We start from the raw sequence: 55,307 nt of genomic DNA, 5'->3' as shown, positions 1-55,307 counted from the left end.
CAGGCGCATTGTTATTTCCTCTTTGTTTTCAAGCTCGCCGTGGCGGCGACTATAGCCGAATGCAGCGCCACGGAAGTGGTTGAATTCCACGGTGCGATGGCTCAGAGTCGCGCCCAACAAGTCTTTTTGATTGATGGAAACGACCATGAGTGAATCTGAACCCGCCGATCTTGAGAAATTCCGCAGCGAGACGCGCGCCTGGCTGGAAGCCAACTGCCCGCCGGAGATGCGCAAGCCGGTGACCTCAGACAGCGACGTGTTCTGGGGCGGACGCAATACGAAATTCGCGTCAGAGCCGCAGCGCCTCTGGTTCGAGCGCATGCGCGACAAGGGCTGGACCGTGCCTGACTGGCCTAGGGAATATGGCGGCGGTGGCCTGAGCGCCGCCGAGCACAAGGTGCTGCGCGCCGAGATGGCCAGGATGGGCGCGCGTCCGCCGCTGTCGAGCTTCGGCATCTGGATGCTGGGGCCGGCGCTGCTCAAATACGGCAACGAGGCGCAGAAGAGGGAGCACCTGCCTGACATCGCGGCGGGCCTGATCCGCTGGTGCCAGGGCTATTCCGAGCCGAACGCCGGCTCCGATCTCGCCTCGCTCCAGACCCGCGCCGAAAGCGATGGCGACGATTTCGTCATCACCGGCTCGAAGATCTGGACCTCCTACGCCAACTACGCCGACTGGATCTTCTGCCTGGTGCGCACCGATCCCGCCGCGAAGAAGCACGACGGCATCAGCTTCATCCTGTTCGACATGGCCTCGAAGGGCGTGACGACCAAGCCGATCCTGCTGATCTCGGGCTATTCGCCGTTCTGCGAAACCTTCTTCGACGGTGTTCGCGTGCCGAAATCGCACGTGGTCGGCACGGTCAACCGCGGTTGGGACGTCGCAAAATATCTGCTCCAGCATGAGCGCGCGATGATATCAGGCATGGGCGAGCGCGGCGTCGGCCGGCCGCTCGGCCAGATCGCGGCGGATTCCGTCGGCACCGATGCACAAGGCAAGCTCGACGATTCCATGCTGCGCGGCCGGATCGCGAGCTTCGACGTCGATGAGGCCGCGCTCGCCGCTTGCGCCGAACGCGCGGTCGATCTCGCCAAGGCCGGCCAGGCGCATCCGGCGTTCTCGTCCGCGATGAAATATTACGGCACCGAGCTCAACAAGCGCCGCCACGAGATCCTGATGTCGGCCGGCGGCGTCAACGCGCTGGAATGGGAGAGCGAGCGCTCCAGGCAGGGCGCCCGCCCGCGCGCCTGGCTGCGCACCAAGGCCAACTCGATCGAGGGCGGCACGACGGAGGTGATGCTCGGCATCGTCGCCAAGCGCATCCTGGATTTGCCGGGAGCGTGAGGCACGCTCTCACCACCCGTCATTCCGGGGCGCGCGACTTGTCCGCCGAAGCTCGAAGAGCGAAGGCGGAAGCGCGAGCCCGGAATCCATACTCCCGATCGTGGTTATGGATTACGGGCAAGCCCTATGCAAGCTCTTGTAGTCATGACGCTTTTCGGGTCACGAATTTTGCTAGCTAAGGATTAGCAAAGATTCGGTGAAATCGGCGTAGTCTTGGCGTCAATGACACGCAAAGCAACGCCGCGCAACGCAAGCGAATATGAGCAGTTTGCCGCCGAGTGGGAACGCCGCCGCAACGATCCCCATCGCGGCGCGGCCAACTGGCTGGTCGAACCGGCCGGCCTCCCGGTTGATCCGTTAGAACTCGTGCAGACGCTGCGCGTGCTCGGCGAGATCACGCAGGACCCTACATTCGCTGCCGCGCGCGTGGCCCTGGCCGGGCACGGCCTTGTCGACATCGACGGCAAATGGAAGCGGCACGCGATCCTCGCCAGCGAACCCGCGCGGGACGTCTGCGAAGCCATCGCGGAAGCGATCGCGGCAGGGGTTTCGGAGCGTCAGGCGTTTGCGGAAGCCGCCGTCACATTGAACATCGCTGCAACCTCGTTCGAGGGGGCGGTAAAGCGGGTGCGGCTGCTCTATCTGGCCTACAAAGCCGTGTGACAAAAAACGACGAAAAGAGTCAAATGCAAGCCGGCGCGAAGTGCTTCATATAGATGCCCGACATTGATGGAGGCGATTCGCCATGTCGGACACCAGCGCCATTCGCTACGTCCCGCTCTGGGAGCTGTTTCCCTGCACTCACCGCGTGACGCTGTACCGGTGGCTGCGTGACGGGAAGATTCCGCCGCCTGATCTGGTGATCGGCAACCGCAAGTTCTGGATCGAGCGCCCGCTCACCGCGCCTGCGGGCAATGACCAGACTGATACCCCCACAAAATGACGACGGCCGCGCCCTTGCAGCAAAAGGGGCGGCCGCCGTCGTTTTCCGGAGAAAAACCACTTCCGAGTGGTCCGGAAAATATAGCGCATCGCCTCATCGCACAAGGCCGGCCCTCGATCCGAGGAGCCGCACATGCCCGACAGCTACAAGTCAAAAGCCGAAGCCGCCGCCGACCGCGACTGTCTCGATCGCCTGCGCGTGGCGCTCAGCGCTTCCCATCGGGCGATGCGGCTGGACGATTGCCGCCTCTGGACGATATCCGGCAGCCGTGGCTACGCCTCGACGTGGGGCGATCGCCAAACGTGGATGCTGATGATCCGGCCCGGCGCCACGGCGCGGAAATGGACATCGGCAAAGCGCCGCCTCGCAGCATTCCCCGGCCTCGCGCTGGTGACGCAGGACGGCGACGACGAGGGCATCGCCCGCCTGATGCGGTTGCCGACACCGGAGGAGGCCGTCGAGATCAGACACATTGCCGGGATCAGGCAGACCAACCCCTCGCCACCATCTGGAAGGCGTTTCAGCCCGACAAAAACGGGGTTTACAGCCCCTTCCATCGCGCCAAATAACCCGGCCGCTCCTGAGGGCCATGACGACGGGGCGGCGGATGAATAGGACCGTAGCCGTCTTCCATTGGATCAACGCGGTGCGGGCCGATCGTCGGCTGCGGGCCGGCAGCTGCGTGCGGGTGGCGCTCCAATTGGTCGAGAACATTTCCGCCGCTGAATTTGGTAACAGCGGTCGGATGCTGACATGGCAGTCGATGCCGCGCCTGGCCAGCGCGGCCGGGCTGCAAGTCCGCGCCGTGCGCTATGTGCTGCGCCGGCTTGAGGCCACCGGCTATCTCTCGACCGACGTCGGCGGTGGTCGCAAGCGGTCCAGCCACTACACCCTGACGCTGCCAGAAACCCGGCAAGCCGATGCCGGGTTTATCGGACAGAAACCCGGCACGCCATTGCCGGCTTTAGCCGAAGAAACCCGGCAAAGCCACGTCGTAAACCCGGCAAAACGACGTCCGAAAACCCGGCACGCCCGTGCCGGGGAATCTTTAAAAGAAACACTTAAGAACCTTAAGAGCAACGACAGCGACACCGTGGACCGCCCCGCACCTCGCCAGCGCGCTGACGCGCTCGGCGCGGGGCTCAACGGGCAAAGCCGGCTCGGCGGGCTTGGCGAGCCGCTGCGCCGGCTCGTCAACGACGGCAACTTCCAGGCTTGGTTCGTCAACGGCGAGGCCGAGCTGGTCGAGCACACTGCGGACACGATCACCCTCGCGGTGAAGAGCAAGTTCTACGCGATCCAGATCGAGAACCGTTTCGAGCGCCAGATTCTGGCCTGCGCGCCGGGTGCGGTCTGGCTGCACGTCGTGGTGCGGGACGCCAAGCCGCGACCGGAGGCAGCGCCATGACCGTGATCCCCGAGTTCGACCGGCTTCGCAGCATGATCGACGTGGAGACGTTCAACGAGCGGCACCCGAACTATGACCGGTGGGTGTTTCAGCGCGGCTGGAATGCAGCGCTCGCGTTCGTGCTCGCCAAGATGGAGCTGATCGAGCGCGGTGGCGAGATCGAGGACGACGAGCGCGACGCATGACCGCACCGGCCGGATGCCGGCAACAGGAGGACGACCATGACCGACACCAACGACATCCAGCACGACATCCAGCACTTCATCGACGAGTTCCACGCTTTTGCCGAAACCCTCTTCAACCGTGGTGCCTGCCCGAACTGCGTGGCGCAGGCGATGATTAGCGAGGCATTCCACCTTGCCAATTCAGCGGGTGAACTCGACGCGGCGAAGGAGACGGCGGATCGCTACGTCGCTGGCGACCGTGGGCTTGTCCTTCGCAACCACTGAAATCCCTCCCGGCCTCTCCGGGGGGGGGGGCATCAGAAAAATCTAGGCCCCCACGGCGGCGATCGGCGCGCAAGTTTCGCGTGCGGATTCGCGAAATTGACTTTCCGGAACCCCGTCGGGAGCAGCCCGGACCCTGGCGGCGACGCCCGCGACCGGCGAGGGACCGACGACGACCCGCCACGAAAAACCCCGCCCATGAGGCGGGGTCTCGATCGGGTAGGGCAGTGATGCTGATGGAGCGCGATCGTGCTCCAACAATTCAGGAAGCGATGAAATTGCCATCTGCGAGCCGCTTCAACTTCAACCCGCGCCGCACGCAAAGCTGCTTGAGATCGACTTGCCAGCCGCCGATCGCCTCGACGATCGCCTTCCGCGCCGCGCCGCCTTTGCGCCCGAGCATCTTCACCGCGATGTCGGACTTGCTCGGGCCATCGGCCTTCGGCTTGACCGCCCTCGCGGGCTTAGCAGCCTTCGTCTTCGCGGGCGCCTTCGGCTTGACCGGTTCGGTCGGCTTCTTCGCCTCGGCCTTCGCGTCCGGCTGATAGGAGGGCGGCACCAAGATCGCGCGGCCGTCAGCGATGGCATGGATCATTGCGCGCCTACCGTTGTTCGCCTCGCACTCAAGTGCGGGCGCGGCGGCGCGGGCGGTGGCGAGCGTCGGCCGGCCGATCTTCTTGAATTCGCGGCCGACCAGAATTTGGACTGTGAAGGCTCTGGCGGTTTCGATGGCGGCAATGTCGGCGGCGCTGAGCGGCGTGGGCTTCGGCATGTGGTCGGGCTCCGGCCTCGGAATGAGGCGCGGAGCTGCTCAGCCATGGAACGGCGCGGTGAGGAAGGCTCGAAGCAGGGAATGATTTCCCTTCGGCTTTCGGGGTCCAAGCAGAAAGTTTCTGCTCGATCAAAGTACTGCCGGCTTTTGATCCGTAGCGGATCTCCCTCCTAAAGCTTGAGCGAATCGGCGCTGACGCCGCGCAAGCCGGTTATACTTAGAGAGCACGGCGGCTCGCGAGCACTAGCGGGCATCTTGGCGAACACTTCAAAACCAGCTTCATAATGGGTTTTAAGCTAATCCGGCGTCCCGTCCTGCGCGGGCGCGCGACGACCTCAGGGATTGATGGCCATGCCCAGCACCGGACGGCGCCGAGGTCTTCGCAAGCTCTCGCCTGATTTCATCGGCAAGGCTGCGGATGAGACCGCCCAGCAGGTAACGCGCATTGGACTGACATTCCTCGGCACCACCGTGTTCTGCCTGCTGTCTTTGTTAAGTCCGGACAGCGCCCTGTTGGGCGGCAGTGAAAGGATCAGCGTGCCGCTCGCAGGGCCTGTGTCGTTCTTCGGCTTCATGCTGCTGGGGCCGGCGGTGCTGATCATGCTGCGGGTCTATCTGCAGATTTATGTGGAGCACAGCGAACGGTGGGACCGGCTCGCTCGGTCAATGTCGATCGCGCGGGCGCCAACGTTGGGACCGCTTCAGAATCCGCTGATCCGGCTCTTCAATGGCCTGTGTTTCTATCTGCTGCTGCCGCTAACAATGCTGCTCTTTGCTTGGAAAGCCGCCGTATTCCCGGCTTGGGGTTCAGGTCTGCTTGGCGTTGCGGCGGCAGTCGTCGGCGCCCATCTCATGCTGCCGCTCAGGAAGCTCTCTTGGTCCTTAAAGACGTTCCTGAGTGCCTGCGCCGCGATTGTTGTCTTTGCAAATGTCGGGGGATATGGGCTCGCGCATCGTCCATTCAATTTGTTTCGTGCAAACCTGTCGGGTCAGTGGCTTGCTAGGGAGGATCTCAGGGGCGCCAACCTGAGCTACGCCAACCTTAGGGGCGCCCATCTGGCCTTCGCCAAGCTGCGCGGCGCCGTCCTGAACTATGCCAACCTGAACGACGCCTTCCTGATCGGCGCCGACCTGACCGGCGACCTGACCGGCGATTCCAAAATGTTAGCCACCACCTTCACCGGCGCCAACCTGAACTATGCCAACCTGAAGAACGCTTTCCTGACCGGCACCGACCTGACCGGCGCCGAATTGGTCGAGGCGAACCTGACTGGCGCTACCCTTATTTGGCGCGCCAACCTGAGCCGCGCTAACCTGAGCCGCGCCGACCTGAGCGGCGCCAAACTGTTCGATACCGACCTGACCGGCGCCTTCCTGGGGGACGCCCAAGGGCATACCAAACTGAACGGCGCCAACCTGAGCGACGTCCGGAATTTGACCCAGGAGCAATTGGATAAAGCATGTGGCAACGCAAACACAAAGCTGCCTGAGGGTCTTACATTAAAGGCCATGTGCGAGCGGTGAGGAAATTCCGGACCCCGTTCGTCGGGGCCCACTTGCTGGGTGCTGGTGCTGCTCTCCTGGCGTGATCCGGGCATCTTGCTTCTCTCTTGCGCCCGGACTCGATCAGGCAGAGAATCTGTGTGCGCGTTGGATCGCGGTTTCCGGGACGCCGGCAACACACCCACGATCCGAGGCATGGCTATAGCCCGCATTGAATTGCACGGCCACAACGCCGAGGGCACAGCCATGAGCACGACCGCCGAATTCGAGCCGCGCCGCCAGCTTTCCGATATCCAATCGCAAGTCTCGAAACTGACCGCCCGCTTGTCGCGGGACAGAGGCCCGTCGCCGCGCGATGTGCTGGTGCGATCGGTGATGTGCAAGGTGCTCGCCACCCTGCACAAGTCGTCCCCGCAAGCGGTTGCCGATCAACTGTTCCCGTACCAGCGCGACATCGCCCAGGCGATCCGCACGCCGGGCTCGGTGCTCAAGGCGGCGGTGGCCCCGGCGCAAACCACGGTGGCCGGCTGGGCGAGCGAACTGGTGACGGCCGGCGTGCTCGGCACCTTGCAGATCGTCGCACCGGCCTCGGCCTATGCGCAATTGACGGCATTGCCGAGCACGATCCGCGCCGATCTGGCCGGCTGGGGCTCGATCAAGGTGCCAACGCGCTCGCCATCGCCGACGCTGGCGCCGCCGTTTGTGGGCGAGGGCCAGCCGATCCCGGTGCGGCAGGCCGCGATCGCCAACGCGGCGCTCGCGCGGAAGAAGGCGGCGGTGATCTCGACATTCACCGGCGAAATGCTGGCGAGATCGCAGCCCGACATCGAGCAATTGATCAAGGACGTGATGGCGTTCGATGCCTCGGCCGCGATCGATGGCGTGCTGCTCGGCAATGCGGCCGGCACCGCGATCGCGCCGCCCGGCATCTTGAACGGCGTCAGCGCCAGCGCGCCCACGACCGGCGGCGGGCTCGCCGCATTGGCCGGCGATGTCAGAACATTGGCCGCCGCGATCGAAGCCACCGGGCCGCTCGTCGCGCCGACCCTGATCATGAGCGCGACCTCCGCCTTGATCGTGCTGCTGTCGCTGACCGGCGGCATCGTGCTGTCCGTGGAAGATGGCGGCCCGCAACTGGCGATCATCGCCGCGCCGTCCGTGCCGAGCAAACGGCTGATCATGATCGACGCCGCCAATTTCGCATCCGGCGAGGGCGACACGCCCGAGATCATGTCGAGCAGCGAAGCGCTGTTGCACATGGAGGACACCACGCCGTTGCCGATCGGCGCTGTTGGCGCTGTGCCCGGCACTGACCCGAACGTCGTCGCTGCACCCGCGCGCTCGCTGTTTCAGACCAACGCCATCGCGGTGCGGATGATCACGGACTGCGGCTGGTGCATGACGCGCGCCGGCCGCGTCGCTTACATCGACAACGTGACGTGGTGATCGCCATGACTGACGAAATCGAAGCCCTTCGCGACAAGTTTGCCGAGTTTGCGGAGAAAGCCGAGGCCGAACTCAGCGTGTTGCCGCTGGCGCACATCTGGCCGCAAATCGAGCGCCTCGTCGTCGCGATGGCCTATGCCTCGCCGGAGCGCCGCAGCGATGCGGTCGAACGCTTCATCGACGATATCGGTGACTACATCTGCGACGCGCGCGCCCGCTTGCAGCCCAACTATGGCGAGCGCCATCCGCCGCCGCGCCGGCTGGCCGCGAGAGGCCAGGCCGAGCCGCCGAGAATCGGCTTCAACGCAACGCTGCGGGGAGACGATCAGGAATGATCACCGTTGTTGACCTCTACGGCAACAGCATCGACGACGGCGACGAAGCCCGCGAGCCATACGGCCGCGTCATGGGACTGCACGATCCGGACGCGAAATATTACCGGCACGACATCGTCGCGCATAACGGCTCGGAATGGCGGGCGCGCTACGACAATCCCGGCCCGCTGCCCGGCGATGGCTGGACCCTCGGCGCCAAGGGCGCGCGCGGCAGGCAGGGCGAGAAGGGCGAGCCAGGTGTGCACGTCAAATCAATCGAGGTGGTCGGCTATTGCTTCAAGATTGGGTTGAGCGACGGCGCGACGTTGAGTGCGAACTTGCTGCCGATGCTGGAAAGGTTCAAACGGGAAAGCGGGTCATGAGCCGACGCCCCCGATGTGCATAAGTGCACAAAACCAGAACTAGGACCCACTCCTAGTTGTGGCGCCGTGGCATAATCGATGTCGATTGAGTGATTCGTGGAAGCTGCCGGTTGGCGCCGGCAGCCCCGTCGCTCACTAACCCGAGGGTCGGGTCATGAACCGAGTGTAGGTAGCAATCTCTTCAAACGAGATTCTGCACGAAAGGTCAAGATCGCCTCAACCGATGGAGGGGCGATTGGCTGACTACACCGGCGGCGGTGCCGCACATGATCTTGGTCTTGGGGCGTTGAGTTCGCTTCTCGGGCACAACAACCCGCCGCAGCCAACCCTGCCGCATACCTGGTACTACGTCACCCCACGGTTTACGCAATTCCTGTCAAACCTCGCCGTATCAGACAAGCAACGAGAAGCAGGACTTAAAAAGTTCAACAACGTCGTCGGATCGCTAAACAGGCGTTACTACGACCATGACTCTGAGACATTGAATGGAGTTGTGATTGGCTCATGGGGCAAGCAGACCCAAACTTCGCCACCCCGCGACGTTGACGTTCTATTCCTACTCCCCGACGCCGTTTACCACCGTTTTCGAGAGCGCGTGGGAAATCGCCAGTCCCAACTGCTCCAAGAGGTCAAGGACGCGCTGCTTGTAACCAACTCGCGGACGGAAATGCGTGCTGATCGCCACGTCGTGATCGTGCCATTCGATGCGGTCACGGTCGAGGTCGCGGTCGGTTTCCGCTGCACCGATGGTAGCATCATCGTGTGCGATTCTAAGGGTGACGGTCGTTACGTCACGTCAACGGCGGCGGCGGAGGCGGAGGACCTCGACCTGTCGGATCGACTTTGGAACGGCAACTCGCGTCCCCTAATCCGTATGATCAAGAGTTGGCAAGACAACTGCAATGTTCCGCTCAAGTCGTTCATGATTGAGAGATTGGCCGCCAACTTTCTGGTCGGATGGAAATATCACTTCGAGGGTACATTCTACTACGATTGGATGGTGCGCGATTTCTTTGCCTATTTGATCAGCCAAGCCAATGGCTACGTCGTCATGCCAGGCGGCGAGATCATCGCGCTCGGCGCTGACTGGTTGAGCCGCGCTCAAACTGCCCATCGCAATGCGGTTAGCGCCTGCGACAACGAACGCGCCAACTATCAATATCTGGCGGGCCAAGACTGGCAGAAAATATTCGGCTACAAAATTCCACAAGGTGTCCTTTGAACGCACAGTCTCTTGATCCGAGGGCTGCGGCCCTCAAGGAAGAATGTCTCAATCAATTCCAGAACTGTGGTTACACATCATTGACGTTCACTATCTGGTTACGCTTCTTGCGTTGGCTGAGGGTACTGTCGTGGTCCGCGCCCGTAGTCCTCGGAGCAATCGCGACATGGAACATCGTCGGGGACTCTTTGCCATGGCTCGCGGCAACGTGTTCTTTCGTTGCGGTACTGATCCCGCCAACCTTCCAAGCTGCGAAACTCGATACCTCGATCAAGCAGTACACTACGATGGCGGGTGAGTTCACGAATCTGCGTGATCGGTTCCGCCTTACTGCGGAGTATGGCTCGCTCAAGCCTTTTGAGGAGTTCGAGCTGGCATTCAACACGCTTCTAGCTCGGTTGGAGAAAGCGAGGGCGCGAACGTTGACGCCACCACATGTATGTTTCCTGATCGCGCGCCGTCAGTGGCAGAAGGGCTACTACAACCCAGATGAAAATCACCGCAGCGGTAAGAGCAGCTAGGAATTGGTGGTGGAGACGGTGAATCGAGTTCGCAGGTCACTGATCACTCGATACCCGTGCCGCGCCACAGGGGATCGTGCTGTGAGTCCTCGTTGCGATCGGCAGCGCCTTGGCGGCGCTGCTGCCGCTCGTAGCGCTGGCGCAGGCGGTGGCCGAGTTCTTCGGCGTCGGCGCATTGCATCGCCAGCTTGACCATCGCCCGGATCGTTGGCGCCCGTGGCTTGGCCGGCTCAAGCCGCAGCCGGCGCAGGTCCTTGATCTCGCGCGGCGGTGCGTGCTCCATGTACTTCACCCCATCGAGAAGCTGCGGCACCAACGGCACACTGATCGGCCGCACGGTGGGCCGCGCGTGGCTATCGATGATCGGCAGCATGACGATCATTGCCGGAAGAAGACCCATGGGCGCCGACCGTATGCCCCGATCGAGTCGCCGCGCAAGTGGCGGGGGCATGGCCGGGCGCCGGATAGGCCCGCGCCGGGCGCGGCGGGCGGCCACTGGTGCGTTATTCGGCCCGGCCGGGGGGGGGAAAGCCGCCCCCGGCGCCCGCCAACGCGCGGGCGGACTCGTGTACCGATTGGCGGGGCCATCGCGGCGGAACGAAATAGCCCGCCCGGATGGATGCCGGGCGGGCCCATGGGCATTGCGGGCGCGCTTTAGGCCACGTTGCGCGCCGTGGTCGGCTTGATGGCGGGCTTGGCGGTAAGGATGCGGTTGATCTCGCGCTCCAATGTCGCCGCCATCGTGCGCTTTTCGTCAAAGTGATCGTAGCGGGCATAGACCAGCGTCACCGGGCCGCCCTTCTCGTTGCGATGGCCGAGCAGCCAGCCGACTTCCTCGACGTTCCATTTCATCGGCCGATCCGGCAGCACCGCCGACTGCACCAGCGTGGCGGCGGTGCGCCTGAGATCGTGCGGCCGGGCATAGGGCAGACCATGCTTGGCCCAGATCGCGCGCATCAGCGCCGCCGGATCGTTGCCGCGTAGCGTGGTGGTTTTCGACGACAGCTTGCCGGGGCCGAGCACTTTGGCGTTGCCGCGCCCCTGCGCCCCGGCGATCAGCGCCACCGCCATGCCGTTGAGCGGCAGGATGAACGGATCGGTGGCCTGATCCTCGTCGTCGCTGCGCTTCATGCGCTCATGCGACAATTGCCAGATCGGGCCGTTGCTGGCGTCGTCGGCGGTGACCTCGCGCAATCGGCCCCATAGCACTGGGCGCGGCTGCGCCACATCGAGATCGATCAGTTCCTCGCGCAACATGCCGGTCACCATGCCGGGCCGGGCGGAAGTGGCCAGGATCAGGCGCAATGCGGTGGCGGCATCGGCGGTGAAGCCGAACACCTGCGGGTTTTCGGTCTCGGTCCATAGAATGCGGATTTCGTCCGGGGTCAGCACCCGGCTGCGACGGCGCGGCAACCGCGCGGCATCGACGTCGAGATCGCGGAAGATGTTGGTCCGGAGGTGCTTGGCGCGCTTGGCCCATTTCCACATGGTGCCGAGCAGCGACTTGCAGGCGAAGGCCTCGACCTTGCCGCCGATGATGCGCCCGCGCTCGTTGCGATAGTCGCGATCGGCGAGCCGGGTCAGGCAGTCATGGGCCTCGTCGTCGGTGATCGAAGCGGCATCGCGCGGGCCCCAGCCGAAGGCGAAGGCGATGCGGTGCAGGCGGCGCTTGCCGTCCTTGCCGGTGCGCTTGTGCTGCAAGCTCTTGTCGTAGAAAGCCGCAACCAGCTCATCGAACGTCAGCGAACTTTTTTTTTGCGCGCGGATCGTGGCCTTGGTGGCCTGCGGGTCCTCGCCGTTCTCGATCGCGGCGCGCGCGTCGGCATGGCGGCGGAAGGCGTCGGCCAGCGTCACGTCCGGGTAGCGGCCGAAGGTAAGGAAGCGGGTCTTCTGGTCGGCCTTGGCGTGATAGGCCATCGCGAAGGTCTTGCCGCCGGTTGCGGCGACCCGGATCATCAGGCCCCGATGCTCGGTATCGCCATGGCTGTAGGCCTTGCCGGTCGGTTTGAGCGCGCGGATGAAGCTGTCGGTGAATTTGGCTTTCATGGCTATGTCCCCATCTTAGCTAGCTAAGTTTTTGGTGAAACAGCGCGATACAAAACGATACGCTATGATCGGGCTAAAAGTCAAAAAAGCCTATAGCCATAGGGGTTTGCGATACATAGTGCAACGTGTTGCAACGCTGTGCTACATGGGGATATCGTAATTATGGATTCCGGGCCTGGCCCTTCGGGCCATCCCGGAATGACGGACCAAAAATAGATTTCGAATCGGAAACACGCACATGGCCCTCGTCCTCACCGAAGAACAATCGATGCTCCGCGACTCAGCGCGCGGGCTGATCAGCGACAAGGCGCCGGTGTCGCACCTGCGATCCCTGCGCGACAACAAGGACCCGACCGGCTTCTCCAAGGAGCTGTGGCATTCCTTCGCCGAGATGGGCTTTGCCGGCCTCCTGGTGCCGGAAGAGTTCGGCGGCAGCGGCCTCGGCTTCATGGAGGCCGGTGTCGTGATGGAAGAGATCGGCCGCACCTTGATGCCGTCGCCGTTCCTTGCCACCAGCGTGGTGGCGGCTTCGGCGCTGAATCGCGGCGGCAATGCTGCGCAGAAGTCGGAATTTTTGCCGAAAATTTCCAACGGCTCGCTGCTCGCGACGCTCGCGATCGACGAAGGCGCCAAGCATCGCCCGCTTCAGACCAGCCTCCAGGCGGTGCGCGCCGGCAACGGCTTCAAGCTCTCCGGCGCCAAGGCGCTGGTCGTCGACGGCCACGTCGCGGACCTCTTCATCGTCGCGGCGCGCACCGCTGGCGCCGCCGGCGAGCGTGAAGGGCTGACGCTGTTCCTGGTCAATCCCAAGGCCAAGGGCGTTGCGATCGAGCGCACCATCATGGTCGATGCGCACAACGCGGCACGGATCGAGCTTGCCAATGTCGAGGTCAACGCCGATAGCGTGCTCGGCGAGGTCGATCAGGGCGCAGCGCTGCTCGACGGCGTGCTCGACATCGGCCGCGGCGCGGTCGCCGCCGAAATGGTGGGCTTGAGCGAAGAAGTCTTCAACCGCACCGTCGAGTACCTCAAGAACAGAAAGCAGTTCGGCAAGCTGATCGGCGAATTCCAGGCACTCCAACACCGTGCCGCCGAACTCTATGTCGACATCGAGATCACCCGCGCCGCCACGATGAAGGCGCTGCAGGCGCTCGATGCCGACGTCGCCAAGGCCGCATCAAGCGTCGCCGTGGCCAAGGCCCGCGCCGGCACCACCGCCACGCGCGCGGTGCAGGAAGGCGTGCAGATGCATGGCGGCATGGGCATGACCGACCAGTTCGACATCGGCTTCTTCATGAAGCGCGCCAGGGTGTGCGAGGAGCTGTTCGGCGACGCGAACTACCACACCGAGCAGCTGGCAAGGGCGCGGGGGTATTGAGGCGAGTGGATGTGAGGCGCGAGGACGTGCCTCACACGCGGTGTCGTCGCCCGGCTTGACCGGGCGACCCAGTACGCCGCGGCCTGTCCGCATACGATTGACGTCTCGGAATACTGGATCGCCCGGTCAAGCCGGGCGATGACAGTTGAGAGTGTGGAGAGCGCCTGCCCCAAGCTCCGTCATGGCCGGGCTAGTCCCGGCCATCCACGTTCTTGCGGTGCCTCAAAAACGTAGATGCCCGGGACTAGCCCGGGCATGACGATTGAGAGCGTGGCTGCAACCGAAGTCTATTACCGCATCGGCGGCGCGTACTGCACGCCGCCGGCATTCCACAGCTGGTTCATGCCGCGCGGGATCTTCAGCTTGGACTTCTCGCCGATGTTGCGCTCGTACATCTCGCCGTAATTGCCGACGTTGCGGATGATGCGGACGACCCAGTCCTTGGTGAGGCCGAGCTGCTCGCCGTAATTGCCCTCGGTGCCGACCAGGCGCATCACTTCCGGCTTCTTCGACTTCAGCGCCTCGTCGATGTTCTCCGAGCTCACGCCGAGCTCCTCGGCGTTGATCATCGCGTAGAGCGTCCACTTCACGATCATCATCCAGTCGTCGTCGCGCTGGCGCACCACGGGTGCGAGCGGCTCCTTGGAGATCATGTCCGGCAGGATCATATGGTCGCCGGGCTTGGAGAGATTGAGCCGCAGCGCGTAGAGCTGCGAGACGTCGGCGCTCAGCGTGTCGCACTTGCCGGAGTCGTAGGCCTTCACCACGTCATCCAGCTTGTCGAACTTCACCTCTTCATACTTCATGTTGTTGGCACGGAAGTAGTCGGCGACGTTGAGCAGCGTTGTCGTGCCAGCCTGCACGCAGACCTTGCTGCCGGTCAGGTCCAGCGAAGTCTCCTTGTTGCGTGAACGCGGCAGCATGAAGCCGGCGCCGTCGTAATAGGCCACCGCCGGGAAATAGAGGTCGTAGTCGAGCTCGCGCGCCATGCTCCAGGTCGAGTTGCGCGAGAGGATGTCCACCTTGCGGCTCTGCAATTCCTTGAAGCGCTCGCTGGCGTCGAGTGGAACGAACTTGGCCTTGCCGGGATCGTTGAAGATGGCGGCTGCCACCGCGCGACAGAAATCGACGTCGAATCCGGTCCAGTTGCCCTTGTCATCGGGGATCGAGAAGCCCGGCAGGCCCTTGTTGACGCCGCACAGCACCTCGCCGCGGCGAACGGTGCGCTTCAGGGTGCGGGTATCGTAGAACTCATAGATCACCGCCAGGGCGCCGACCAGTACGGCAACGGCGAGCCCGATCAGCAGGCCGCCTCGAAAAGTGCGCATCATGTTGCTCTCTCGAAATAATCGGGAAAAGGACTATTCGCTAAGGCGAGGAAGATCAGAGTTCGGGCTTCTGTCGGATGACCACCTTGGTGCCAACCGGGACGCGATCGTAGAGATCGGCGACGTCATGGTTGACGAGACGGAAGCAACCCGAGGATACCTTGGTGCCGATCGTATCAGGACGGTTGGTGCCGTGGATGCGGTAGACGGTGGTGCCGAGATACATGGCGCGGGCACCGAGCGGATTGCCGGGGCCGCCGGCCATGAAGCGCGGCAGATAGGGCTGGCGCTGGATCATCTCCGGCGGCGGCGTCCAGTCCGGCCACTCCTTCTTGTTGGTGATGTTCACGAGCCCCTGCCATTGGAAGCCGTCGCGGCCGACGCCGATGCCGTAGCGGATCGCGCGCCCGCCCGGCTGCACCAGATAGAGGTGGCGCTCGGCTGTCGAGATGATGATGGTGCCCGGCGTCTCGGTGGTGCGGAAGTACACGACCTGCTTCTGCCATTCCGGCTCGAGCTGGTAGGCGTCGTCGGCGACCAGGCCCGGCTCGTCGCCGCGGTCAGGCTGCTGGGCGGAGGCGTACGAGGTGGTCAGGACCAGGCCCAGCGCCGCGATGAACGCCCCGGTCAGGCGACGATAATCCGTCATTTCAAGCTCTCCCCGCTGCCACAGCGTAAATCATTCGGACCATCTGAACTCAGGGGCAGCTTCGTGGCAAGTTCATGGCACGCCCGGCTGGTATGTCACGAGAATGCTTTGGTTTTTTGACGAGGCCGGGCAATGCCACAAACAGGGGATGGCGCGAAAAGCCTAGATTGTCGCGGCAATGGTGGTGCGCTCCCTCCCCCGCTTGCGGGGGAGGACGATCGCACAGGAGTTCCTAGCGGCGGTCTGAGCGCGCGCCTCGTCCTTCGAGACGACCGCTTCGCGGTCTCCTCAGGATGAGGCTAAGACGCATCGGAGCCCGTCGAAATTGTCGCCGCGCACTCCGTCCTCATCCTGAGGGCCCGCCGTAGGCGGGCGTCTCGAAGGATGGCCGCAGGCGACTCTGTCAGATCGCCTTCAAATGCGATCGCGACGCCGCAAGCGGGGGAGAGCTAAATCTTGTTATTCTGCGCCGCGATCCCGAGCCGTCGGACGATTTCGGCACCCACCGCTCGGGCCTCGATCCGCGACCCGATTCGTGGGCTGCGAAAGCGTCGCCCCGAGCGCAACCGGATCGTAACGATGCAGTGCTCGTCCTCGGACCGGCCGCGGCGGTCGACGGTGATCGTCTTCACGTCGTGCCCCTCGATATGGTCGGCGCGCGGCGTGCCGTCGCCCCACAGGCGTTCGACGCGGATATCGCTCTCGCGGATGATCCAGAACGCGCCGGTCACCAGGTTGGCGTATCGGTAAACCGCGAATGCGGCGATCGCGCCGAGCGGCAGCAGCAGGATATCGACATGGCTGGGCGGCCATCCACGCCAGAGCTTGTAGGCGTAGGGAACGGCGGACAAGGCGACGGCGATCAGCGCGACGATCCTTATGTCCCGCGCGGAAAACGCCTCGAGGGGGTCGCCGAGACGCATCTCGGGATTGCTGGCATCGAGCGGATTGACGGGTGACTCGACATCGGGGACATCGAACTGTGCGGCGATCCGCGCCACGGTGTCGCGAACATGCGTGACGTCGGAGATCGGCGGGGACGTCAGGCGTTCCCCCGAGGCCAGCGTGAAGGCCAGCTGGAAACGGGCTTTCGCCCGCTTGCTGCCGGGAACCTGTAATCCCCTGATGTCGTCTTTCGCGACGACCCTGGTCCGGAGCTTTCCGAACGGACGCTGTTGCCCGATCAGGATCTCGTTCGGTGTGATGATCCACACCACCGCCGGCGCCAGCATGATGCCGACGACGAACGCTGCTCCGACGAGCAGCGCGGCCACCGAGACGATCACTTCCAACGTGTCGTGCGTGAACAGGCCCGGCGTGAAGCACAGCGCCACGGCGGCCGCAAAGCCGGACATGACCAGCCGTTGCGCGATCGAGGCGCCTTCGCGAAGGCGAATGTCGGTGCTGGTGGTCGCGTCGTCCATTGCGGGCGCTGATTCCGTCGCTCGGGAAACTCCACGGACGGGTCCGTGGAGTCAAGCAACAACGGCGGCAGCGGCGATCCGGCCTCAGCTGTTGGCGTTCAGCAGCTTTGCCACGGTGCGGTCGATCTCGTCGTAGCGGCCCTCGCCCTCGTGCTGGAACACGATCTTGCCGTTCTGGTCGATGATGTATTGCGCCGGCCAATACTGGTTCTGGTAGGCGTTCCAGGTCTTGGAATCATTGTCCTGCGCCACCGGATAGGTGATGCCGTGGCGCTTCAGCGCGGCCTGCACATTGGCGGCGGAGCGCTCGAACGGGAATTCCGGCGTGTGCACGCCGACCACGACGAGGCCCTTGTCCTTGTACTTGGCGTAGAGGTCGGTGACGTGCGGCAGCGTGTTGACGCAGTTGACGCAGCCATAGGTCCAGAAGTCGACCAGCACGACCTTGCCGCGGAGGTCGGCGATGCTGAGCGGTTTCGAGTTGAACCAGGTGTTGATGCCGGTGAAGTCGGGCGCGGTCTGCTGGCTCGCGGCAGCGGTGACGACAGGGGCGGCGCGCGCGGCCTCGTCGCAGATGCCGGGGATGACGGCGCCTGTTACGGCCATGCCGATCAGTGCGGCGGAGACGGCGAGCAGTTTGAAAGTCATGGAAGCGTCCTCCGGTGAAGATGAGGGATGATCACAGGCCGATCTGGCCGGTGGGATAGAATCCTGTGAGCCACGCCACGATCAGCGTGTCGTATTGGAAGTAGGCGGCGACCGCGAAAGCGATCACGACGACACCAAAGCCCTGCTGCAGCCGCGGCGAGATCCGCGCAAGGCTGCGCACGCGCGTGGTCGCAGCCTGTCCGCCATAGGCGATCGCGAGCATCGGGATCGCTGCGCCGATGGCATAGGCAATCAACAGCACGCCGGCCCAGCTGGCGTTCTTCGACGTCGCGACCAGCGTCAGGATCGAGCCGAGCACGGGACCGGCGCAGGGCGTCCAGACCAGGCCGAGCGTGGTGCCGAGCACGAGGCCGCCGAGCGCACCCTCGCGCTGTACGGCGCCGGCATTGCCGAGATCGAGCCAGCCGTTGAGCCGGATCGACAGCCATTCGAACGGCGCCGGCCACAGCATCAACAGGCCGAAGCCGAGCAGCAGGATCGACGCGGCCTCGCGCAGCACGTTCGGATCGAAGTCGAACAGCCGCGTGATCGCACCCAACAGCAGCGCGGTCGCCGAGAACGAGACGACGAAGCCGAGCGCGATCATCGCGGGCCGCAAGTGGCCCGCCCGCCCGATCGAGGCGCCAAGCAGGATCGGCAGCATCGGCAGCGTGCAGGGCGCGGCGATGGTCAGGATGCCGGCAAGGACGGCGAAGACAAGTTCGAGCATCGGGCACTCGTGAAGGAGGTCACGAGGGCAGTTCGGGATGGCTGCGCGGGTTGTTACGTGGCGTCACGCCTTCGTGAGGGGCGGCTGCCTGGTGTGGGGCGTGCCGGGCGGCATTGCGAGGCAGCCCTGTTGGCCACAGCGCCGGCGCGCTCCCTCCCCCCTTGCGGGGGAGGACGGGGGAGAGGGGTGGCCCCGGGAAAGGTCTATCCATCCGCGATCGTGCCGTGCACGACAAATCGAGGGAGTCCCCATGCGGTACCCCTCGAGGGAATGATGGAGCGGTGCCCGCCTCACTGGGTGGCGAGAATGGGCCTCGGCGACCCCCAAATACAAAACGACCCGGAGGGGGGCATCCCGTCCGGGTCGTTGGAAGTCTTGGGAGGTTTAACGAAACCGTATGTGAGCTTTATAGGAGGGAAGTTTTTCCGCCTGATGTTGTGCTTTGTTTCAATTATTGCGTCGGCGGTAACACTTCCGTGTCAGGGGACAGGGCCGAAACCTCGGTCCTATCCCATTGAAATCCTTGGTCTTAGGCAGCGAAACGGTCGACGCCGGCGCCCTTAAGCAAATCGGCCAGTTGCTTGCGGGCATAGAACATCCGGGTCTTCACCGTGCTCTGCGGGATGCCGATGATCTGACCGACCTCCTCCACCGACTTCTCATGGTAGTAGACGAGGTTGATGATCTCGCGATGCGCGGGCGACAGTTTTTGCACGCAGGCGCGCAGGATGGCGCTGGTGTCGTTGCGGTCGAGCGAGGTCTCGGGCGTCTCGGCATCGTCAGGAATCTGGCGCACGTCGTCCTGGTCGATGTCCTCGAAGCGGCGCTGGCGCATCGCGGTCAGCGCTTTGAAGCGTGCGATCGAGAGCAGCCAGGTCGAAACCTGCGAGCGGCCCTGGAACTGGCCTGCCGTGCGCCACACGTCGAGGAACACCTGGCTGACCAGGTCTTCCGCTGTGGTCGCGTCACGCACGATGCGCAAGATGAAGCGATAAACCCGCACATTGTGCCGGCAATAGAGGATGTGCATGGACGTCCGGTTGCCGTCCGCAATGCTCTCCAGGAGCATGTCGTCCGAGGTCGCCTGAGCGGCAATGATGCTCTGGCTGGCTTGGGCGTTGATGGCGATGACGTTCGGCATTGACTTAGCTCCCCGTAGCGCCGCAACCGAGCGGCGTTTCCTTGGACCAAAGTGTTAATCAGCGAACGTTTCGGGACGTCTGCACGAAAAGCGAAAAATGGTTTCGTGCGCCGCCAAATTGTTTCGTCGGACAGGCCGCGACGAAACATTCGGGGCGAAAAGCCGTGGAATTTCAATGTACGGAAAATACGGGGGTGGGGATTGGGGAGCGCCCGGGGCAGCCGGGAACGAAATTCCGGGCTTTGCGTTCGGTCGCGCCACCCATGCCGTCATTCCGGGGCGCGAAGCGAGCCCGGGACGACAGCGGTAGGTGCCGCGCGCCCTACGCCTTCTCGCCCGCGGGCGAGAACAGATAGCCGCCGCCGCGGATGGTGCGGATCACGGCCGGCTTGGTCGGGTCGGGCTCGATCTTGCGGCGGATGCGCATGATGCGCAGATCCACGGCGCGGTCGAAGGCTTCGGCGTCGCGCGCATTGGCCAGTTCGAGCAGGCGCTCGCGCGACAGCACGCGCTTCGGATTGGCCGCGAACACTTTCAGCAGCCCGAACTCGGAGGCGGTGAGCGGGTGCTCGTTGCCTTCGTCGTCGCGCAAGGCCTGCGCTTCGAGGTCGAGCCATTTGGTGCCGAAGCGCACCAATTGATCCTTGTCCGATTTGGCGGGCGCGGTCTCGGCCGCCTTCACCGGCGTGCTCCGCCGCAACACCGAGCGGATGCGCGCCATTAGCTCGCGCAGCTCGCAGGGCTTTGCCACGTAATCGTCGGCGCCGAGCTCGAGACCGACGACGCGGTCGATCGGGCTCGCGGTCGCCGTCAGCATGATCACGGGCACGTTGATGCGGCTCTTGAGGTCGCGGATGATCGAGAGGCCGTCTTCCTCGGGCATGTTGAGGTCGAGCACAACGAGGTCGGGCATGCTGCCGTCGATCGCGGTGCGCAAGCTCTTGCCGCCGTCGCACAGCGTCACGGTGAAGCCGTGCATCTTGAGGTAATCGCCGACCATCTCCCGGGCCGGGGCCTCGTCGTCGACGATCATGATGTGCTGGCTTTGGGTCATATCACTCAGATCTCGGTACTCGAATCACGGCAACTCGGTCGCGGGCAGGGTGATGGTGAAGGTCGATCCCTTGCCGGGACCGTCGCTCTCGGCCGTCACCTCGCCGCCATGCATGTCGATAATACGCTTGACGATGGAAAGCCCAAGCCCCGTCGAGCTCTCGCCCGCGGTCGGTTTGGCCGACAGCCGCTGGAACCGGCCGAACAGGCGGCCGAGATCCTCCGGCGAGAGGCCGGCGCCCTCGTCGCTGACGCGGACGACGGTATCGCTGGCCTCATGGGTGACGGCGACGATGATCTTGCCGCCGATCGGTGAGTATTTGATGGCGTTGCTGATCAGATTGTCGATCGCCTCGCGGATGCGGTCGGTGTCGCACATGGTGACGATGTTGGGCGGCGCCGTGACGCTGATCGCCTGCTGCTTGTTGACCGCGAGCGGGTGGTTGGCATCGGCGACCTCTTTCACCAGCGCAGCGACGTCGACCGGCTCGCGGCGGATGGTGATGTCGAAGGCATCGGCCATCGCGTCCGAGATCAGATGATCGACCATCGTGGTCAGGCGCTTCGTGGCATCGCGGATGTGATCGACCTGGGCGACCACGCCGTCGGACGAGGCGCCGGTCGAGATCAGCTCCTTCAGCATCTCGGTGCGGCCGAGGATGACGCCGAGCGGATTCTTGAGGTCGTGGGCGACGGTGCCCAAAATCTCGTTCTTGAAGCCGTTGGCGCGCTGCAGTCGCAGCCATTGCGCCGAGAGGCGGCGGTTGGCTTGCATCAGCGCGCGGGTACGCTGGGCGACGCGGTCCTCGAGCTGCGTGTTGGCGTCCTGGAGCTGCTGGTAGAGGATGACGTTGTCGAAGGCGATCGAGAGCCGGCTGGAGAAGATCTCGACCAGCGAGCGGTCGGTCTCGGACAGCTCGCGCTCGGCCTGCAGCAGCACCACCACCTCGCGGCCGGAGCCGGTCCGCAGATAGATCACGCTGCGGTGGTCGGCGAATTCGTTCTTGCGGCCCTGGAACGCGGCTTCCACCATCGTCCGCAGATCGGGGTCGAGCGCCTTCGACGAGGTCGTGCCGATGAAGCGGCTGTAGCAGCCGCTGCCGGCGAGCACGGAGAGCTCGGGGTCCACGCCGCCATTGTCGCGCAGCACCAATATGCCGGCGCAATCGACATTGAGCAGCGAGGCGAGCTGGGTCAGCACGCCCTCGGCGAGCCGCTGCATCGACTTGAAGTCGTATAGCGTCGAGGCGGCGTCGATGATGATCTCGAGCCCGCGCCGCGTCTGCACCATGCGCTCGAGCTGCTGATAGGAGCGCAGCGCCGCGGTCAGCGAGGTGAACAGCTTGTCGGCGGTGAGCTCGGTCTTGGCCTTGTAGTCGTTGATGTCGTACTGGACGATCACGCGCCGCTCCGGCGCCTGGCCGGGCTGTCCCGTGCGCAGGATGATACGTACGGTCTCGTTCTTGAGCTCGTTGCGGATGAACTCGACCAGCTCGAGGCCGGCGACATCGGTCTCCATGATGACGTCGAGCAGCACGGCGGCGATGTCGCCATGCGCGGCCATCAGCTTGCGACCTTCCGCCGCGGAATGGGCGGAGAGGATCTCCAGCCCCTGGCCGTTGAGGCTGTAGTCGGACAGCGCGAAGCGGGTGCCGTCATGCACGGCCGGATCGTCGTCGATGACGGCGATCTTCCACTTCCGTGCGTTCTGGTCCTCCGGTGCGGTACCGGTATCGTCGATCAGGTGGAGGACATCGTCCTGTTCGGCCATTGAGAAGTCCCGTCAGTCTCTGTGCTTTGCGCGCCGCCCTTGGCGACCCGGGGCATGATAATGCGAAAAGTAGTGCCTTGTCCCAGCTTGGATTCCAGCATCATGCGCCCGCCGAGCTGCTGGGTGACAAGGTTATAGACGATATGCAAGCCGAGTCCCGTACCACCTTCATTGCGCCGGGTGGTAAAGAATGGGTCAAAGGCCTGGCGCTGCACGTCAGGGGTCATGCCGGCCCCGTCATCGGCGAAGATGATCTCGATGTCGTCGGTCCCGCGCGGACGCGCCGAGATCGTGATCGTGCCGGCGCGGCCGTCGGCAAAGGCGTGGTTGGCGGCGTTGAGGAAGAGGTTGGTCAGGATCTGGCCGTAGGAGCCTGGATAGCCGTCGAGCAGGAGCCCCTCGGGCACGTCGGCCTGGAGCGTGATCGGCGAGCGCTTCAGGACCGGACGCAGGCTGGCGATGATCTGGTCGGTGGCTTCGCTGAGTGAGAACTGCCGCCGCTCGGCATGCGAGCGGTCGACCGCGACCTGCTTGAACGACTGGATCAGCTCGCCGGCGCGGGTGAGGTTGGCGACGAGCTGCTGCGAGGCGTCGCGCGAGGACTGCACGAACTCCTCCAGCTGCGAGCGGCGCAGGCCGCCGTCGCCTTTGAGCTGGGCCTCGAAGATCTCGGTGCGCCGGGCGAAGCTGGAAGCGACGGTCAGGCTGATGCCGATCGGGTTGTTGACCTCGTGCGCGACGCCGGCGACGAGGCCGCCGAGCGCCGCCAGCCGTTCGGCGTCGATCAAATTCTGCTGCGCGGTGTTGAGCTCGAGCAGCGCGCTCTCGGCCTTCTCCTTGGACGCGCGCAGCTCGTCCTCGGTCTCGCGTTTCGCGATCGCGTTCTCGCGGAACACCTCGACGGCGCGCGCCATGGCGCCGACCTCGTCGCGTGCCTTGGTGCCCTGCACTTCGCGGTCGAGGTCGCCGAGCGTAATCGCGCGCATCGCGGTCATGATCTGCTGCAGCGGCAGGCGGATCGACAGCGCGATCAGCACGCCTGCGGTGAGGATGATGCCGAGGAAGATCACCGCGATCGACAGCACCCGCCGCGAGATATCGGCCAGGGTACGATCAAACGTCTCCTGCGCCTTCTGCTCGCGCTGGCGCATCTTCGTGGAGAGGTCGTCGATGGCGCCGATCGCCTCGGCCTGGCTGGCGTCGATGGTGTTGCGCAGCAATTCGGTGCGGCTCGTCAGCTGCTCGGAGAGCTTTGCGAAACCCTCGCGCAGCGCCATGGTGCGGGTCCCGAGCCGTTGCAGCGCCATGCGCTGCAGGTCGTTGTCGGCGAGATCGATCATGACCGGAATGGTCTTCTCGATCGTCTCGGTGTTGCGGCGCGCGTCGTCGGCGGCACCGGGCGAGAGCGACAGATAGTAGGAGTTGGCCGCCACCAGCATCGCGGTGAAGGCCTCGCGCGACTTGCCGAGCGAGGGCCAGATCAGGGCGTCGCGATGGCCGGTGGCGCCCTCGATGATGGAATAGAGACCGGCCATGTCCCTGGCCGGGCCCTGCACCTGCTCCTCATAGGTCTTGGCGATGGTCGCCTGCACACTGCGCAGCTCGCCGAAGCCGTTGAGGAAGCGGTCGGTGGTGCGCTCCAGCTCCTCGACCGAGCCCGACAGCATCGGGTCCTTGGCGGCACGGTCGGTCAGCGTGCCCAGCACCGCCTCGCGCAGCAGCAGGATCTCGGCGAACAGGTCCGGGCTCGGCTGGTTGATGTAGCGGTGGATCAGATTGTGCAGGCGCCCGGTCTCGCTTTCGAGCAGCGCCAGGATGCGGTCGGACTCGCGCACCTGGCGGACGTCGCCCCAGGCCGAGCCCAGCACCTGCGTGCCGTTCCAGATCAGCCCCACCAGCACCACGACCACGGCCGAGTTCAGCGCCGCGATCGACAGGATGCGCCAGCGGATCGGCACCGCGCGGAGCATCCCGACCAAACGTGCGCGCAGCCGCCCGAGCGGGCCGGGCGGCCTGTCTGCGTGCTCGCTGGGTCCAGGCGCAGCCAAGCGGCTCACTCCACCTTGCGAATGCGTTCGATCAGCGCGGCCGCGGCGGGATCGCGCCCCGCCTTGGCATAGATCGCAGCCATCGCGCCCTCGAACGGCTTGCGGTCGATATCCCTGGCGACGGTGATGCCGGCGGCTTCAGCCTTGTGCTGCGACTGCTCTTCGAGGTCGCGCCACTTCTCGCGCATGAACCGGCTGGAGCGAGCCGCGGCTTCGCGGAATATCTGCTGGTCGTCGGCCGACAGGCTCTTCCAGGCCTTCAGCGAGATCACCAGCACTTCCGGGCTCATCGTGTGCTCGGTGAGCGCGAGGTGGCCGGCATGTTTGTAATGGTCTGTCGTCACGAAAGATGGCCAGTTGTTTTCGGCACCGTCGATCAGATGGTTGGCAAGCCCGGTGAGCACCTGCCCGTAGGGCATCTCGACCGGCTCGGCGCCGAGCGAGCGAATCATCTCGCTCATCAACTCCGACTGCTGCACCCGGATCCGCAATCCCTTGAGGTCGGCGACACTTCGTATCGGACGGACGCCGTTGTAGATCGACCGCGCGCCGGAATCGTAGAAGGCGAGCCCGACGAAGCCGTAGGGCTCGAAACTGCCGAGGATCTCGCTGCCGATCGGCCCGTCCAGCACCTTCTGCATGTGCTCGATGGACCGGAACAGGAACGGCATGGCGAGCACGTTCATCGCCGGGACGAAGTTGCCGATCAGCGCCACATTGGTCCGGTTAAGGTCGATCGCGCCGACCCTGGTCTGCTCGATGGTCTCCTTCTCTTCGCCGAGCTGACGGGAATGGAACACCTTGATCTCGTGCCGGCCGCCGGTGCGCTCGGCAATCAGCGCGCCCATGTAGCGCAGCGCCTGGACGGTCGGGTAATCCTCGGCCTGGGTGTCGGCGGCGCGGAATTCGCGCGCAGCTGCGCTCGTCGCGCAGACCGCGAGCAGAAGCGCGACGAAGATCAACCCGGTCCGCGAGAGTTCGGCACGGTTCAGCACTGGCACACTCAACCCCTCAGTGGTGGAGTCTATGGCGAAGCAAAAAGGTTCAATGCAATCTAGCAGATGGTTGAGGGAAGGCCATCCCGCCGCACCCGGCGGAGCGATTGTGCGGCGCGGCCGCCGTTCATTCCCGGTTGAAACAGGAAATGCCGCGCCTTAAGCAGGTACGGTCGCCTTTGCCGCGCGACACGGGAAGAGCCATCGTGATTTCAGCATCGAGTCTTTTGCGGATCCTCGCCGCTTTCATCGTCCTCGCAATGCCTCTTCAGGCGCGCGCCGCAACCGACATCGCGCTGTGGCACGCCATGTCCGGCGAGCTTGGCCGGCAGCTCGAGAAGCTCGCCGCCGACTTCAACGCCTCGCAGTCCGATTACCGCATCGTGCCTGCTTACAAGGGCAACTACACCGAGACGGTGACGGCGGCGATCTTCGCCTTCCGCTCGCGCAGCCAACCGGCGATCGTCCAGGTCAACGAGGTCGCGACCGCCACCATGACCGCGGCCAAGGGCGCGATCTATCCCGTGTTCACCATGATGCGGGACATGAACGAGCCGTTCTCGCTGGGCGATTACCTTCCCGCAGTCTCCGGCTATTACACCGATGCGGCCGGCAATCTGTTGTCCTTCCCGTTCAATTCCTCGACGCCGATCCTCTATTACAACAAGACCATGTTCCGCGACGCGGGCCTCGATCCGGAGACGCCGCCGAAGACATGGCCCGAGCTTGGGCTTGCCGCAAAACGCCTGCGCGAGCGCGGCGCTGTGTGCGGCTTCACCACCTCCTGGCCGTCCTGGATCCACATCGAGAATTTCTCCGCCTTCCACAATCTGCCGCTCGCGACGCGGACCAATGGCTTTGCGGGGCTGGATGCCGAGCTGACCATCAACAACCCGGTCGTCGTGCAACACATCGCCCAGCTCGCCGAGTGGCAGAAGGACAAGGTGTTCGATTACGGCGGCCGCGGGCAGTCGGCCGAGCCGCGCTTCCAGAAGGGCGAATGCGGCATCTTCATCGGCTCCTCGGCGACGCGGGCCGACATCAAGGCGAATTCGAAGTTCGATATCGGCTACGGCATGATGCCGTACTGGCCCGATGTGAAGAACGCGCCGCAGAACTCGATTATCGGCGGTGCCACGCTGTGGGTGCTGCGCGACCGCCCGCGCGCGGAATACAAGGGCGTGGCACGGTTCTTCGCCTATCTGTCGCAGCCCGGCGTGCAGGCCGCCTGGCACCAGAACACCGGCTATCTGCCGATCACCCGCGCCGCCTTCGAGCTGACGCGCGCGCAGGGTTTTTACGAGCGCAATCCGGGCTCCGCGATCTCGTTCGAGGAGATCACGCTGCATCAGCCGACGGAGAACTCGAAGGGCATCCGGCTCGGCTCCTTCGTGCTGATCCGCGGCGCAATCGAGGACGAGCTGGAGCAGGCCTTTACCGGCCAGAAGGGCGCGCAGGCCGCGCTCGATGCCGCGGTCGAGCGCGGCAACAAGCTGCTGCGCCAGTTCGAGCGCGCCAGCCCGGACCGGTAGCGTATGCGTGAGTGCGCGCCTCGTCCTTCGAGACGACCGCTTCGCGGCCTCCTCAGGATGAGGCTAAGCGGCATCGGTGCCTGCCAAAATCGCTGCCACGCACTCCGCCCTCATCCTGAGGAGCCCCGCCAAAGCGGGGCGTCTCGAAGGATGGGCCGCGAGGGGAACTGTTTTTGAAATGCATAAGGTCGCGATGTCGATGAAACTACCTCACTTCGCCGATGCGGACAGCTTTCTCGCCTTTCGCTCTGATCCACGGCAATGGCTGGGAATTGCGCTCGACATCGCGCGCAGCCACGGTCTCGATATCAGCGCGCCGCACGTGTTTGCGACCGGCACCAATCTCGTCGTCGGCCTCAGTGAGAAGCTGATCCTGAAAATCTTCCCGCCGCAGCTCGGCGCGCAATTCGTGTCCGAACGCGGGTCGCTGGCGCAGCTTGCCGGCCGCCTTCATCTGCCGATCCCGGAGATCGTCGCGGAGGGTGAGCGCGATGGCTGGCCCTATCTCGTCATCACGCGTCTTGCCGGCACGCTCGGCTCGGAGGTGTGGCCGCAATTGGCCGAAGCGCAGAAGGAGCGCCTGCTGCGCCAGATCGGCGAGACCATCGCCGCCGTGCAGCGCGCACCGCTCGGACCGCTGGCGGAGATCGAGCCGCGCTGGGATGCGTTCATGCGCGCCCAGATGCAGGGCTGCAAGGCGCGGCACATGCGCCTCGGCCTTGCGCCGAAATTCCTCGAAGGCCTCGACGATCTCCTGCGTGACGCTGCAAAACTGATCCCGATGGATGCGCCGCCGGTGATCCTGGTCGGCGAATATATCCCTCAGAACTTCCTGCTCGCCTGTCATGACGATCAATGGTCGCTCGCGGGCCTGTTCGACTTCGGCGACGTGCTGACGGGATGGCGCGACTACGATCTGCTCGGCCCCGGCGCCTTCATGGCGGCCGGCCGGCCGGGGAGGGTGCGCAGTCTGCTCGAGGGCTTTGGCTATGCAAAGCCGGACTATGCGCTCAAGCGCCGGCTGATGGCGCTGATGCTGCTGCACCGCGCCAGTGACCTCAACAGCCACGTCTGTATCGAGGGCTGGCAGGACAGGGCGAACGATCTCGTCGAGTTGCAGGATCTGATCTGGGCGGGCTGAACCGCCCAGGCCATCTGCGACGTCCTGCTCAATCCAGCAGCGCTCAATCTTTCAGCTTATTTTTGAAGCAGAATCGCATCTTTGTATGCAATTGACCGGCTTGCCCAAAAGGCGATCAGCCGCCGAAATCACAAAAAATAGATTGGAATCAACGCTTTATATGGAAATTAAGAACCCATTAAGCGCTGGCACGAACCTTGCGAATCCCTGTTCCAACCAGAAACTTTTGCGTTGGAGCATTTTCCATGAAGCGCCGCGATTTCCTCAAGTCCGTGTCCGGATTGGCCGCAGGCGCGGCGCTTCCGGCGATCCCACAGGTCGTCTCCACCGCCTATGCCGATGCGCGTTCGGAGACGCTGCTGATCGTCTCGGAAGGCGGCCCGAACAATCTCGACATCCACGGCGTCGGCACCAACGTGCCCGGCTATGAAGTGTCGTGGAATTGCTACGACCGCCTGATCAGCCACGAGATGAAGGTCGGCCCCGGCGGCGTGCCCTATTACGACCGCGACAAGTTCAAGGGCGAACTCGCCGAGGAGATGAAGATCGACGACATGTCGGTCACCTTCAAGCTGCGCAAGAACGCCAAATTCCACGACGGCACGCCCGTCACCGCCAAGGATGTGAAGTGGTCGCTCGACCGCGCCGTCAGCGTCGGCGGTTTCCCGACCTTCCAGATGAGCGCGGGCTCGCTGACCAAGCCGGAGCAGTTCGTCGTGATCGACGACACCACCGTGCGCGTCGACTTCCTGAAAAAGGACAAGCTCACGATCCCCGATCTCGCGGTCATCGTGCCCTGCATCGTCAACTCCGAGCTGGTGAAGAAGAACGCCAGTGAGAAGGACCCCTGGGGTCTCGAATTCACCAAGCAGCAGACCGCGGGCTCCGGCGCCTACAAGGTGACGAAGTGGACCGCCGGCACCGAAGTCATCATGGAGCGCAACGAGGATTGGGTCTGCGGTCCCTTGCCGAAGATCAAGCGCGTGATCTGGCGCATGGTGCCGCAGGCCGGCAACCGCCGCGCGCTGCTGGAGCGCGGCGACGCCGACATCTCCTACGAGCTGCCCAACAAGGACTTTCAGGAGATGAAGGCGAACGGCAAGCTCAACGTCGTGTCGCTGCCGTTCTCCAACGGCATCCAGTATATCGGCATGAACGTCACCAAGCCGCCGTTCGATAATCCAAAAGTTCGCCAGGCGGTTGCCTATGCGCTGCCCTATCAGAAGATCATGGACGCGGTGATGTTCGGCCTCGCCAACCCGATGTTCGGCGCGCCCAAGGACAAGCCGACCGAAGTCGCCTGGCCGCAGCCGCACAAATACAACACCGACATTGAGAAGGCGAAAACGCTGATGGCGGAGGCAGGCCTCGCCAACGGCTTCGAGACCACGATCTCGTTCGATCTCAACTTCGCGGGCGTCAACGAGCCGCTCTGCGTGCTGGTGCAGGAATCTCTCGCGCAGATCGGCATCAAGACGACCATCAACAAGGTGCCCGGCGCCAACTGGCGCACCGAGCTGAACAAGAAGGAGATGCCGCTCTTCACCAACGTGTTCTCGGGCTGGCTCGATTACCCCGAGTACTTCTTCTACTGGTGCTATCACGGCAACAATTCCGTCTTCAACACCATGAGCTACAAGTCGGCGGAGATGGACAAGCTGATCGACGGCGCCCGCACGGCGGCGGCGACCGGCGACACTGCGACCTACGATGCCGACGTGAAGGGCTTCGTCGATCTCGCTTTCACCGACATCCCGCGCATCCCGCTGTACCAGCCCTTCGTCAACGTCGCGATGCAGAAGAACATCAGCGGCTACCAATACTGGTTCCACCGGAGGCTGGATTACCGCGCGCTGGTGAAGGGGTGAGCCGTCATGCTGATCGTCGGCGACGCATCGGCATGTGTTTGTCTCTCTGCTCGCGATGCGGTTTCGTCATCGCGTGAGATGGCCACCAATCTCTCGCTCCCTCCCCCCTTGCGGGGGAGGGTCGGGGAGAGGGGTAGCCACGAACTCCGACCTCTCCTGGGGCCACCCCTCTCCCTAGCCCTCCCCCGCAAGGGGGGAGGGAACGCAGCGGAGCCAGCCTGCTCACAATTGCCAAGCAGAAGGAGAGCGCTCCCATGCTGACCATGATCGGCAAGCGCCTGATGTTCGCGATTCCCTCGCTGATCGGGGTCGTCATCGTCACCTTCCTGCTGACGCGCGCGTTGCCCGGTGATCCCGCCGCATACTTCGCCGGTCCCGCCGCGACCAAGGAAGCCGTTGAGCAGATCCGCAAGAAGCTCGGGCTCGACAGGCCGCTGATCGAGCAGTTTTTCCGCTACACCAACGACCTCGCCCATGGCGATTTCGGCAACTCGCTCACCACGGGCCAGCCGGTCGCGGCCGAGATCCGCAACCGCCTGCCGGCTTCCGCCGAGCTCACGCTGCTCGGCCTCATCGTTTCGGTCGTGATTGCGATCCCGCTCGGCGTGCTGGCGGCGACGCGGCCGGGATCATGGGTCGACCATCTCTGCCGTGTCACGACGACGGCCGGCGTGTCGTTACCCGTGTTCTTCACCGGCCTGGTGCTGGTCTATGTCTTCTACTTCAGGCTAGGCTGGTCACCCGCGCCGCTCGGCCGCCTCGATGTGTTCTACAGCGCGCCGCCGACGGTGACCGGCTTCTATCTGATCGACACCCTGATCGCGCGCGACTTCGAGGCGTTCCGCTCGGCGCTGAGCCAGCTCATCCTGCCGGCGACGACGCTTGCGATCTTCTCGCTGGCGCCGATCGCGCGCATGACGCGCGCCTCGATGCTGGCGGTATTGTCGTCGGAGTTCGTGCGCACGGCACGCGCCAGCGGCCTGTCGCCGACAACGGTCATCGTCACCTACGCGTTCCGCAATGCGATGCTCCCCGTGATCACCACGCTCAGCATGGTGTTCTCGTTTCTGTTAGGGGCCAACGTGCTGGTGGAAAAAGTGTTCGCCTGGCCCGGCATCGGCTCCTACGCGGTGGAGGCGCTGATCTCGTCGGACTTCGCGCCCGTGCAAGGTTTTGTGCTGACCATGGCGGTCATGTACGTGCTGCTCAATCTCGTGATCGACATTCTCTACGGCGTGATCGATCCGCGTGTCAGGTTGGAGGGCTAGATCATGAGCTCCGTTGCGCCTGCTGTTGAACCCGTCGGTCCCGCGCGGACATCAGGGCTGGTCGCGATCCTCGAACAGACCCGCTACGTTCTCGGCGAGAACAAGGTCACGGGTTTCGCCTTCGCGCTGCTGATCGTGATCCTTATCGCGGCGATCTTCGGCCCCTACGTGGTGCCGTATGATCCACTCGCTTCCGATACCGCCGCGGCGCTGAAGCCGCCGTCGATGGCGCATTGGTTCGGCACCGATCAGCTCGGCCGCGACATCTTCAGCCGCGTCGTCGTGGCGACACGGCTCGATACGTTCATCGCGGTCGCCTCCGTCGTGCTGGTGTTCCTGATGGGCGGCCTCGCCGGCATCGCGGCCGGCTATTTCGGCGGCTGGACCGATCGCATCGTCGGCCGTATCGCCGATACCATCATGGCGTTTCCGCTGTTCGTGCTGGCGATGGGCATCGTCGCCGCCCTCGGCAACACCGTGCAGAACATCATTCTGGCCACGGCCATCGTGAACTTTCCGCTCTATGCCCGCGTCGCGCGCGCCGAGGCCAATGTCCGCCGCAATGCCGGCTTCGTGCAGGCCGCGCGTCTGTCGGGCAACGGCGAATTCCGCATCCTGCTGGTGCACATCTTGCCGAACATCATGCCGATCATGATCGTGCAGATGTCGCTGACCATGGGCTACGCCATCCTCAATGCCGCGGGGCTGTCCTTCATCGGCCTCGGCGTCCGCCCGCCGACCGCCGAATGGGGCATCATGGTCGCCGAAGGCGCGGGCTTCATGGTGTCGGGCGAATGGTGGATCGCGCTATTCCCCGGCCTTGCTCTGATGATCGCCGTGTTCTGCTTCAACCTCCTCGGCGACGGCCTCCGCGACATCGTCGACCCGCAGCGGAGGACGTGATGATTGTTTCCAAGCACGCCGATGCGCTCCCTCCCCCCTTGCGGGGGAGGCACAGGCCGCCTTCGGCGGCCGTCCTCTTAGTCAACGCCGAAGCGAAGCTTCGGCTATGGGAGAGGGGTAGCCCCGGGCGAGGTCTGAGCTCGTGGCTAGCCCTCTCCCTGCCCCTCCCCAGCAAGGGGGGAGGGAATGAGAGGCCGGTGCCCGCCTCACACGCAAATTTCCCGCCGAAATTCACCAATGATTCCAACCCCATTCTACTGTGCATGGGGTTGTTTTCGACATTTTTGATCGGGAGGTCCGCATGACCGCCCAGCCCCTGCTCGACGTCCAGGACCTCACGGTCGAATTCACCACCCGCCGCGGCATCGTCAAAGCCGTCCAGCACGTCAACATTTCCGTCGCCAAGGGCGAGACGCTCGCCATCGTCGGCGAGTCCGGCTCCGGCAAGTCGGTGACGTCCTATGCGGTGATGCGCATCCTCGACCGGGCGGGGCGGATCGCCGAGGGCTCGGTGATGTTCTCGGGCATCGACGTGAAGGCGGCATCCGAAGGCCAGATGCGCGACCTGCGCGGGCGCGAAGTCTCGATGATCTTCCAGAACCCGCGCGCCGCGCTCAACCCGATCCGGAAAGTCGGCGACCAGATCGAGGACGTGCTGCGTACTCATGTGCAGCAGGCGATGGTTTCGGACCACGGAGAAAAGGCGATCGAGGCGCTGGAGCAGGTCAAGATCGCCCGCCCGCGCGAGCGCTACCACGCCTATCCGTTCGAGCTGTCAGGCGGCATGTGCCAGCGCGTCGTCATCGCGCTCGCGCTCGCCTGCAATCCGCAGCTCCTGATTGCGGACGAGCCGACCACCGGCCTCGACGTTACCACCCAGAAGGCGGTGATGGACCTGATCGTCGAGCTGACCAAGCGGCGTGCGATGTCGACCATCCTGATCACGCATGATCTGGGTTTGGCCGCAGCCTATTGCGACCGCGTCGTGGTGATGGAAAAGGGCCGCGTGGTCGAGACCGCGAAAGCCGCCGACATCTTCGCCAACCCGCAGCACCCCTACACCAAGAAGCTGATGCGCGCGACGCCGCGGCTCGGCGTGTCCTTGCGGGATTTGTTGGCCGAGGAGGAGGGCGCGTCCTCATCCGCAGCCGTCATGGCCGGGCCTGACCCGGCCATCCATCAGCCTTCGCAAGGTGAGACCTCCAAGCCCCTCCTGCTCATCGAAAAGCTCGTGAAAGAGTATCCCCGCCAGGGCGCCACCGCCACGCTCGGAAAACTGTTCGGCCGCAAGCCGCCGGTGGAGCCGGACGTCTTCCGCGCCGTCGACGGCATCAGCCTCTCCATCGGCCATGGCGAGAGCGTCGGCCTGGTCGGCGAGTCCGGCTGCGGCAAATCGACGACGTCGATGATGGTGATGCGGCTGCTCGACCAGACCTCGGGCCTGATCCAGTTCGACGGCGAGGACATCGGCGCCATCCAGCCGGCGTCGTTTGCCCGGCTGCCGCAGCGCAGCCGCATCCAGATGGTGTTCCAGGACCCGACCGACAGCCTCAACCCGCGTTTCACCGCCGCCCGCGCCATCGCCGACCCCATCATGCAGCTCGGCGACATCAGGGGCCGCGATGCACTGCGAGCGCGCTGCGAGGAGCTCGCCACCATGGTCGGGCTGCCGCACAATCTGCTGGATCGGTTTCCGCACCAGCTCTCCGGCGGCCAGAAGGCCCGCGTCGGCATCGCGCGCGCCATCGCGCTGCATCCAAAACTCGTCATCCTGGACGAGCCGACCGCGGCGCTGGACGTCTCGGTGCAGGCCGTGGTCCTCAATCTGCTTCAGGACCTGAAAGCGCGCTTAGGTATGAGTTATCTGTTCGTCTCGCATGATTTGAACGTAGTGCGCTTGTTGTGCGATCGTGTCATTGTCATGCGGACAGGTCGAATCGTCGAAGAGGGCCCTTCCGAAAAGGTCCTCAGCGATCCGCAGGACGACTATACCAAGGAGCTGCTGACGGCGATCCCGCATCCGCCGTTGCAGGTCCACTAAGAGTGCACTGAGAGATTGTTTGGGAGCGTGATGGCCGAGCCGCTGGACGAGTATATCGACGCCGTATCGAAAGCGCTGGCGCTGCCGGTCGAGGAGGCCTGGAGGCCGGCGGTGCGCGCCAATCTCGAAGTCTCGCTCCGGCTTGGCCGACTGGTCGACGAATTCGCGCTGCCGGACGAGACCGAGCCCGCGCCGATCTTCACGGTCTGACCCCGCCATGACCACCAAGCCAGAGATGACGGCTGCGGACATCGCCAAGGCTGTGGCCGGCGGCAAGATGTCGGCACGCGATGCCACCGAAGCTGCGCTTGCGCGCATCAAGCAGCACGATGGCGTCCTCAATTCCTTCACCGACCTCACCGCCGATCGCGCCCGTGCGAAGGCGCGTGCGATCGACGCCGACATCGCGGCGGGCAAGGAGGTTGGCCCACTTGCCGGCGTTCCCTTCGCGGTGAAGAACCTGTTTGACGTCGCAGGCCTGCCGACACGCGCCGGCTCGAAGATCAACCGCGACCTTGCGCCAGCGAAACGCGATGCCACGCTGATCGAGCGGATGGAAGCCGCCGGCGCCGTGCTCGTCGGCGCGCTCAACATGGGCGAATACGCCTACGACTTCACCGGCGAGAACGTCCATGACGGTCCCTCGCGCAATCCGCATGACACGACCCGGATGACCGGCGGCTCGTCCGGTGGTTCGGGGAGCGCAGTTGGCGGCGCGCTGGTGCCGATCGCGCTCGGCTCGGACACCAATGGTTCGATCCGCGTGCCGTCCTCCTTCTGCGGCATCTTTGGTTTGAAGCCGACCTATGGCCGGCTGTCGCGGGCGCGCTCGTTCCCATTCGTCGCGAGCCTCGATCATCTCGGTCCGTTCGCGCGCTCCGCCGCCGACCTCGCGCTCGCCTATGACGCGATGCAGGGACCCGATGCGGATGATGCTGCCTGCACCACGCGTGGCCTCGAACCGACGGTGCCGCTGCTCGCCAATCCGATTTCGGACCTGCGCATCGCGATTGCCGGCGGGCACTTTCAGAAGAACGTGTTTCCCGAGGCCGTCGAAGCCGTCAGCCGCGTCGCCAAGGCGCTCGGGGTGACGAAGATCGTTGACGTGCCTGAAGCCTCGCGCGCCCGCGCGGCCGCCTATGTCATCACCACCACCGAAGGCGCCTCGCTGCATCTCGATCGCCTGCGCAAGCGCCCGAACGATTTCGATCCCGCCGTGCGCGACCGGCTGATCGCCGGCGCCATGGTGCCGGCGCCGCTGGTCGACCGCGCGCAGAAATTCCGCCGCTGGTATCGCGCGCAGCTCGCCGAGATCTTCAAATCCGTCGACGTGCTGATTGCGCCGGCCACGCCCTGTACCGCGCCGAAGCTTGGCCAGGTGAATTTCACGCTCGACGGCGTCGAGTTGCCGGTTCGCGCCAATATCGGCATCCACACCCAGCCGATCTCGTTCATCGGGTTGCCGGTCGTCGCCGTGCCTGTGCCGCTCGAGCCGCTGCCGATCGGCGTCCAGATCATCGCCGCGCCCTGGCGCGAGGATATCGCGCTGCGCGTCGCGCACGCATTGGAGCAGATGGGCGTGGTATCCGCGCCGTCGCCAAGGGGACTTTGAGAGGAATTTAGAATGGAGATCGATCTCCCCGAGGTGATCGCGGAAGTGAAGGCCGCGTTCGAGCGCTATGAGCAGGCCCTGATCACCAACGACGTCGCCGTGCTCGGCGAGCTCTTCCGCAACGATCCCCGCACGCTGCGCTACGGCATCGGCGAGAACCTCTACGGCTATGAGGCGATCTCCGGCTTCCGCGCTGGCCGCTCGCCGGTCGGCCTGAACCGCCGCACCGCGAAAACCGTGATCACCAGCTATGGCCGTGACACGGCCGTCGCCTCCACTCTGTTCTACCGCGACACGGCTCCCGGCAAGGTCGGCCGGCAGATGCAGACCTGGATTCGCTTCCCGGAGGGCTGGCGCGTCGCCGCCGCCCATGTCAGCATCATCGACGAGTCGAAAGAGACCTGATCGTATGACGCTTGACGATCTTCCGCCCGGAACATTGCCGGCCGAGCCGGTGGTGCCGCGCGTCGACCGGGCGCAGCCCAGCGTGCACAAGATCACGCGCGCCGAGGAACTGCGGCTTCAACTCGCCGACGAGATCGTGCGTGGAACCCTGGCGCCCGGCGCGCCGCTTGATGAAACCGACATCGCGCGGCGCTTCAGCGTCTCGCGCACACCGGTCCGCGAGGCGTTGCGCCAGCTGGTGGCGAGCGGCCTCGTCGAATCGCGCGCCCATCGCGGCGCGGTGGTGGCGCAGCCTTCGGTCGAGCGGCTGAAAAGCATGTTCGAGGCAATGGCGGAGCTCGAGGCGCTCTGCGCCGGCCTTGCCGCCGAGCGCATGTCGGCTGCCGAGCGCCACGGTCTCGAAGCCATCCACGAAGAGCTGCGCGTGCTCAGCTACGCCGGCAATCCCGATCGCTTCCACGAGGTCAACGAGCGCTTCCACAACGCGATCTATGCGGGATCGCAGAATGGCTACATCGCCGAGATCACGCTGGCGACGCGCGTCCGCGTGCAACCGTTCCGCCGCGCCCAGTTCCGCAATCTCGGCCGATTGGCAAAGTCGCAAGCCGAGCACGACCGCGTCGTCGTCGCGATCATGCGCGGCGACAAGCAGGGCGCCGCCGCCGCCATGCGCGCGCATATCGAGCTGGTGCGCGGCGAGTATGAGATTTACGCGGTGTCGGTGTAGGGCGGCAAACGCGGTACCGTAGGGTGGGCAAAGGCGCAAAGCGCCGTGCCCACCGTCTTTCTCAACGCGCGGTGATGGTGGGCACGCTGCGCTTTGCCCACCCTACGAGACCTACGTCTTCGCTGCTTCCGCCATGAACTTCCGCCAGCCACCATACGCCGTTATATCGCGCGCCTCGCCCAGCACCTCCGGCTCGACGAGAAACCCCTTCACGCTGCGGTCGTCCGCAAGCCTGATTGTGCCGATTGCCATCGGCGCTGGAATTGCATTCACGAACCTGCCGAACGCGGATGACGACAGCGACCAGATCTCCAGCTCGATCGACGCGCCCGTGCCAGCCTCGACGCGCAGCATGCCCGGCTTCGGGGGCGTGGTCTTGAGGGCGTAGAGCTTGTAGTCGGGCGCGGTCCTGGTCGCTTCGATTAGCTTTCCGTTGAGCGCCTTCAATTCGCCGTTCAGCGCCATGCCGGACAGGTGAGCGCCGACCACTGCGATCGGAATCTCGTCGCTGCTGCTTGCGGCAAGCGGCGCCAACGGGGCCTGCGCCACACCCTTCGCGCCGACGGTCAGTTTCGTATCCGCATGGAATGCACGGCCGATGCTCGCAAGCAGCGCATCGCGCCCCGCAGGCGCGAGCAGCGTGATACCGAACGGAATGCCGTCGGTGCGCATCGACGCCGGTACCGCGAGGCCACAGAGGTCGAGCAGATTGACGAAATTGGTGTAGGTGCCTAGCCGGCTGTTGAGCTCGATCGGATTGGCCAGCACCTGCGCGGTCGTATACGCGGTCGGCGCGGTCGGCAGCACCAGCGCGTCGATATTGGCGAAGGTGCGCTCGGCGATCTTGCGCAGGCCCTGCAAACGGTAGAGCGCAGAGAAGGTTTCCGCAGCGGTCAGCCGCGCGCCGGCGACGGTGATCTCGCGCGTCACCGGATGAATCGAATCAGGCGCGGATGCCAGCAGATCCTTGATCACGAGATAACGCTCGGCGACCCACGGCCCCTCATAGAGCAGCCGCGCCGTCTCGTAGAACGGCTCGAGGTCGAACTCGACCAGCTTAGCGCCGAGCGCGGTCCAGCGCTTCAGCGCATCGCCGTAAGTGGCTTCTGCCTTCCTGTCGCCGAAGAAGATCAGTTGTCCGTTGCGCGGTACGCCGAGGCGCAAATTCGCGGGGAACTGCGTGATCGCGCCGAGCGGCCGGTCGCGCGAGAACGGGTCGGCCTGGTCTGGACCCGCCATCACGGAGAGTGCGAGGGCGGCGTCGTCGACGGTCAAAGCGAATACCGAGATGCAGTCGAGCGTGCGGCATGCCGCCACCAGGCCAGCAGTCGAGATCATGCCGAGGCTCGGCTTCAGCCCGACGATGTTGTTGAGCATCGCCGGCACCCGGCCGCTGCCGGCGGTGTCCGTGCCCAGCGACAGCGGCACGAGTCCGGCACCCACCGCGACCGCCGAGCCAGAGCTCGAGCCTCCAGGAATGAGATCCTCGCGGATCGAATTTTTGGGGATGCCATAAGGCGAGCGCACGCCGACGAGGCCGGTTGCGAACTGGTCGAGATTGGTCTTGCCGATGATGATCGCGCCGGCCGCGCGCAGGCGCTCCACCGCGGTCGAATCATGCGTCGGCGTATACGAGAAGGCCGGGCAGGCCGCGGTGGTCGGAAATCCCAGCGCGTCGATATTGTCCTTCACCGCGATCGGCACGCCGTAGAGCGGCAGGCTGGTGGCATCCCTTGCGGCAAGCTTCTCGGCCTCCGCGATCGCGTCCTTCTCGTCGCGCAGGCTGATGAAGATTGCGGGATCGTTGTGATCGCGGATGCGCTGATAGGTTCGCGCGACGGTCTGCGCAGGCGTGATCGTGCCCGCGCGATGCGCGGCCACAATCGCGGCGATCGTTTCAGGCTGCTCAGCCCCCATGGTGACAAAACTCCGGCAACAGGTCTTACCCGGATTGAAGCAAGCGATGTGCCATTGTGTACACAATCCGGGCAGGCGCAATGCCCCGGATATTGTCGAGGGATCAGTGGCTTGTTGGATATTTCGAGGATTGATGGGCCGTCGTGCCAGCGCCCTGATACGGGCATTTGCGTAAATGTTGGGCAGTCTCGATCAGGTGAAGCCGGCAAGGATCTGGAGCAGCCGCTCTCGGTTCTCCTTGCCGATCTTCTCCACGACATGCCGCTCGTGCTCGGCGGCGAGGCGCTTGAATTTGGCAAGCGCCGTCTCCCCCGGTGCGGTGAGGTGCAGCGCGTGGGCGCGGCGGTCCGCCTTCGACTTGATCCGCTTCACCAGCTTGCGCTGTTCGAGGCTGTCGAGCAGATGTACCAGCCGGGCGCGCTCGATGCCGAGCCGCTTCGCCACCGCCATCTGGGACAGGCCCGGATTGGCGCCGATGACCGTCAGCACGGAATACTGCGTCGGCTTGATATCGACCTCGCCGAGCGTCTTGATGAAGTCCTGAAAGATCCAGATCTGGAAGCGCCGCACCGCATAACCGGCGTGCCCGACCAGCGCGTCGAGGCCGATCTCGTCCGCGTCGTTCGGCCGCGCCGCGCCGTTGCCGGCACGTTTGCGTGGGGAGGGGCGGGGCTCAGTTCGGGCTGCGCTGGCTGTCACGTGATCTCTCCTGCCGAGCAACCTTAGCGCTTCGAAGGCCTCTGTGGAAGATTGTTGTTGACGACAACAATTGTCGTGCCAAACAATATGGTCAAAGCGGCCCGGAACGAGGCTGTAGCCGATCCCTGATACGGGCGAGGAGGAAACCATGACAACCGCCGCACGCGGTGACGCTTCGAGCCTGTTCGCAACGCCCAAGACCGTCGCCGAGCATCGCGCCGACGGCAGCATCGTGCTGCGCTCGCCAGACCCCTTGCGCGACAGCGCGCGCTGCATCGGCGACTGGCTGGAGCAATGGGCGCGGCAGACGCCTGATGCGATCTTCCTCGCCGAGCGCGACAGCGCCGACACGCCCTGGGCCACCATGACCTACGCGGGTGCCCTGCGGCGGGTGCGCGCAGCAGCGAGCTGGATCTTGGCGCAAGAGCTCAGCGCCGAGCGTCCCGTCGTCATCCTCTCCGACAACAGCATCGACCATGCGCTACTCGCCCTTGCGGCCCAGCATGTCGGCGTGCCCTCGGCCGCGATCTCGCCGGCCTATTCGCTGATGTCGAAAGATTTCGACAAGCTCAAGAGCATGATTGCGCTGCTGGAGCCCGGCGCGATCTATGTCTCCGCGACGAAGCCGTTTGCCGCGGCGCTGGCCGCGATCAAGCCGCTGCACAGCGCGCAGATCATCAGCGGAAATGCCGGCGATGCTGATGCGCTGGCCTTCCGTGACATTGCGGCGACGCCCGAAACGGGCAACGTCGCAAAAGCCTTCGCCGCGGTGGCGCCGGACACGATCGCAAAATTCCTGTTCACCTCGGGCTCGACCGGCACGCCGAAAGCCGTCATCAATACGCAGCGCATGCTGACCTCGAGCCAGCAGGCCAAGGCGCAAACCTGGACGTTTCTCGAACCGGGCCGCGGCGATCTCGTGATCCTCGACTGGCTGCCTTGGAGCCATACCTTTGGCGCCAACCACAATTTCAATCTCGTGCTGCGCAACGGCGGGTCGCTCTATATCGACGGCGGCAAGCCCGCGCCCGGTCTCTTCGCAACGTCACTCGCCAATCTGAAAAGCGTGATGCCGACGGTCTATTTCAACGTGCCGCGCGGCTTCGACATGCTGATCGCAGCGCTGCGCGGCGACGAGGAGCTGCGCCGCCGCTTCTTCGGCGAGGTGAAATTCGCCTTCTATGCCGGCGCCGCATTGCCGCAGAACCTCTGGGACGCGCTCGAGCAGCTTTCGGTGGCGACGGTTGGTCGTCCGCTGCCGATGGTGTCGGCCTGGGGCTCGACCGAGACGTCACCGCTCGCGACCGACTGTCATTTCCTCGCAGAGCGCTCGGGCAATATCGGCGTGCCCATTCCCGGAACCGAGCTGAAGCTCGTCACGTCGGGCGACAAGCTGGAGGTGCGCGTGCGCGGCCCCAATGTCACGCCGGGTTACTGGAAGGCGCCGGAGCTGACGAAGCAGGCTTTCGACGACGAGGGCTTTTATCTCATTGGCGATGCCGTGAAGCTTGCCGATGCGAACAGGCCGGAGCGCGGGTTGTTCTTCGATGGTCGTGTTGCGGAAGACTTCAAGCTCAATTCCGGCACCTGGGTCAGCGTCGGCACGCTGCGCGTCGCCGGCATCGCGGCACTCGCGCCGCTGGCGCAGGATATCGTCGTCGTCGGCCATGGCGGCGACGAGGTGCGCTTCCTGGTCTTCCCGAACATGGCCGCGTGCCGTGCCCATGCCGGCTTGCCCGAGACGGCAGGCGTCAACGATGTGCTTGGCGATGAGAGGGTCAGGGCTGCGATCGCGCAGGGCCTGGCGAAGCTGAAGCAGCAGGGCACCAACTCCTCCGGCCACGCGACGCGCGCGCTGCTGCTCGCCGAGCCGCCGTCGGTTGACGGAGGAGAGATCACCGACAAGGGTTACATCAACCAGCGCGCCGTGCTGACGCGGCGTGCCGATGCGGTGGCGCGCGTGCATGATGATGCGTCGGGTGAGTGGATCGGTCTGTAGCCACTGGCAGATCAAGTCGGAGTGAGGCCACGCTCTGTCCACATCGTCATTGCGAGCGCAGCGAAGCAATCCAGAATCTTTCCCCGGTGGGGCTCTGGATTGCTTCGCTGCGCTTGCAATGACGGGGGTGGGTCGAGCAGCTCGCGAAATACGCCAGCCATTCTGCCGCAATATCCTGCATGATTCTTTTGTTGCTTAAGCAACTAATTTGTGCGAACCGTTCCAAACAAGGATGACGGCGGGGGAACCGCTGCGCCTGATCCTGGAGGAAACGATGCTCGGCAGAGAGGGTGCCGCGGGCAAATGCCGGCGTATGCCGGAAGGCGGCGATGCCGCGCGCTTCACGCGCGCGTCAACTGGTGCTGCTGCCGGTCACTGCGCCGAGATTTTCGTGCAGCCGGCGCAGCAGATCGATCAGCACCTCGCGCTCGTCCTTGCTCAGGCAGGACAACAGCCGCCGCTCGCGATCGAACGCCGCGACGATCACCTTGTCATGGGTGGCGCGGCCTCTGGCCGTGAGCGCGATGGAATGGGTGCGGCCGTCATTCGGGTCGGTTCGAATCGAGACCAGCCCGCGCTTCTCCAGCCCCGCGAGCGTCCGGCTCACCGGCCCCTTGTCAAAACCGATGACGTGGCAGATCCGCGAGGCGGGAATGCCGGGCTCGATCGCCAGCAGCGACATGATCCGCCATTCCGTGACGTTGACGCCAAACTCGCGCTGGTAGAACGCGGTGGCGCTGTTCGAGAGCTTGTTGGCGATGAAGGTGACGAAAGCCGGGACATAACGGTCGAGATCGAGCGTCGGCCCGGTTTCGGCGGGTGCGGGCCTTTGGCGGGCTCTGGTCGAAGACGGCGGCATATCGGTCTTTTGTCTCGCGGCGTGTCCGAAGACCTAAGGGCAAGCGCGGCTCTTTCACAAGATCAAAATGAGGGAGGACTTCAATGAGCGCACCTGGCTCCGCCGTATCAGGCGTCCCGCATCTCGACGTCGATCCCTTCGACATGAATTTTTTCGCCGACCCCTATCCCACGCACGAGCTGCTGCGGGAGGCAGGTCCGGTCGTCTATCTCGACAAGTGGAACGTCTATGGCGTGGCACGCTATGCCGAGGTCCATGCCGTCCTGAACGATCCCGCGACGTTCTGCTCCAGCCGCGGCGTCGGCCTCTCCGATTTCAAGAAGGAGACGCCGTGGCGGCCGCCGAGCCTGATCCTCGAGGCCGATCCGCCCGCGCACACGCGGACCCGCGCCGTGCTCTCGAAGGTGCTGTCGCCGACCGTGATGAAGCAGGTGCGCGACCGCTTCGCCGCGGCGGCCGAGGAGCGGGTGGACGCGCTGATCGAAAGGCGCAGCTTCGACGCGATCGCCGACCTCGCCGAGGCCTATCCGCTCTCGATCTTCCCGGATGCGCTCGGGCTGAAATCCGCGGGGCGCGAGCATCTGATTCCCTACGCGAGCGTCGTGTTCAACGCATTCGGGCCGCCCAACGAGCTGCGCCGGGAGGCGATTGCGCGTTCGACGCCCCATCAAGCCTATGTTGCCGAGCAGTGCCAGCGCGAGAACCTTGCGCCCGGCGGCTTTGGCGCCTGCATTCATGCCCAGGTCGACGAGGGCGCGATCACGGCCACCGAAGCGCCACTGCTGGTGCGCTCGCTGCTGTCGGCTGGCCTCGACACCACTGTCAACGGGATCGGCGCGGCCGTCTATTGCCTCGCGCGCTTCCCCGAGCAATGGCAGCGCCTGCGCGGCGATCTCACGCTCGCGCGTAGCGCCTTCGAGGAAGCGGTTCGTTTCGAAAGCCCGGTGCAGACCTTCTTCCGCACCACCACACGTGAGGTCGAGCTATCAGGCGCGACGATCGGTGAAGGTGAGAAGGTGCTGATGTTCCTTGCCGCCGCCAATCGCGATCCGCGTCGCTGGGACAAGCCCGACAGCTACGACATCACGCGTCGCTCGTCCGGCCATGTCGGTTTCGGCTCCGGCATCCACATGTGCGTCGGCCAGCTCGTCGCGCGCCTCGAAGGCGAAGTGATGCTGACGGCGCTGGCGCGGCGTATCGCGAAGATCGAGATCACGGGCGAGCCGAAACGCCGCTTCAACAACACGCTGCGCGGGCTCGACAGCCTGCCGGTCACCATCACCCCGGCCTGACGAGGAGCCTCGATGCCAGCCATCACTTTCATCCATGTCGACGGCAAGTTCGATCGTGTCGAAACTTCAGGCGACGAAAGCGCCATGCAGGCCGCGACCCGCCATGGTCTCGACGGTATCCTGGCCGAGTGCGGTGGCAATGCCATGTGTGCGACCTGCCACGTCTATATCGACGCAGCCTGGCTCGCGCGCCTGCCCGCGATGGCTGATGACGAAGACGCGCTGCTCGACGGCACCGCCGCCGAGCGGCTGCCGAACAGCCGGCTGGCCTGCCAGATCATGATCACGCCCGCGCTCGACGGGCTGGTGCTGAGATTGCCGGAACGGCAGGTCTGATTCCAGAACGAGCCGGCGGCGACCGGCGCGACACACAAAGGGGAGGGAACGATGAAACACCTGAAATGGACTCTCGCGCTGGCGGCGAGCCTGATGAGCGGCGCGGCGAGCGCCGAGATCTCCGACAATGTCGTGCGCGTCGGCGTGCTCAACGACATCTCGGGCATCTTCCAGGACACCAACGGCATGGGCTCGGTCGAGGCCGCGCGCATGGCCGCCGAGGATTTCAACGGCGGCGGCAAAGGCATCAAGGTCGAGATCGTCTATGCCGACCACCAGAACAAGGCCGATGTCGGCAACGCGATCGCGCGCAAATGGCTCGATGTCGAGGGTGTCGATGCCATCGTCGACGTGCCGAATTCGGCCGTCGGCCTCTCCATCAACACGCTGCTGCGCGACAGCCGCATGACCTTCCTGGCGTCGTCCACGGCGAGCTCGGATCTCACCGGCAAGGCCTGCTCGCCCAATACGATCCAATGGGTCAACGATGCCTGGGCGACCGGCAACACCACCGCGGCGGCGATGATGGCGCGCGGCGGCAAGGACTGGTATTTCCTCACGGTCGACTATGCGCTCGGCAAGGGCATCGAGGCGGAGGCGCAGAAATACATCGAGGCGCATGGCGGCAAGGTGCTTGGCTCCTCGAAACATCCGCTCGGCACCTCCGATTTCGCCTCCTTCCTGTTGCAGGCGCAGGGCTCGAAAGCGCAGGTGATCGGCCTCGCCAATGCCGGCGGCGACACCATCAACGCGGTGAAGCAGGCTGCCGAGTTCGGCATCCAGCAAGGCGGGCAGAAGCTCGTCGCCTTCCTGCTCTTCATCAACGACGTCCATGGCATGGGCATCAAGGTCGCGCAGGGCCTCCAGCTCATGGAAGCGTTTTACTGGGACATGAACGACGATACCCGCGCCTTCGCCAAGCGATTTGCGGCGCGGCCCGGCATGAACGGCAAGATGCCGAGCGGCAACCAGGCCGGCGTCTATGCCTCGACGCTCGCTTATCTGAACGCGGTCGCCGCAACCGGCAGCGACAATGCGAAGGACGCCGTGCCCGCGATGAAGAAGTTCAGGGGTAAGGACAAGCTGTTCGGCGACACCACGATCCGCCAGGACGGCCGCGTCGTGCATCCCATGTATCTGTTCGAGGTGAAGAAGCCGGAGGAGTCGAAATATCCGTACGACTATTACAAGCTGGTCTCGACGATTCCCGCGGATCAGGCGTTTAGGCCGCTCGCGGAGGGCGGATGTGAGCTGGTGAAGTAAAAGATAGCTACGAGCGCTGCTGCACCCTCGCCCCTTGTGGGAGAGGGTGGCTTCGCGAAGCGAAGCCGGGTGAGGGGTCTCTCTCCTCACGAATGGTCGTGCGAGTGGAGAGAACCCCTCATCCGGCGCCATAACCGAAGCTTTGCTTCGGCGTTCTTGAGAACGGCGGCCGAAGGCCGCCTATGCCACCTTCTCCCACAAGGGGAGAAGGAAGAAAGATCTACGCCACCTTGCTACTTCCCTGCGTGATCAACCTCGCCGCGCGCTGGTCGCGGGCGTAGATCCAGAGCCAGCTCAGGGCGACGCTGAGGCGGTGGCGCAGGCCGATCAGGAAGTAGATGTGGGCGATGCCCCAGATCCACCATGCGATCGTGCCGCGCAGTTTGACCTTGCCGAAATCGATCACGGCGAGCCGCTTGCCGATCTGTGCGAGGCTACCGGAGTGCTTGTAGCGGAATGCACCTTTATTCTCGCCACGCAGGCGCGTCTTGATGGTTTCGGCGACGTGCCGGCCCTGCTGCTTGGCGGCCGGAGCGATGCCGGGCACCGGCTTCCCCTCCCAGGCATTGATCACAACGGTGTCGCCGATCGCAAAGATTTCGGGATGACCAGGTATCGTCAGATCGTCTTGGACCTCCACGCGCCCGGCGCGATCGCTTGGTGCGCCCAGCCATTCGGCGGCGGGCGAGGCGCGCACGCCGGCGGCCCAGATCCGCGTCTTTGCTTCGAGCAGCTTTCCGCCGAACACGACGCCCTCACGGTTGATCTCGGTGACGGCCTGGCCCAGCACGACCTCGACGCCGATCTTTTCCAGCGAGGCCTGCGCATAGGCCGAGAGATCATCGGGGAAGCCTGCGAGCACGCGCGGTCCGGCCTCGATCAGCACCACGCGTGCCTTGTGGGTGTCGATGTTGCGGAAGTCGGCGGGGAGCGTGTGGTGCGCCATTTCGGCGATGGTGCCGGCGAGTTCGACGCCGGTGGGGCCGGCGCCGACGATGACGAAGGTCAGCCGCGCCGCGCGTTTGGCCGGATCGGTCTCGCGCTCGGCGCGCTCGAATGCCACCAGGATGTGACGGCGCAGCGTGGTCGCGTCTTCGAGCGTCTTCAGGCCGGGGGCGAACTGCTCCCACTCGTCATGGCCGAAATAGGCATGGCGGGCGCCGGTGGCGAGCACCAGCGTGTCGTAGGGCACCTCGCTGCCGTCGTCGATCAGCACGCAGCGCCGGTCGGCATCGACGCCGCTCACCGTCGCAAACAGGGTCGTCACCTCGCGCCGGTCGCGCATCAGGTGCCGGACCGGCCAGGCGATTTCGCTGGTCGCGAGCGAGGCGGTCGCGACCTGGTAGAGCAGCGGCTGGAACAGGTGATGGTTGCGGCGGTCGATCAGCGTGATCTCGACCGGCGCGCCCGCAAGCCGGTAGGTCGCCTCCAGCCCGCCGAAGCCGGCTCCGACGATGACGACGCGGTGGGGATTTGCGGCCATGATACACCCTCGAATCTCGCTGCTGCTCTCCTTCATCTAAGTGCGCATTGGGCGCCGTAGTCCAATAGCCGTCATCAATCGCGGCATAGGCCGGGCGTATCGTCATCCCGCGAAAAAGCGCCGCAGCCTTGGTCGAAGTGAGTAGAATTATATTTCTTGCCATCCTCGATTGGGGCGAAATATGGTGCAGGGGCGGGCGCTGAGCCATTGGCGGCGCGACAGATTTTGCGTTCAATAGAGACAGACCCGGGGCGGCGATCACCCCGTTTCCGGGATCAATAATAAGGAGGGGAGTGGTTATGAGGACGGCATTCTGGCTGGCGGGCGCAGCGGCGCTGGTGCTGGCAAATCAGGCTTTCGCCGGCGACACCATCAAGATCGGCTTCGTTTCGACCTTCAGCGGCCCGACCGCCGTGATCGGCAACGACATGCGCAATTCCTTCGAGCTCGCGCTCGACCACATCGGCCGCAAGATGGACGGCAAGCCGGTTGAGGTGATCTACGAGGACGACGGGCAGAAGCCCGATGTCGGCAAGCAGAAGACCGAGAAGCTGGTGCAGTCCGACAAGGTCGATTTCATCGTCGGCTACATCTGGTCGAACGTGCTCTTGGCCTCGCTCAAGACCGCGGTGGACTCGCAGACCTTCCTGATCTCGGCCAATGCCGGTCCGTCGCAGCTCGCCGGCGAGCTGTGCTCGCCTTACGTGTTCTCGACCTCCTGGCAGAACGACCAGACGCCGGCCGCCATGGGCCTCTACATGAACCAGAAGGGCGTCAAGAGCGTGTTCCTGATCGGGCCGAACTACGCGGCCGGCAAGGACATGCTCGCAGGCCTGAAGAGCACGTTCAAGGGTGAGGTCAAGGGCGAGGAATACACGGTCTGGCCGAGCCAGCTTGATTTCTCCGCCGAGCTCTCCAAGGCGCGCGCCTCGGGCGCCGAGTCGATCTTCGTGTTCTATCCCGGTGCGGCCGGCGTGCAGTTCCTCAATCAATATGCGCAGGCCGGCCTGAAGAGCACGATGCCGCTCTACACCGCCTTCACGGTCGACGAGCTGTCGCTGCCGCTCCAGAAGGAGAACGCGCTCGGCGTTCCCGGCGCGCAGGAATGGGTCAACGACCTCCCGAACGAGCAGAACAAGCGCTTCGTCGCCGACTACCGCAAGAAGTACCCCAATCTGCGCCCGACCTATTACGGCGCCCAGGCCTATGACGCGGCCCAGCTCATCAACAGCGCGGTGGTCGCGGTGAAGGGCGACACCAGCAAGAAGGACGCGATGAAGGCCGAGATGGAGAAGGCCAACTTCAAGTCGCTGCGCGGCCCGTTCAAATACGGCAAGAACCACATCCCGGTGCAGAGCTTCTATCTCCAGGACGTGGTCAAGGACGGCGAAGGCCAGCTCTCGCTGAAGACGGTCGCGACGATCGTGGAAAACGACCAGGATCGATTCCACGACAAGTGTGCGATGAAGTGAGCTGATGCCTTTTCCCCTCTCCCCGTCTGCGGGGAGAGGGTCAGGGTGAGGGGGAGTCTCCGCGGGGACGGAGGTCGTTGTATTCCTCGATAGTCCCCACATCGTCATTGCGAGCGCAGCGAAGCAATCCAGACTGTCTCCGCGGAGGGACTCTGGATTGCTTCGCTGCGCTCGCAATGACGTGTTGAGAGAGCGTTGCTCCTGGGGGACATATGACTCTCGGAGAGTCCCCCTCATCCGGAATTTGCTGCCGCAAATTCCGGCCTCTCCCCGCAGGCGCGGAGAGGCGAAGACCTACACCCGCGGCATGCTCGCAGGTCTTACCTCGCGGGCCTGCGCCGCGAGCCTGATCCCGGCATTGGCTGCGCCGAATCCCTGATAGTCCCGTCGCTCCACGATCTCGAAGAAGAAGCGCTCATCGAAGATGTGGGTGTAGACTTGGAAGAACTCGCCGTCGCCTTCGCGGTCGTAGAGGATGTGGTTGGCGCGCAGCTGCGCCATCAGGTCGGGCGCGAGGTCATATTTGGCTTCGATGTCGTCGTAGTAATTGTCAGGGATATCCAGGAAATCCGCGCCACGCTTGCGCATCGCGGCGACCGTCGCGAAAATGTCCCGGCAGGAGAACGCCACGTGCTGCACGCCCGAGCCGAAGAACTCCGAGATGAAGCGCGCCGGCAGGGTGCGGTTGGCGGATGAGCCGTTGAGCACGAAGCGCAGGCTCTGGTCGGCGTTGATGACCGCCTGGCTCTGCACGAGGCCACGCGGGTCGGCGATCTCCATCTGCGGCAGCCGCTTCAGGTCGAGGATGCCAGTGTAGAACAGCAGCCAGGACAGCATCTCGTCGTAGGGCATCGACTGCGCGATGTGATCGACGGCAAGCAGGGCGTCGGCGTTCGCGTCACTTGCGACCGGCTCGAAATCGGTGTCCCAGTTCTTGCCGGCCTGATCGAGGAAATAGAGCAGGCTGCCGCCGACGCCATGGATCGCGGGAATCTCCAGCTCGCCCGGCCCGACCGGCTGGTAGAAGGTGCGCGTCTTCAGCGCTTCGGCGCGCTGCATGGCAAGACCGGCATTGTCGACGTCGAGCGCAATCGCGCAGACGCCGGGGCCGTGCGTGACGTAATGCGAATGCGCAAAGCCGTCGGTCTCGCAATTGATCACGAGCTCGACCTTGCCCTGCGACCAGCGCTCCACGGCCTTGCTGCGATGCTTGCCCGTCCTGCGGAAGCCGAGCTGCGCGAACAGGCGGGCGAGGTCGACCGCCTTGGTCTCGTTGACGGCAAACTCGATGAAGCCGGTGCCGTGGCTCTTGGCCTTCGGCGCCAGCGGCTCGCCGGCAAGCTTCGGCCAATCCGGTGCAAGCTGGTCCTCCAGCAGGATCAGCGAACGCAGGCCGTCGACCGCGGTCTGCGCGGCCGAGCCGGCACGGAACTGGTCGTTGAAGATTTCGAGCGACAGCGGCCCGGCATAGCCGGTCGCCGCGATCGCCTGCATGAACTCGCCGACCGGGAGGTCGCCCTGGCCGGGGAAGGAGCGGAAGTGCCGGCTCCATGAGAGGATGTCGAGCTCGAGCTTTGGCGCATCCGCGAGCTGCACCAGAAAGATCTTGTCGCCGGGGATCGAGGCCATGGCGCGTACCGGAAAGCCGGGCGCGAGCGCGTGAAAACTGTCGAGGATGACGCCGATCGCGGGATGATCGGCGCGCCGCACGATCTCCCAGGCATCGCGGTAGTCGTTGACATGGCGGCCCCAGGCCAGCGCCTCATAGCCGACGCGCAAGCCGCGCTTGGCCGCGCGCTCGCCTAGCTCGCGAAAATCGTCCGCGGCGCGATCGATGCCGCCGAGCGAGGCGGGCGAGACGTTGGAGCAGATCAGCAGGAGGTCGGTGCCGAGCTCCTGCATCAGGTCGAACTTGCGCTCGGCGCGGGCAAAGTTGCGTGTCCGCTGCGGCTCCGGCATGCCCTCGAAATCGCGGAACGGCTGGAATGCGCAAATCTCGAGATTGAGGTCCTTGCACAGCTGCGCCACCTCGCGCGGGCCGGAGCCGAACGACAGCAGATCGTTCTCGAAGATTTCGACCGAGTCGAACCCGGCTGATGCGATGGCGCGGAGCTTTTCGTCCAGGCTGCCTGAGAGCGAGACGGTCGCGATCGAGCGCTTGTTCATGCTGCGTTGTCCTCCATGGCGCCGCCGAGAAAGAGCTGGCCGATGCGCGGATCGTTCAAAATGCGTTTCGCGCTGTCGACCATGCGAGTCTGGCCGAGCTCGAGCACGATGCCGATGTCGGAAATCTCCAGCGCCGAGCGCGCGTTCTGCTCGATCATCAGGATCGTGACGCCGCGGTCGCGCAAGCTCTTCAGGATGTCGAAGGTCTGCTGCACCATCAGCGGCGACAGGCCGATCGAGGGCTCGTCGATCAGCACGAGCTTTGGCTCGAGCAGTAGCGAGCGCGCGATCTCAAGCTGCTTCTGCTCGCCGCCGGAGAGCGTGGAGGCCTGCTGCGCCGACTTGCGGCGCAGCGCGGGAAACAGGTCGAGTGCGGCTTCGATGCGTGCGGGCAGGTCGATGCCCTTGCCGGCGGAGACTCCGCCGAGCTCGATATTGTGGCGCACCGACAGTTCGGGAAAGATGTTGCGGCCCTGTGGCACGTAGCAGATGCCGGCATTGAGCAGCGCGCGCTGACTTAGATTGGTGACGTCACGGCCGGCAAAGCTGATCTTGCCTTCGCGCAGCTTCAACAGGCCGAAGATCGCCTTGAACACCGTCGACTTGCCGGCCCCGTTGGGACCGATGATGGTGGTGATGGTGGCCTGCGGCACGGCGAAGGTGGTGCCGTTCAGGATCGTCATCTTGCCGTAGCCGCCGACGAGATTGTGAACCGAGAGGATCGGGTCGCTCATGATGGCTTCCTAATGTCCGAGATAGGCTTCGATCACGGCGGGATTTTTCCGCACTTCGTCCGGCCGCCCCATCGCCAGCACCTTGCCCTCCGCCATCACCATCACGCGCGAGCACAGCGACATCACGAATTCCATGTTGTGCTCGATCACGACGAAGGTGGCGTTCTTCTCGCGGTTGATCGCGACCAGGCGGTCCTTCAGGTCCGACAGCATCGACGGGTTGACGCCGCCGGCGGGCTCGTCGAGCAGGACGAGGCGCGGGCCGCCCATGAAGGCCATCGCGGCATCGAGCAGTTTTTGCTGGCCATAGGAGAGCCCGCCGGCCGGCTCGTCGGCGAGATGGTCGAGCTTGAAGAAGCCGATCATCTGGTTGGCGACCTCGGTCAACCCGGCATCGGAGCGGCCGACCAGGCGCGAGGCCATATTGCCCTGGTGCTCCTGCCCTGCGAGGATCAGGTTCTCGCGCACCGAGAGCTTTGGGAAGACCTGCAGGAGCTGGAAGGTGCGGCTGACCCCGAGCTTGTTGAGCTCGGCAGGACGCAGGCCCGTGACCACCTTGCCGTCGAGCTTGACCTCGCCGCCTGATGGTGTGAGCTGGCCGAGGATGCAGTTGAACAGGGTCGACTTGCCGCAGCCGTTCGGGCCGATCAGGCCGAGGATCTCGCCCTCGCGGACGTCGAATGAGACGCCGTCGACCGCGCTGATGCCGCCGAAATTCTTCTTGATGCCGGTGACTTCCAGGACCGCGCTCATTGCACCGTCTCCAGCCGGGACTTTGCCACGGCCCGCAGCGCGGAGGCCGCCTTGGTGCGGCGCTCGGCGAGATAGCGATCGAGAATTCCCAGAATGCCGGTCGGCGACCAGATCAACAGCAGCATCACCGCGACCGCGTAGAGCATCAGATAATACCCTTCCGTGAAGCGCAGCCATTCCGGCAACAGCACCGCGATCATCGCGCCGAGGAAGGGGCCGAAGTAGAAGCCGGCACCGCCGACGATCACCATCATCAAGAGGTCGAGCGAGAGCGACAGGTTGAACGGCACGGGATCGATATATTGCGTCAGCGGCGCATACAGCGCGCCGGCAACGCCGCCGAGCGCCGAGCCGATCGCGAAGGCCATCAGCGTATAGCGCCTTGTGTCGACGCCGAGCGACTGCGCGCGCAGCGGATTTTCGCGCAATGCCATGAAGGCGCGGCCCCAGGGCGAGCGGATCAGCCACCACACCGCGAGCGACACGATCGCAAGCGAGCCGAGGCAGACATAATAGAACGGCAGCGGCTTGTTGGTCGCGATGCCGAAGATGTGCGGCCGGGGAATGTTGGAGATGCCGTAGATGCCGCCGGTGAGCCAGCTTTCGTTGCGGAACACCAGGAAGGCGAGGGTGGAGAAGGCGAGGGTGACGAAGGCGAGGTAATGGTGCTGCACGCGCAGCGCGGGATAGCCGAGCACCCAGCCGACCGCGAAGCTCAAGGCAATCGCGACCACGATCGCCGCCGGCAGCGGCCAGCCATGGGTCGTCATGATCGCTGCCGCATAGGCGCCGATCCCGACGAAGGCGCCTTGCGCCAGCGAGACCTGGCCGGCATAGCCGAGTGTCAAATTGAGCCCCATCGCGGCGATGCTCATCACCGCCCACTGGCTCAGGATGAACAGGCCGTAGCGGTTGAAGTTCATGGGGACGATGATCAGGCCGGCAATGACGATGAGGCCGAGCGCGATCTTCAACGGTTTGGCGAAGCCGCTCATACGGTGCGCTCCTCGGCGCGGCCGAGCAAGCCCTGCGGCCGGAACAGGATGACGGCGATCAGGAAGATCATCGGAACGGCGGCGCGGTACTGCGTCGAGACATAGGCGGCTGCGAGATTGTCGAGCACGCCGATCAGGAGGCCGCCGGCGATGGCGCCGCGCACCTGGTTGAAGCCGCCGACGATCGCGGCGATGAAGGCGGCCTGGCCCAGCACTTCGCCGGAGGAGAATTTTGCGAGGTAGATCGGTGTAATCAAAAGCGACGCCAGCGCGACCAGGAAGGCGTTGATCAGGAACGTCAGCAGGATCATGCGCTCGACCGGGACGCCGATGATGCGCGCCACCGTCGGGTTCTGCGCCGCCGCCTGCATCTGGTGACCGAGCGACGTGCGGTTGAGAAGGCTCGTCAGGCCGAAGACGGCAAGAATGGCGAGGACGAGGACGCCGATGCTTTGCAGCGAGACGGCATGTCCGAGAATGGAGATATCACCGGTCGGCACGATCGATGGGAAGGGCGAGGCCTCCGCGCTGAAGAACTGCTTCACGGCCTCCTTGATGCCGATCGCGAGCGCCATCGTCGCGATCGCCAGCGGCAGCACGCCATGGCGCATCATCGGATCGACCAGCAGCATCTTGAAGGCGAGGCCCAGCAGGAGCATCGAGAGCAGGATGCCGAGGATGATCGCAAGCCAGAACGGCGCGCCGGCATGCATCGCCGCCAGCATCAGGAACGCCGGCAGCATCACGAACTCGCCTTGCGCGAAATTGATGGTCTGCGAGGTCTGCCACAGCAGCGTGAAGCCGACCGCGACCAGCGCATAGATCGCGCCAGTGGCTAGTCCCGCGACCAGAAGATCGAACAGATTGGACATTTTCCCCTCTCCTGTCCCTCGCCCAGCGCTGTCGTCTCCCTCGCCCCGTTCTTACGGGGAGAGGGCGGGGTGAGGGGCACTATCCGCGAGCCCATCTCTCACCGTCCTTGCAGAATCACCCCTCACCCCGCCCCTCTCCCCGCGAAGAGCGGGGAGAGGGAGAGGAGAGGAGAGATCTCTCGCCGCATCCGCCTTCGCTGAAGCTTCGGCGGGACGGGCGCGGGGAGAGCGAAGATCGTCACTTCACCTTCGGCAGCACCTGCTTCACCACCTGCTTGCCTTCGACCACCTCGACCAGAAAGCTCTGCCGGTCGATGTCGCCGGTCTCGCTGAAGGTGACGTCCATCAGGATGCCCGGCTCGTCCGCGGCCTTGATGGTCAGGCCGTGCAGCGTGTCGGCGAACGCCTTGCTGTCGACCTTCCCCATCTTCTCGGTGGTGGCTTTCACCATGTAGACGGCGAGATAGCCCTTCAGGCCGTTATGGTCGGGCACGTAATTGTACTTCTTGGCGAACTTGTCGCGGAACGCCTTGATCAGGTCGACCGGTGCGTCCGTGGTGAGGCCGACATGGCCGCGCGCGCCGTTGGCGGCATCGCCGGCGAGCTCGATCACCTTCTGGCCGATCAGCGTGGTCTCGCCCATCAGCGGCGCGGTGACGCCCTGGCGCTTCAGCTCTTTCAGGATGCGCGCGCTCTCTTCTTCATTCAGGTAGACGAACACGGCGTCGGGATTGGCGGCCTTGATCTTACCGACGTCGGCGGCGAAGTCGGCTTGTCCCGCTTCAGTCGAGAGATCGGCGACCACCTTGGAACCAAGCCGGTCGAGTTCCTTCACGACGACGTCGCGTCCGCCACGGCCGAAGTCGTTGTTGACCCAGACCACCGCGACCGTCTTCGCCTTCATGTCGTCGTGGATGTACTTTGCGACCTTCGGCATCGACGATTGCTGGCCGAACGAGGTGCGGAACAGGAACTTGTTGCCGGCTTGCGTCAGCTCGGCGGCTTCGCCGCCCATGATCTGAGCGATGCCGGCCTCGGCCGCGAGCGGCGCCGTCACCTTGACCGAGCCGGAATAGCCGGGCCCGAGCAGCACATAGGGCTCGGCGTCGAGCGCCTTCTGCACCTGGGCGCGGGCAACGCCGGGGTTGGACTGCGAATCGGCATGGGTGACCTCCAGCTTGCGTCCGAGCACGCCGCCCTTGGCGTTGATCTCCTCGATCGCGAGGTCGATGCCGTTCTTCCAGTTGGTGCCGACGGTGGCGCCGCCGCCCGAGAGCTCGGCGACGTCGGCGAGCTTGATCGCCTGCGCATGGACGCTGGTTGCAGTCGCGAAGGCAAGCAAGGCGCCTGCCACTAGGGTCGATTTCATGGTCACTCCTCCCATTTTTCGTTGATGTTGTCCGCGGCCTTGTGTCCGGCCGCTTCGGTTACGCGGCGTGGTAGGCCGCGCTTCGTG

Annotated in this window: 54 protein-coding genes (2 of these 54 running past the window's edge); 29 read left to right on the top strand and 25 right to left on the bottom strand. The window is 64.6% G+C overall.

What is annotated here, in order from left to right; translation table 11 throughout:
• Positions 1–9 carry the 5' end (the start) of a carboxymuconolactone decarboxylase family protein gene (locus tag ACVJ5M_RS02215; RefSeq protein ID WP_063985937.1) on the bottom strand. 537 nt of this gene lie to the left of the window's left edge, so the window shows 9 of its 546 coding nt (coding positions 1–9); its start codon is at positions 7–9; the stop codon falls past the left edge of the window.
• Between the two features lie 136 nt (positions 10–145).
• Here ACVJ5M_RS02215 and ACVJ5M_RS02210 point away from each other — a divergent pair, with 136 nt between their 5' ends.
• From ACVJ5M_RS02210 to ACVJ5M_RS02180, 7 genes are all read left to right on the top strand, one after another.
• Positions 146–1,345, top strand: a complete 1,200-nt coding sequence (locus ACVJ5M_RS02210) for an acyl-CoA dehydrogenase family protein (protein WP_063979958.1) — start codon at positions 146–148, stop codon at positions 1,343–1,345.
• A 222-nt stretch (positions 1,346–1,567) separates the two neighbouring features.
• Positions 1,568–2,008 (top strand): hypothetical protein, encoded by a 441-nt coding sequence (locus tag ACVJ5M_RS02205; protein WP_456679250.1) that lies wholly within the window; start codon positions 1,568–1,570, stop codon positions 2,006–2,008.
• Positions 2,009–2,090: 82 nt separating this feature from the next.
• A complete protein-coding gene (locus ACVJ5M_RS02200; protein ID WP_456679249.1) occupies positions 2,091–2,288 on the top strand; it encodes a hypothetical protein in 198 nt (65 codons plus the stop codon).
• A gap of 132 nt (positions 2,289–2,420) precedes the next feature.
• Complete coding sequence (locus tag ACVJ5M_RS02195) at positions 2,421–2,903, top strand: hypothetical protein (protein ID WP_456679248.1); 483 nt, start codon at positions 2,421–2,423, stop codon at positions 2,901–2,903.
• Entirely contained in the window at positions 2,896–3,696 is an 801-nt protein-coding gene (locus ACVJ5M_RS02190) for a hypothetical protein (RefSeq protein WP_456679247.1), read from the top strand. Before ACVJ5M_RS02195 ends, ACVJ5M_RS02190 begins: the two co-directional genes overlap by 8 nt.
• Entirely contained in the window at positions 3,693–3,881 is a 189-nt protein-coding gene (locus ACVJ5M_RS02185; protein WP_456679246.1) for a hypothetical protein, read from the top strand. Before ACVJ5M_RS02190 ends, ACVJ5M_RS02185 begins: the two co-directional genes overlap by 4 nt.
• Positions 3,882–3,917: 36 nt before the next feature.
• A complete protein-coding gene (locus ACVJ5M_RS02180) occupies positions 3,918–4,145 on the top strand; it encodes a hypothetical protein (RefSeq protein WP_456679245.1) in 228 nt (75 codons plus the stop codon).
• Between the two features lie 259 nt (positions 4,146–4,404).
• Here the strand turns inward: ACVJ5M_RS02180 and ACVJ5M_RS02175 are convergent, their stop codons facing one another.
• Positions 4,405–4,914 (bottom strand): hypothetical protein, encoded by a 510-nt coding sequence (locus ACVJ5M_RS02175; protein ID WP_456679244.1) that lies wholly within the window; start codon positions 4,912–4,914, stop codon positions 4,405–4,407.
• Positions 4,915–5,265: 351 nt separating this feature from the next.
• Here ACVJ5M_RS02175 and ACVJ5M_RS02170 point away from each other — a divergent pair, with 351 nt between their 5' ends.
• The 6 genes from ACVJ5M_RS02170 (at position 5,266) to ACVJ5M_RS02145 (ending at position 10,303) form a co-directional block, all read left to right on the top strand.
• Positions 5,266–6,438 (top strand): pentapeptide repeat-containing protein, encoded by a 1,173-nt coding sequence (locus tag ACVJ5M_RS02170; RefSeq protein ID WP_456679243.1) that lies wholly within the window; start codon positions 5,266–5,268, stop codon positions 6,436–6,438.
• 225 nt (positions 6,439–6,663) lie between these two features.
• Complete coding sequence (locus tag ACVJ5M_RS02165; protein WP_456679242.1) at positions 6,664–7,863, top strand: phage major capsid family protein; 1,200 nt, start codon at positions 6,664–6,666, stop codon at positions 7,861–7,863.
• Complete coding sequence (locus ACVJ5M_RS02160) at positions 7,857–8,198, top strand: hypothetical protein (protein ID WP_456679241.1); 342 nt, start codon at positions 7,857–7,859, stop codon at positions 8,196–8,198. The genes ACVJ5M_RS02165 and ACVJ5M_RS02160 overlap by 7 nt, the downstream gene beginning before the upstream one ends.
• Positions 8,195–8,560 carry a hypothetical protein gene (locus ACVJ5M_RS02155; protein WP_456679240.1) on the top strand — a complete coding sequence of 122 codons (366 nt, stop codon included), beginning with the start codon at positions 8,195–8,197 and terminating at the stop codon, positions 8,558–8,560. Before ACVJ5M_RS02160 ends, ACVJ5M_RS02155 begins: the two co-directional genes overlap by 4 nt.
• Before the next feature lie 235 nt (positions 8,561–8,795).
• A complete protein-coding gene (locus ACVJ5M_RS02150; RefSeq protein ID WP_456679239.1) occupies positions 8,796–9,782 on the top strand; it encodes an SMODS domain-containing nucleotidyltransferase in 987 nt (328 codons plus the stop codon).
• Positions 9,779–10,303 carry a hypothetical protein gene (locus ACVJ5M_RS02145; RefSeq protein ID WP_456679238.1) on the top strand — a complete coding sequence of 175 codons (525 nt, stop codon included), beginning with the start codon at positions 9,779–9,781 and terminating at the stop codon, positions 10,301–10,303. Before ACVJ5M_RS02150 ends, ACVJ5M_RS02145 begins: the two co-directional genes overlap by 4 nt.
• Before the next feature lie 43 nt (positions 10,304–10,346).
• Here ACVJ5M_RS02145 and ACVJ5M_RS02140 read toward each other — a convergent pair whose 3' ends face one another.
• Positions 10,347–10,685, bottom strand: a complete 339-nt coding sequence (locus ACVJ5M_RS02140; protein ID WP_456679237.1) for a hypothetical protein — start codon at positions 10,683–10,685, stop codon at positions 10,347–10,349.
• Between the two features lie 272 nt (positions 10,686–10,957).
• Positions 10,958–12,349, bottom strand: coding sequence for a tyrosine-type recombinase/integrase (locus ACVJ5M_RS02135; RefSeq protein WP_456679236.1), 1,392 nt, complete (start codon positions 12,347–12,349; stop codon positions 10,958–10,960).
• Positions 12,350–12,587: 238 nt separating this feature from the next.
• Here ACVJ5M_RS02135 and ACVJ5M_RS02130 point away from each other — a divergent pair, with 238 nt between their 5' ends.
• Positions 12,588–13,727 carry an acyl-CoA dehydrogenase family protein gene (locus tag ACVJ5M_RS02130; protein ID WP_063979956.1) on the top strand — a complete coding sequence of 380 codons (1,140 nt, stop codon included), beginning with the start codon at positions 12,588–12,590 and terminating at the stop codon, positions 13,725–13,727.
• 290 nt (positions 13,728–14,017) lie between these two features.
• On the opposite strand, the gene ACVJ5M_RS02125 is transcribed toward ACVJ5M_RS02130, so the two are convergent.
• From ACVJ5M_RS02125 to ACVJ5M_RS02080, 10 genes are all read right to left on the bottom strand, one after another.
• The gene (locus ACVJ5M_RS02125; RefSeq protein WP_063985936.1) at positions 14,018–15,055 is read right to left on the bottom strand and encodes an amino acid ABC transporter substrate-binding protein; all 1,038 of its coding nucleotides are present in this window, start codon (positions 15,053–15,055) and stop codon (positions 14,018–14,020) included.
• A 55-nt stretch (positions 15,056–15,110) separates the two neighbouring features.
• The gene (locus ACVJ5M_RS02120; protein WP_028151979.1) at positions 15,111–15,704 is read right to left on the bottom strand and encodes a L,D-transpeptidase; all 594 of its coding nucleotides are present in this window, start codon (positions 15,702–15,704) and stop codon (positions 15,111–15,113) included.
• 449 nt (positions 15,705–16,153) lie between these two features.
• Positions 16,154–17,128, bottom strand: a complete 975-nt coding sequence (locus ACVJ5M_RS02115) for a hypothetical protein (RefSeq protein ID WP_063979955.1) — start codon at positions 17,126–17,128, stop codon at positions 16,154–16,156.
• 84 nt (positions 17,129–17,212) lie between these two features.
• Positions 17,213–17,776, bottom strand: a complete 564-nt coding sequence (locus ACVJ5M_RS02110) for a thioredoxin family protein (RefSeq protein WP_283017826.1) — start codon at positions 17,774–17,776, stop codon at positions 17,213–17,215.
• A 31-nt stretch (positions 17,777–17,807) separates the two neighbouring features.
• Positions 17,808–18,506: a cytochrome c biogenesis CcdA family protein gene (locus tag ACVJ5M_RS02105; protein WP_063979953.1), complete on the bottom strand. Its 699-nt coding sequence runs from the start codon at positions 18,504–18,506 to the stop codon at positions 17,808–17,810.
• A 529-nt stretch (positions 18,507–19,035) separates the two neighbouring features.
• Entirely contained in the window at positions 19,036–19,647 is a 612-nt protein-coding gene (locus tag ACVJ5M_RS02100; RefSeq protein ID WP_028151983.1) for a sigma-70 family RNA polymerase sigma factor, read from the bottom strand.
• 322 nt (positions 19,648–19,969) lie between these two features.
• Positions 19,970–20,701, bottom strand: a complete 732-nt coding sequence (locus ACVJ5M_RS02095; RefSeq protein WP_028151984.1) for a response regulator — start codon at positions 20,699–20,701, stop codon at positions 19,970–19,972.
• Positions 20,702–20,725: 24 nt separating this feature from the next.
• Positions 20,726–22,471: an ATP-binding response regulator gene (locus ACVJ5M_RS02090; protein ID WP_063979952.1), complete on the bottom strand. Its 1,746-nt coding sequence runs from the start codon at positions 22,469–22,471 to the stop codon at positions 20,726–20,728.
• Positions 22,441–24,441: a sensor histidine kinase gene (locus ACVJ5M_RS02085; protein WP_223154137.1), complete on the bottom strand. Its 2,001-nt coding sequence runs from the start codon at positions 24,439–24,441 to the stop codon at positions 22,441–22,443. The genes ACVJ5M_RS02090 and ACVJ5M_RS02085 overlap by 31 nt, the downstream gene beginning before the upstream one ends.
• A gap of 83 nt (positions 24,442–24,524) precedes the next feature.
• A complete protein-coding gene (locus tag ACVJ5M_RS02080) occupies positions 24,525–25,520 on the bottom strand; it encodes a TRAP transporter substrate-binding protein (RefSeq protein ID WP_063985935.1) in 996 nt (331 codons plus the stop codon).
• Between the two features lie 143 nt (positions 25,521–25,663).
• Between ACVJ5M_RS02080 and ugpB the strand changes: the two genes are divergently transcribed.
• The 10 genes from ugpB (at position 25,664) to ACVJ5M_RS02030 (ending at position 37,011) form a co-directional block, all read left to right on the top strand.
• Complete coding sequence (gene ugpB / locus ACVJ5M_RS02075) at positions 25,664–27,046, top strand: sn-glycerol-3-phosphate ABC transporter substrate-binding protein UgpB (RefSeq protein ID WP_063979951.1); 1,383 nt, start codon at positions 25,664–25,666, stop codon at positions 27,044–27,046.
• Between the two features lie 193 nt (positions 27,047–27,239).
• A complete protein-coding gene (locus ACVJ5M_RS02070; protein ID WP_231143704.1) occupies positions 27,240–28,187 on the top strand; it encodes an aminoglycoside phosphotransferase family protein in 948 nt (315 codons plus the stop codon).
• Between the two features lie 245 nt (positions 28,188–28,432).
• Positions 28,433–30,055, top strand: a complete 1,623-nt coding sequence (locus tag ACVJ5M_RS02065) for an ABC transporter substrate-binding protein (protein WP_283017824.1) — start codon at positions 28,433–28,435, stop codon at positions 30,053–30,055.
• Positions 30,056–30,309: 254 nt separating this feature from the next.
• Entirely contained in the window at positions 30,310–31,323 is a 1,014-nt protein-coding gene (locus ACVJ5M_RS02060) for an ABC transporter permease (RefSeq protein ID WP_063979949.1), read from the top strand.
• Positions 31,324–31,326: 3 nt separating this feature from the next.
• On the top strand, positions 31,327–32,226 hold the full coding sequence (locus ACVJ5M_RS02055) for an ABC transporter permease (protein WP_063979948.1): 900 nt from the start codon (positions 31,327–31,329) through the stop codon (positions 32,224–32,226).
• Positions 32,227–32,527: 301 nt separating this feature from the next.
• Complete coding sequence (locus ACVJ5M_RS02050; protein WP_063979947.1) at positions 32,528–34,267, top strand: dipeptide ABC transporter ATP-binding protein; 1,740 nt, start codon at positions 32,528–32,530, stop codon at positions 34,265–34,267.
• Positions 34,268–34,297: 30 nt separating this feature from the next.
• Positions 34,298–34,477 carry a DUF4089 domain-containing protein gene (locus tag ACVJ5M_RS02045; RefSeq protein ID WP_063979946.1) on the top strand — a complete coding sequence of 60 codons (180 nt, stop codon included), beginning with the start codon at positions 34,298–34,300 and terminating at the stop codon, positions 34,475–34,477.
• A gap of 7 nt (positions 34,478–34,484) precedes the next feature.
• Entirely contained in the window at positions 34,485–35,879 is a 1,395-nt protein-coding gene (locus ACVJ5M_RS02040) for an AtzE family amidohydrolase (protein WP_063979945.1), read from the top strand.
• A 12-nt stretch (positions 35,880–35,891) separates the two neighbouring features.
• Positions 35,892–36,284: an oxalurate catabolism protein HpxZ gene (gene hpxZ / locus ACVJ5M_RS02035; RefSeq protein WP_063979944.1), complete on the top strand. Its 393-nt coding sequence runs from the start codon at positions 35,892–35,894 to the stop codon at positions 36,282–36,284.
• 4 nt (positions 36,285–36,288) lie between these two features.
• On the top strand, positions 36,289–37,011 hold the full coding sequence (locus ACVJ5M_RS02030) for a GntR family transcriptional regulator (protein WP_014491242.1): 723 nt from the start codon (positions 36,289–36,291) through the stop codon (positions 37,009–37,011).
• Between the two features lie 111 nt (positions 37,012–37,122).
• Here ACVJ5M_RS02030 and atzF read toward each other — a convergent pair whose 3' ends face one another.
• Together atzF and ACVJ5M_RS02020 are read right to left on the bottom strand one after the other, a co-directional pair.
• The gene (atzF, locus tag ACVJ5M_RS02025) at positions 37,123–38,928 is read right to left on the bottom strand and encodes an allophanate hydrolase (RefSeq protein WP_063979943.1); all 1,806 of its coding nucleotides are present in this window, start codon (positions 38,926–38,928) and stop codon (positions 37,123–37,125) included.
• A 192-nt stretch (positions 38,929–39,120) separates the two neighbouring features.
• Complete coding sequence (locus ACVJ5M_RS02020) at positions 39,121–39,627, bottom strand: MarR family winged helix-turn-helix transcriptional regulator (RefSeq protein ID WP_063979942.1); 507 nt, start codon at positions 39,625–39,627, stop codon at positions 39,121–39,123.
• 148 nt (positions 39,628–39,775) lie between these two features.
• Between ACVJ5M_RS02020 and ACVJ5M_RS02015 the strand changes: the two genes are divergently transcribed.
• Entirely contained in the window at positions 39,776–41,626 is a 1,851-nt protein-coding gene (locus ACVJ5M_RS02015) for a feruloyl-CoA synthase (RefSeq protein ID WP_063979941.1), read from the top strand.
• 352 nt (positions 41,627–41,978) lie between these two features.
• Here ACVJ5M_RS02015 and ACVJ5M_RS02010 read toward each other — a convergent pair whose 3' ends face one another.
• Entirely contained in the window at positions 41,979–42,485 is a 507-nt protein-coding gene (locus tag ACVJ5M_RS02010; protein WP_063979940.1) for a MarR family winged helix-turn-helix transcriptional regulator, read from the bottom strand.
• Between the two features lie 83 nt (positions 42,486–42,568).
• Here ACVJ5M_RS02010 and ACVJ5M_RS02005 point away from each other — a divergent pair, with 83 nt between their 5' ends.
• The 3 genes from ACVJ5M_RS02005 to ACVJ5M_RS01995 are packed head-to-tail and all read left to right on the top strand — an operon-like array spanning position 42,569 to position 45,376.
• On the top strand, positions 42,569–43,777 hold the full coding sequence (locus tag ACVJ5M_RS02005; protein WP_063979939.1) for a cytochrome P450: 1,209 nt from the start codon (positions 42,569–42,571) through the stop codon (positions 43,775–43,777).
• A 12-nt stretch (positions 43,778–43,789) separates the two neighbouring features.
• Positions 43,790–44,113, top strand: coding sequence for a 2Fe-2S iron-sulfur cluster-binding protein (locus ACVJ5M_RS02000; protein WP_063979938.1), 324 nt, complete (start codon positions 43,790–43,792; stop codon positions 44,111–44,113).
• Between the two features lie 51 nt (positions 44,114–44,164).
• Positions 44,165–45,376, top strand: coding sequence for an ABC transporter substrate-binding protein (locus tag ACVJ5M_RS01995; protein ID WP_063979937.1), 1,212 nt, complete (start codon positions 44,165–44,167; stop codon positions 45,374–45,376).
• A 220-nt stretch (positions 45,377–45,596) separates the two neighbouring features.
• On the opposite strand, the gene ACVJ5M_RS01990 is transcribed toward ACVJ5M_RS01995, so the two are convergent.
• A complete protein-coding gene (locus ACVJ5M_RS01990; protein ID WP_063979914.1) occupies positions 45,597–46,859 on the bottom strand; it encodes an NAD(P)/FAD-dependent oxidoreductase in 1,263 nt (420 codons plus the stop codon).
• A gap of 299 nt (positions 46,860–47,158) precedes the next feature.
• Here ACVJ5M_RS01990 and ACVJ5M_RS01985 point away from each other — a divergent pair, with 299 nt between their 5' ends.
• A complete protein-coding gene (locus ACVJ5M_RS01985; RefSeq protein WP_028148067.1) occupies positions 47,159–48,331 on the top strand; it encodes an ABC transporter substrate-binding protein in 1,173 nt (390 codons plus the stop codon).
• Between the two features lie 294 nt (positions 48,332–48,625).
• Here ACVJ5M_RS01985 and ACVJ5M_RS01980 read toward each other — a convergent pair whose 3' ends face one another.
• The 7 genes from ACVJ5M_RS01980 to ACVJ5M_RS01950 all read right to left on the bottom strand — a co-directional run.
• Positions 48,626–50,497, bottom strand: coding sequence for a bifunctional sugar phosphate isomerase/epimerase/4-hydroxyphenylpyruvate dioxygenase family protein (locus tag ACVJ5M_RS01980; protein WP_063979913.1), 1,872 nt, complete (start codon positions 50,495–50,497; stop codon positions 48,626–48,628).
• Positions 50,494–51,231: an ABC transporter ATP-binding protein gene (locus tag ACVJ5M_RS01975; protein ID WP_063979912.1), complete on the bottom strand. Its 738-nt coding sequence runs from the start codon at positions 51,229–51,231 to the stop codon at positions 50,494–50,496. Before ACVJ5M_RS01975 ends, ACVJ5M_RS01980 begins: the two co-directional genes overlap by 4 nt.
• Positions 51,232–51,240: 9 nt before the next feature.
• Positions 51,241–51,984, bottom strand: coding sequence for an ABC transporter ATP-binding protein (locus tag ACVJ5M_RS01970; protein WP_063979911.1), 744 nt, complete (start codon positions 51,982–51,984; stop codon positions 51,241–51,243).
• A complete protein-coding gene (locus ACVJ5M_RS01965; RefSeq protein ID WP_071909113.1) occupies positions 51,981–52,979 on the bottom strand; it encodes a branched-chain amino acid ABC transporter permease in 999 nt (332 codons plus the stop codon). The genes ACVJ5M_RS01970 and ACVJ5M_RS01965 overlap by 4 nt, the downstream gene beginning before the upstream one ends.
• Complete coding sequence (locus ACVJ5M_RS01960) at positions 52,976–53,851, bottom strand: branched-chain amino acid ABC transporter permease (protein ID WP_063979909.1); 876 nt, start codon at positions 53,849–53,851, stop codon at positions 52,976–52,978. Before ACVJ5M_RS01960 ends, ACVJ5M_RS01965 begins: the two co-directional genes overlap by 4 nt.
• A gap of 238 nt (positions 53,852–54,089) precedes the next feature.
• Complete coding sequence (locus ACVJ5M_RS01955; protein WP_063979908.1) at positions 54,090–55,220, bottom strand: ABC transporter substrate-binding protein; 1,131 nt, start codon at positions 55,218–55,220, stop codon at positions 54,090–54,092.
• A 58-nt stretch (positions 55,221–55,278) separates the two neighbouring features.
• On the bottom strand, positions 55,279–55,307 hold the end of the coding sequence (locus tag ACVJ5M_RS01950) for a shikimate dehydrogenase (protein ID WP_063979907.1). 850 nt of this gene lie beyond the right edge of the window; the window shows 29 of its 879 coding nt (coding positions 851–879); its start codon lies off the right edge, out of view; the stop codon is at positions 55,279–55,281.

Source organism: Bradyrhizobium sp. S3.7.6 (assembly GCF_054061875.1).
Note: the sequence above shows the minus strand (reverse complement) of the source record. Positions and strands in the feature narration are given on the sequence as shown.

What these genes read in the sequence shown, in the direction of transcription:
- ACVJ5M_RS02115 (WP_063979955.1), bottom strand. Translation starts at nt 17,128, where the DNA reads ATGGACGACGCGACCACCAGCACCGACATTCGCCTTCGCGAAGGCGCC.
- ACVJ5M_RS02195 (WP_456679248.1), top strand. Translation starts at nt 2,421, where the DNA reads ATGCCCGACAGCTACAAGTCAAAAGCCGAAGCCGCCGCCGACCGCGAC.
- ACVJ5M_RS02155 (WP_456679240.1), top strand. Translation starts at nt 8,195, where the DNA reads ATGATCACCGTTGTTGACCTCTACGGCAACAGCATCGACGACGGCGAC.
- atzF (WP_063979943.1), bottom strand. Translation starts at nt 38,928, where the DNA reads ATGGGGGCTGAGCAGCCTGAAACGATCGCCGCGATTGTGGCCGCGCAT.
- ACVJ5M_RS02060 (WP_063979949.1), top strand. Translation starts at nt 30,310, where the DNA reads ATGCTGACCATGATCGGCAAGCGCCTGATGTTCGCGATTCCCTCGCTG.
- ACVJ5M_RS02205 (WP_456679250.1), top strand. Translation starts at nt 1,568, where the DNA reads ATGACACGCAAAGCAACGCCGCGCAACGCAAGCGAATATGAGCAGTTT.
- ACVJ5M_RS02210 (WP_063979958.1), top strand. Translation starts at nt 146, where the DNA reads ATGAGTGAATCTGAACCCGCCGATCTTGAGAAATTCCGCAGCGAGACG.
- ACVJ5M_RS02190 (WP_456679247.1), top strand. Translation starts at nt 2,896, where the DNA reads ATGAATAGGACCGTAGCCGTCTTCCATTGGATCAACGCGGTGCGGGCC.
- ACVJ5M_RS02175 (WP_456679244.1), bottom strand. Translation starts at nt 4,914, where the DNA reads ATGCCGAAGCCCACGCCGCTCAGCGCCGCCGACATTGCCGCCATCGAA.
- ACVJ5M_RS01970 (WP_063979911.1), bottom strand. Translation starts at nt 51,984, where the DNA reads ATGAGCGCGGTCCTGGAAGTCACCGGCATCAAGAAGAATTTCGGCGGC.
- ACVJ5M_RS02105 (WP_063979953.1), bottom strand. Translation starts at nt 18,506, where the DNA reads ATGCTCGAACTTGTCTTCGCCGTCCTTGCCGGCATCCTGACCATCGCC.
- ACVJ5M_RS01995 (WP_063979937.1), top strand. Translation starts at nt 44,165, where the DNA reads ATGAAACACCTGAAATGGACTCTCGCGCTGGCGGCGAGCCTGATGAGC.
- ACVJ5M_RS02070 (WP_231143704.1), top strand. Translation starts at nt 27,240, where the DNA reads ATGTCGATGAAACTACCTCACTTCGCCGATGCGGACAGCTTTCTCGCC.
- ACVJ5M_RS01965 (WP_071909113.1), bottom strand. Translation starts at nt 52,979, where the DNA reads ATGAGCGGCTTCGCCAAACCGTTGAAGATCGCGCTCGGCCTCATCGTC.
- ACVJ5M_RS02040 (WP_063979945.1), top strand. Translation starts at nt 34,485, where the DNA reads ATGACCACCAAGCCAGAGATGACGGCTGCGGACATCGCCAAGGCTGTG.
- ACVJ5M_RS02110 (WP_283017826.1), bottom strand. Translation starts at nt 17,776, where the DNA reads ATGACTTTCAAACTGCTCGCCGTCTCCGCCGCACTGATCGGCATGGCC.
- ACVJ5M_RS02055 (WP_063979948.1), top strand. Translation starts at nt 31,327, where the DNA reads ATGAGCTCCGTTGCGCCTGCTGTTGAACCCGTCGGTCCCGCGCGGACA.
- ACVJ5M_RS02185 (WP_456679246.1), top strand. Translation starts at nt 3,693, where the DNA reads ATGACCGTGATCCCCGAGTTCGACCGGCTTCGCAGCATGATCGACGTG.
- ACVJ5M_RS02065 (WP_283017824.1), top strand. Translation starts at nt 28,433, where the DNA reads ATGAAGCGCCGCGATTTCCTCAAGTCCGTGTCCGGATTGGCCGCAGGC.
- ACVJ5M_RS02130 (WP_063979956.1), top strand. Translation starts at nt 12,588, where the DNA reads ATGGCCCTCGTCCTCACCGAAGAACAATCGATGCTCCGCGACTCAGCG.
- ACVJ5M_RS01960 (WP_063979909.1), bottom strand. Translation starts at nt 53,851, where the DNA reads ATGTCCAATCTGTTCGATCTTCTGGTCGCGGGACTAGCCACTGGCGCG.
- ACVJ5M_RS02100 (WP_028151983.1), bottom strand. Translation starts at nt 19,647, where the DNA reads ATGCCGAACGTCATCGCCATCAACGCCCAAGCCAGCCAGAGCATCATT.
- hpxZ (WP_063979944.1), top strand. Translation starts at nt 35,892, where the DNA reads ATGGAGATCGATCTCCCCGAGGTGATCGCGGAAGTGAAGGCCGCGTTC.
- ACVJ5M_RS02180 (WP_456679245.1), top strand. Translation starts at nt 3,918, where the DNA reads ATGACCGACACCAACGACATCCAGCACGACATCCAGCACTTCATCGAC.
- ACVJ5M_RS02010 (WP_063979940.1), bottom strand. Translation starts at nt 42,485, where the DNA reads ATGCCGCCGTCTTCGACCAGAGCCCGCCAAAGGCCCGCACCCGCCGAA.
- ACVJ5M_RS02170 (WP_456679243.1), top strand. Translation starts at nt 5,266, where the DNA reads ATGCCCAGCACCGGACGGCGCCGAGGTCTTCGCAAGCTCTCGCCTGAT.
- ACVJ5M_RS02000 (WP_063979938.1), top strand. Translation starts at nt 43,790, where the DNA reads ATGCCAGCCATCACTTTCATCCATGTCGACGGCAAGTTCGATCGTGTC.
- ACVJ5M_RS02030 (WP_014491242.1), top strand. Translation starts at nt 36,289, where the DNA reads ATGACGCTTGACGATCTTCCGCCCGGAACATTGCCGGCCGAGCCGGTG.
- ACVJ5M_RS02140 (WP_456679237.1), bottom strand. Translation starts at nt 10,685, where the DNA reads ATGATCGTCATGCTGCCGATCATCGATAGCCACGCGCGGCCCACCGTG.
- ACVJ5M_RS02050 (WP_063979947.1), top strand. Translation starts at nt 32,528, where the DNA reads ATGACCGCCCAGCCCCTGCTCGACGTCCAGGACCTCACGGTCGAATTC.
- ACVJ5M_RS02120 (WP_028151979.1), bottom strand. Translation starts at nt 15,704, where the DNA reads ATGACGGATTATCGTCGCCTGACCGGGGCGTTCATCGCGGCGCTGGGC.
- ugpB (WP_063979951.1), top strand. Translation starts at nt 25,664, where the DNA reads ATGCCGCGCCTTAAGCAGGTACGGTCGCCTTTGCCGCGCGACACGGGA.
- ACVJ5M_RS01975 (WP_063979912.1), bottom strand. Translation starts at nt 51,231, where the DNA reads ATGAGCGACCCGATCCTCTCGGTTCACAATCTCGTCGGCGGCTACGGC.
- ACVJ5M_RS02095 (WP_028151984.1), bottom strand. Translation starts at nt 20,701, where the DNA reads ATGACCCAAAGCCAGCACATCATGATCGTCGACGACGAGGCCCCGGCC.
- ACVJ5M_RS02090 (WP_063979952.1), bottom strand. Translation starts at nt 22,471, where the DNA reads ATGGCCGAACAGGACGATGTCCTCCACCTGATCGACGATACCGGTACC.
- ACVJ5M_RS02005 (WP_063979939.1), top strand. Translation starts at nt 42,569, where the DNA reads ATGAGCGCACCTGGCTCCGCCGTATCAGGCGTCCCGCATCTCGACGTC.
- ACVJ5M_RS02015 (WP_063979941.1), top strand. Translation starts at nt 39,776, where the DNA reads ATGACAACCGCCGCACGCGGTGACGCTTCGAGCCTGTTCGCAACGCCC.
- ACVJ5M_RS02165 (WP_456679242.1), top strand. Translation starts at nt 6,664, where the DNA reads ATGAGCACGACCGCCGAATTCGAGCCGCGCCGCCAGCTTTCCGATATC.
- ACVJ5M_RS02125 (WP_063985936.1), bottom strand. Translation starts at nt 15,055, where the DNA reads ATGCGCACTTTTCGAGGCGGCCTGCTGATCGGGCTCGCCGTTGCCGTA.
- ACVJ5M_RS01985 (WP_028148067.1), top strand. Translation starts at nt 47,159, where the DNA reads ATGAGGACGGCATTCTGGCTGGCGGGCGCAGCGGCGCTGGTGCTGGCA.
- ACVJ5M_RS01955 (WP_063979908.1), bottom strand. Translation starts at nt 55,220, where the DNA reads ATGAAATCGACCCTAGTGGCAGGCGCCTTGCTTGCCTTCGCGACTGCA.
- ACVJ5M_RS01990 (WP_063979914.1), bottom strand. Translation starts at nt 46,859, where the DNA reads ATGGCCGCAAATCCCCACCGCGTCGTCATCGTCGGAGCCGGCTTCGGC.
- ACVJ5M_RS02135 (WP_456679236.1), bottom strand. Translation starts at nt 12,349, where the DNA reads ATGAAAGCCAAATTCACCGACAGCTTCATCCGCGCGCTCAAACCGACC.
- ACVJ5M_RS02200 (WP_456679249.1), top strand. Translation starts at nt 2,091, where the DNA reads ATGTCGGACACCAGCGCCATTCGCTACGTCCCGCTCTGGGAGCTGTTT.
- ACVJ5M_RS02045 (WP_063979946.1), top strand. Translation starts at nt 34,298, where the DNA reads ATGGCCGAGCCGCTGGACGAGTATATCGACGCCGTATCGAAAGCGCTG.
- ACVJ5M_RS02085 (WP_223154137.1), bottom strand. Translation starts at nt 24,441, where the DNA reads ATGCTCCGCGCGGTGCCGATCCGCTGGCGCATCCTGTCGATCGCGGCG.
- ACVJ5M_RS01980 (WP_063979913.1), bottom strand. Translation starts at nt 50,497, where the DNA reads ATGAACAAGCGCTCGATCGCGACCGTCTCGCTCTCAGGCAGCCTGGAC.